At 38.0% G+C, this 57,671-nt stretch carries 36 protein-coding genes and 1 pseudogene (1 of these 37 running past the window's edge); 13 read left to right on the top strand and 24 right to left on the bottom strand.

Annotated elements, in window-relative coordinates; all coding sequences use genetic code 11:
* The 6 genes from BB781_RS06955 to BB781_RS06930 form a co-directional block, all read left to right on the top strand.
* On the top strand, positions 1-2,147 hold the 3' portion of the coding sequence (locus BB781_RS06955; RefSeq protein WP_094227781.1) for an ATP-dependent DNA helicase. The gene continues 283 nt to the left of window position 1, outside the view; the window shows 2,147 of its 2,430 coding nt (coding positions 284-2,430); its start codon lies off the left edge, out of view; the stop codon is at positions 2,145-2,147.
* A 154-nt stretch (positions 2,148-2,301) separates the two neighbouring features.
* A complete protein-coding gene (locus BB781_RS06950) occupies positions 2,302-7,089 on the top strand; it encodes a DUF3320 domain-containing protein (protein ID WP_094227780.1) in 4,788 nt (1,595 codons plus the stop codon).
* Positions 7,090-7,250: 161 nt separating this feature from the next.
* Complete coding sequence (locus tag BB781_RS06945) at positions 7,251-8,696, top strand: DUF3375 domain-containing protein (RefSeq protein ID WP_094227779.1); 1,446 nt, start codon at positions 7,251-7,253, stop codon at positions 8,694-8,696.
* Positions 8,693-9,274, top strand: coding sequence for a DUF4194 domain-containing protein (locus tag BB781_RS06940; RefSeq protein ID WP_094227778.1), 582 nt, complete (start codon positions 8,693-8,695; stop codon positions 9,272-9,274). The genes BB781_RS06945 and BB781_RS06940 overlap by 4 nt, the downstream gene beginning before the upstream one ends.
* Positions 9,255-12,608: an ATP-binding protein gene (locus BB781_RS06935; protein ID WP_094227777.1), complete on the top strand. Its 3,354-nt coding sequence runs from the start codon at positions 9,255-9,257 to the stop codon at positions 12,606-12,608. The genes BB781_RS06940 and BB781_RS06935 overlap by 20 nt, the downstream gene beginning before the upstream one ends.
* The gene (locus BB781_RS06930; protein ID WP_094227776.1) at positions 12,605-13,792 is read left to right on the top strand and encodes a Wadjet anti-phage system protein JetD domain-containing protein; all 1,188 of its coding nucleotides are present in this window, start codon (positions 12,605-12,607) and stop codon (positions 13,790-13,792) included. Before BB781_RS06935 ends, BB781_RS06930 begins: the two co-directional genes overlap by 4 nt.
* Before the next feature lie 56 nt (positions 13,793-13,848).
* Here BB781_RS06930 and brxL read toward each other — a convergent pair whose 3' ends face one another.
* The 5 genes from brxL to dgt all read right to left on the bottom strand — a co-directional run bounded on the left by brxL (position 13,849) and on the right by dgt (position 23,673).
* A complete protein-coding gene (gene brxL, locus BB781_RS06925) occupies positions 13,849-15,891 on the bottom strand; it encodes a protease Lon-related BREX system protein BrxL (RefSeq protein ID WP_094227775.1) in 2,043 nt (680 codons plus the stop codon).
* 26 nt (positions 15,892-15,917) lie between these two features.
* Positions 15,918-18,539, bottom strand: a complete 2,622-nt coding sequence (gene pglZ, locus BB781_RS06920) for a BREX-1 system phosphatase PglZ type A (protein ID WP_094227774.1) — start codon at positions 18,537-18,539, stop codon at positions 15,918-15,920.
* A gap of 51 nt (positions 18,540-18,590) precedes the next feature.
* Positions 18,591-20,363, bottom strand: coding sequence for an AIPR family protein (locus tag BB781_RS06915; RefSeq protein WP_094227773.1), 1,773 nt, complete (start codon positions 20,361-20,363; stop codon positions 18,591-18,593).
* A 312-nt stretch (positions 20,364-20,675) separates the two neighbouring features.
* The gene (locus BB781_RS06910; protein WP_094227772.1) at positions 20,676-21,938 is read right to left on the bottom strand and encodes an AAA family ATPase; all 1,263 of its coding nucleotides are present in this window, start codon (positions 21,936-21,938) and stop codon (positions 20,676-20,678) included.
* A 103-nt stretch (positions 21,939-22,041) separates the two neighbouring features.
* Entirely contained in the window at positions 22,042-23,673 is a 1,632-nt protein-coding gene (gene dgt, locus BB781_RS06905; protein ID WP_094227771.1) for a dGTP triphosphohydrolase, read from the bottom strand.
* A gap of 307 nt (positions 23,674-23,980) precedes the next feature.
* On the opposite strand from dgt, the gene BB781_RS06900 reads away from it, so the two are divergent.
* On the top strand, positions 23,981-25,534 hold the full coding sequence (locus tag BB781_RS06900) for an IS1634 family transposase (protein WP_094227770.1): 1,554 nt from the start codon (positions 23,981-23,983) through the stop codon (positions 25,532-25,534).
* A 52-nt stretch (positions 25,535-25,586) separates the two neighbouring features.
* On the opposite strand, the gene BB781_RS06895 is transcribed toward BB781_RS06900, so the two are convergent.
* From BB781_RS06895 to BB781_RS06845, 12 genes are all read right to left on the bottom strand, one after another.
* Complete coding sequence (locus BB781_RS06895) at positions 25,587-27,362, bottom strand: UvrD-helicase domain-containing protein (protein WP_094227769.1); 1,776 nt, start codon at positions 27,360-27,362, stop codon at positions 25,587-25,589.
* Complete coding sequence (locus BB781_RS06890) at positions 27,352-29,391, bottom strand: ATP-dependent nuclease (RefSeq protein ID WP_094227768.1); 2,040 nt, start codon at positions 29,389-29,391, stop codon at positions 27,352-27,354. Before BB781_RS06890 ends, BB781_RS06895 begins: the two co-directional genes overlap by 11 nt.
* Complete coding sequence (gene pglX / locus BB781_RS06885) at positions 29,388-31,040, bottom strand: BREX-1 system adenine-specific DNA-methyltransferase PglX (protein ID WP_094227767.1); 1,653 nt, start codon at positions 31,038-31,040, stop codon at positions 29,388-29,390. The genes BB781_RS06890 and pglX (BB781_RS06885) overlap by 4 nt, the downstream gene beginning before the upstream one ends.
* Complete coding sequence (locus tag BB781_RS15670; RefSeq protein ID WP_094227766.1) at positions 31,030-31,509, bottom strand: hypothetical protein; 480 nt, start codon at positions 31,507-31,509, stop codon at positions 31,030-31,032. Before BB781_RS15670 ends, pglX (BB781_RS06885) begins: the two co-directional genes overlap by 11 nt.
* The gene (locus BB781_RS06875; protein WP_164997806.1) at positions 31,506-32,960 is read right to left on the bottom strand and encodes an AlbA family DNA-binding domain-containing protein; all 1,455 of its coding nucleotides are present in this window, start codon (positions 32,958-32,960) and stop codon (positions 31,506-31,508) included. Before BB781_RS06875 ends, BB781_RS15670 begins: the two co-directional genes overlap by 4 nt.
* Positions 32,961-32,989: 29 nt before the next feature.
* Positions 32,990-34,846, bottom strand: coding sequence for a BREX-1 system adenine-specific DNA-methyltransferase PglX (gene pglX / locus BB781_RS06870; protein ID WP_094227764.1), 1,857 nt, complete (start codon positions 34,844-34,846; stop codon positions 32,990-32,992).
* 2 nt (positions 34,847-34,848) lie between these two features.
* Positions 34,849-38,406: a BREX system P-loop protein BrxC gene (gene brxC / locus BB781_RS06865; RefSeq protein ID WP_094227763.1), complete on the bottom strand. Its 3,558-nt coding sequence runs from the start codon at positions 38,404-38,406 to the stop codon at positions 34,849-34,851.
* 13 nt (positions 38,407-38,419) lie between these two features.
* Positions 38,420-39,007, bottom strand: coding sequence for a DUF1788 domain-containing protein (locus BB781_RS06860; RefSeq protein ID WP_094227762.1), 588 nt, complete (start codon positions 39,005-39,007; stop codon positions 38,420-38,422).
* A 151-nt stretch (positions 39,008-39,158) separates the two neighbouring features.
* Positions 39,159-41,717: a UvrD-helicase domain-containing protein gene (locus BB781_RS06855; protein ID WP_094227761.1), complete on the bottom strand. Its 2,559-nt coding sequence runs from the start codon at positions 41,715-41,717 to the stop codon at positions 39,159-39,161.
* Between the two features lie 168 nt (positions 41,718-41,885).
* On the bottom strand, positions 41,886-43,961 hold the full coding sequence (locus BB781_RS06850; protein WP_164997805.1) for an ATP-dependent DNA helicase: 2,076 nt from the start codon (positions 43,959-43,961) through the stop codon (positions 41,886-41,888).
* Positions 43,954-44,175 (bottom strand): hypothetical protein, encoded by a 222-nt coding sequence (locus tag BB781_RS15325; protein ID WP_129582655.1) that lies wholly within the window; start codon positions 44,173-44,175, stop codon positions 43,954-43,956. The genes BB781_RS06850 and BB781_RS15325 overlap by 8 nt, the downstream gene beginning before the upstream one ends.
* Before the next feature lie 6 nt (positions 44,176-44,181).
* Positions 44,182-44,913: a hypothetical protein gene (locus tag BB781_RS06845; protein ID WP_094227759.1), complete on the bottom strand. Its 732-nt coding sequence runs from the start codon at positions 44,911-44,913 to the stop codon at positions 44,182-44,184.
* A 184-nt stretch (positions 44,914-45,097) separates the two neighbouring features.
* Here BB781_RS06845 and BB781_RS06840 point away from each other — a divergent pair, with 184 nt between their 5' ends.
* Both BB781_RS06840 and BB781_RS06835 read left to right on the top strand, forming a co-directional pair.
* Entirely contained in the window at positions 45,098-45,895 is a 798-nt protein-coding gene (locus tag BB781_RS06840) for an HFX_2341 family transcriptional regulator domain-containing protein (RefSeq protein WP_129582654.1), read from the top strand.
* Between the two features lie 87 nt (positions 45,896-45,982).
* Positions 45,983-46,665, top strand: a protein-coding gene (locus BB781_RS06835; protein ID WP_094227757.1) for an IS1 family transposase whose coding sequence is annotated in 2 segments (ribosomal slippage) — positions 45,983-46,303 and positions 46,306-46,665 — 681 coding nt in all. Because the reading frame shifts where the segments join, the coding sequence is not laid out codon by codon here.
* Positions 46,666-46,872: 207 nt separating this feature from the next.
* Here BB781_RS06835 and BB781_RS06830 read toward each other — a convergent pair.
* The 5 genes from BB781_RS06830 to BB781_RS06810 all read right to left on the bottom strand — a co-directional run bounded on the left by BB781_RS06830 (position 46,873) and on the right by BB781_RS06810 (position 52,750).
* The gene (locus BB781_RS06830) at positions 46,873-47,409 is read right to left on the bottom strand and encodes a hypothetical protein (protein WP_094227756.1); all 537 of its coding nucleotides are present in this window, start codon (positions 47,407-47,409) and stop codon (positions 46,873-46,875) included.
* A 52-nt stretch (positions 47,410-47,461) separates the two neighbouring features.
* Positions 47,462-50,473: a tetratricopeptide repeat protein gene (locus BB781_RS06825; RefSeq protein ID WP_094227755.1), complete on the bottom strand. Its 3,012-nt coding sequence runs from the start codon at positions 50,471-50,473 to the stop codon at positions 47,462-47,464.
* Positions 50,474-50,587: 114 nt separating this feature from the next.
* Positions 50,588-51,328, bottom strand: coding sequence for a viperin family antiviral radical SAM protein (locus tag BB781_RS06820; protein WP_094227754.1), 741 nt, complete (start codon positions 51,326-51,328; stop codon positions 50,588-50,590).
* Positions 51,325-51,933: an AAA family ATPase gene (locus BB781_RS06815; protein ID WP_164997804.1), complete on the bottom strand. Its 609-nt coding sequence runs from the start codon at positions 51,931-51,933 to the stop codon at positions 51,325-51,327. Before BB781_RS06815 ends, BB781_RS06820 begins: the two co-directional genes overlap by 4 nt.
* Entirely contained in the window at positions 51,920-52,750 is an 831-nt protein-coding gene (locus tag BB781_RS06810; protein ID WP_164997803.1) for a viperin family antiviral radical SAM protein, read from the bottom strand. The genes BB781_RS06815 and BB781_RS06810 overlap by 14 nt, the downstream gene beginning before the upstream one ends.
* A gap of 99 nt (positions 52,751-52,849) precedes the next feature.
* Between BB781_RS06810 and BB781_RS06805 the strand changes: the two genes are divergently transcribed.
* Entirely contained in the window at positions 52,850-53,620 is a 771-nt protein-coding gene (locus tag BB781_RS06805; protein WP_094227751.1) for a DUF6293 family protein, read from the top strand.
* 18 nt (positions 53,621-53,638) lie between these two features.
* On the opposite strand, the gene BB781_RS06800 is transcribed toward BB781_RS06805, so the two are convergent.
* Positions 53,639-54,997: a hypothetical protein gene (locus tag BB781_RS06800; RefSeq protein WP_394335327.1), complete on the bottom strand. Its 1,359-nt coding sequence runs from the start codon at positions 54,995-54,997 to the stop codon at positions 53,639-53,641.
* 326 nt (positions 54,998-55,323) lie between these two features.
* Between BB781_RS06800 and BB781_RS06795 the strand changes: the two genes are divergently transcribed.
* The 3 genes from BB781_RS06795 to BB781_RS06785 all read left to right on the top strand — a co-directional run bounded on the left by BB781_RS06795 (position 55,324) and on the right by BB781_RS06785 (position 56,661).
* Positions 55,324-55,626, top strand: coding sequence for an AAA family ATPase (locus BB781_RS06795; RefSeq protein WP_242492567.1), 303 nt, complete (start codon positions 55,324-55,326; stop codon positions 55,624-55,626).
* 161 nt (positions 55,627-55,787) lie between these two features.
* The gene (locus tag BB781_RS06790; protein WP_094227748.1) at positions 55,788-56,369 is read left to right on the top strand and encodes a hypothetical protein; all 582 of its coding nucleotides are present in this window, start codon (positions 55,788-55,790) and stop codon (positions 56,367-56,369) included.
* Positions 56,356-56,661: a hypothetical protein gene (locus BB781_RS06785; protein ID WP_094227747.1), complete on the top strand. Its 306-nt coding sequence runs from the start codon at positions 56,356-56,358 to the stop codon at positions 56,659-56,661. The genes BB781_RS06790 and BB781_RS06785 overlap by 14 nt, the downstream gene beginning before the upstream one ends.
* Positions 56,662-57,479: 818 nt before the next feature.
* On the opposite strand, the pseudogene BB781_RS06780 reads toward BB781_RS06785, so the two are convergent.
* Positions 57,480-57,671, bottom strand: a pseudogene (locus BB781_RS06780) (ATP-binding protein); the annotation flags it as partial.

The following is a 57,671-nucleotide window of genomic DNA, read 5'->3' as shown; positions in this document are numbered from 1 at the left end:
TCTCCATGGACATAGGCATCAACCACGGCATTCGTCTCATCTCCAAAGAACATTCACATGTATGGAGCATAAAGAACATCGATTCATTCAATTTTGAATATATTCCTATTCCAATTATGCCTTCAGACCTCATTAAAAACTTACTGGAAGGGACTTCACAATTCCATGACCAGCTGATCTCTCCTGAAGAGCTGGGTGAATATGTACAAGGTCAATTGTCATCCGAAGGAGAAATGAATGTAGATGAGATCGATAAGCTACAGAAACTCGCAGACCTTGCTAAGTTCTACCATAATTATCAGAAATACAAATGGAATAACAACTTCATTGATTACGATGACATGATCACTCTGGCATGCAGACTGCTGGAGCGCAATGAGATTGTCAGAAAAAGGATACAACAGCTCTATGATCACATGCTTGTTGATGAGTTTCAGGACACGAACTATGCACAATTGCATCTGGTACATCTTCTGGCCGACGGCGGTGGAAACCTGACATGTGTAGCTGATGATGATCAGTGTATCTACAGATTCAGGGGTGCATATCTTTCAAATATCGATCAGCTGGGTGAATTATATCCATCTCTTGAGAAAATTGCCCTTGGGATCAATTACAGGTCTGCAGAGCCCATAGTAAAACTCTCACAGGAGCTGATCAGCCAGAATCCTGACAGACAGGAAAAACAGCTTGTATCAAATAATGGTGGGATTGCACCTGTTAAGGTAGTGAAGGCACCAAACGATGTGAGCGAAGCAGAATGGGTTGCCGGTGAGATATGCAGACTTTTGGATGAGAAAATAGTGGAACAAAAAGATATCTACATACTTACCCGTAAGAGAGCCGACGGGAAAAAGTTCAGTGATGCTCTTAAGCGTCATATGGTTCCGGTGGAATACGTTGGTAGCCTGCAGATCAATGATTTACCATTGATACAGGACGCTCTGGCTTACATGCATTTTGTTGCTGATCCTTTCAATAATGGAGTTGCATTTGCCAATATCCTTTTTAGGGAAGGGGGGACAGAGCATACCTTGCAGAAGATCAATATAATGGCAGGCAAGCTTCAAGAAATGGATAATATGCAGGGAGATGGCATCTATTCTGTACTGCTGCATCATCTGGATGAACTTGACCTTGAACAGGCAGACCTTGTCAAGTCCATACTTGAGAGATTGCAGGAGCTGATCGAATACAAGAAGAAACATCTTCCTTCGGATACCCTGAAGCACCTGCTGATGAACATTACGGACCTTTACCGCTCACAGGCACATGAGAACAGCAAAAATTCCCACAGGAACATCGAGGTTTTAAATTCCCTGGTGAAGATAGTGGAAGATCTTGAATTGATAGACGGTAGTGCTGAGTTTGAACTGGTCATGGAGCACCTGGAACTTGTCTTTGACCTTGAGATAGAGGGCAGTGAGTCAACAGATGATAATACTGTAAAGGTCATGACCATCCACCAATCCAAGGGTAAAGAGGCAAAGGTGGTATTTGTTTGTGATATGGCCACTAGGCATCTGCCCCTGCAATACAAGAGTAAGAAGTTCACGGTGCCTTTTAAACTTATAAAAGGTGTGCAGCGGGATGTGGATGAAAAAGTATTGCATCTTGAAGAGGAAAGAAGACTTGCATACGTTGCCATGACCCGCGCAAAAGAGCAGCTTTACCTTGTTTTCCCTGAGAGATATACTGGCAATGTAAAAGGCGTTAAATCCAGCCAGTTCCTGGAAGACATCAGGTTTGCCAGTAACCCTCTGGTAGAGTTGATCGAGGCTGAGCAGGTCGAAGAACAATTCGAGCTGGATACTGATTCACCGCTTAAGAGAAAGATGGCAGAGCAGGAAAGTCTCATCAATATGTATTCTAAGCAGGGACAATTGACGCATGCAATTGAATCCCTTGTAATGCTGGCCCAGTTAAAGGAGCTGGAAAAAAGTGGGAATCCTGATAATCTTGACTTTGTTCATCCAGAACTTGCTGAATTGAGAGTGGTGGATGTGAGTGAAGGGATTGTGGGAGCAGTGGTTGAGAGAGTTAAGGGGATTGTGGATCGGATATTGAAGGAAGACTTCGAGGTAAGGGAGGAGCCGACCTGTCGGTTCTGTGATTATAAGAGAATATGTGAGTTTCATGAAACATAAATTGAAAAACATTTTCAAAAGGAATATATAAAGATTGGATTGTTCTAAGATATTACTGCATTTTTAATTTAGATGCATGCCATTCATCCTATGCAGAGTTTTTGACGGCAATCTGCAGGAACTTCAATTAATATATTTAAGACGGGGCAATGATATGAGTATTGTTAAGAAGGAGTTGGAAGTAGCAAGACATAATCTATTAGATCTCACAATGCGCAACTCATTGTTGAATTTCCATGCATCAAAAACCAGAGAAATAAGAGTGGTGGATGAAATACCAAAAGAGGTTTATGATCGATTGGTTCTTCAAGAAAAGAAAATGGAGTTTCATCCTAAATCAAAAAACCAAGATAAGAAATATGATACATTTGTTGATGAAAGCAAGCCAGACATGCCAAACGAAGATATTGACGATGATGAATCGTCTATACTTTGGAAAATGTCACCGCCCAATGGAGAATTGGAAAGCAAACACATAGACCGTTTTCTTCAAACAACTCTCAAAAATGATGATCTTCAAAAAAGAATGTATTATATTAGTCAGCAATCTCAATCGGTATTTGAGGAGCAGGGATATACTGTTCTGTATCTGGCTCTTGGATTTTTGGAGTGGGAAGACCCTACTGATACTTCCAAAATAAGGCAAGCCCCATTAATTCTAATTCCCGTTGAACTGGTTCGTACAATGGCCGGTGGTTCTTTTCAGTTGTCATGGACGGGAGAGGATATATTCACAAATGTCTCTCTGCAGGCGAAACTGATTGATGATGGTATTTCCCTTCCTGAATTTGAAATGCCAGATGAGAAGGAAAAAATAGATCAATATTATCAGGACGTTGTAGAAGCTATTGCAAAAAAAACCAACTGGAATGTTTTATCTGACATTAGCTTGGGTTTTTTTAGCTTTACAAAGTTTGTAATGTATAAAGATCTTGATCCTATGGCATGGCCAGAAAATAGTTCTCCAGCCAAGCATCCATTGATAAAATGTATATTTGATCCAGACACTCAAATTTGTGAAACCGAATTTTCGGAAGATGATGTTGATAAAAAAGTTAATGCCCGAAATGTATATCATGTAATGGATGCTGACCCATCCCAAATTGCTGTTATCGAAGACGTAAAATCAGGCATGAGCATGGTAGTAGAAGGGCCACCAGGGACAGGCAAATCGCAAACTATCACAAACATCATTGCCGAACTTCTTGCAGCAGGAAAATCAGTGCTTTTTGTTAGTGAAAAAATGGCAGCCCTTGAAGTGGTCAAAAGTCGCCTTGACCAAGTAGGATTGGGTGATTTTTGTCTTGAACTGCATAGTAGAAAAGCAAACAAAAAGGAGTTACTCAAAGAACTCGAACGCACTGTATCCCTAGCTCCTCCAAAATCAGTATCCTTAGACAACCATTTTGATAAATTAGAATCGCTTAAAGCGGAATTAAATGATTATGCAAATGCTTTGCGGGAACCTTTTGGATATATCAAGCAATCCCCATTTAATCTTTTTTGTATGAAAGAGGGTGCATTACGCCATTTTGAAAGTGTTGGAAGAGAAATGGCAAAAATAAAATATTCCAATATTGAAAAATGTAGTCAAAAGGAGTGGACAGAATCAATATCCACCCTCTCGAATATTTCGGATATATTACCTCTTGTAAAACCAGTCAATGATCACAAATGGAAAGGCTGTAAGCCGGGAATGGTGCTTCCATCCGATGAATACGAAATTGAAAAACTACTTGACGACTGTAAAAGCTCATTGGATACTCTTAAGAATACAATCAATAAAGTATGTGAGAGCGGTTCGATCCATCATCCTCTCACTTTAAGGGAAATAGAATCCTCTATTTCTGCTGCAAAGGTTGTGGCAGCATCAAAACCTATAGACAAAGAGGTTTTATTAAATCAAGAATGGAATGAGCTGAGCAATAAAGCAAAATTATTAATTAAACTGGTAGATGATTTTCAGAGTCAAAGTTCTGCTTTGCATTCCAAATTTAGGGAGACTGCATTTGAACAGGACATCGAGTCTATTTTCAAAGAATATAAAGAACTATCTGCTAAGTTTGTCATCATTCGATTATTTAATAGCAGGTATCGTTACTTGAAAAAAGAAATATCTTCGTTTTACAAAGGCATTGCTCCTAAAAATACAGAATCGGTTATCTTGGATCTACATGAATTATCGGCATGTGTTCAATCTCGAAAACAAATTCGAGACTTGCATGAAAGTGGGCTGAATCTTTTTGGTTCACACTGGAAAGATGAAGAAAGTAATCCGCAAATGCTTGATTCCTTTGCAGAATGGATTGTATCCTTCCGTCAGCAGTTATTGAAAAATACATTCAATAATCAGGTTGTCGATAAAATCAGTTCAGGGGTTTCCAAAGGAGAACTGGAAAAAGCGATAGAAGATGCATCAATAGCAGTTGGCATCTTTGTTGAACACCGCGATAAATTATTTAGTCGGATAAATCTAGATTACGAACAAGTATTTGGTACTAATGCTGATAGTGTATATGTTGAAAACATTGATTCTAAACTTAGGTTGTGGAAAGAAGGAGTCTCAGAACTACAGAAATGGAGTCAATTTACTGTTCGTAGAGAGCATTGCCTTGAAACGTTTGCAGCTCCAATTATAAATCTTATTGATTCAGATCTCCTGGAATCAGATGATATAATTCCATGCTTTGAAGGTAATTTTGCAGATGAGCTTCTTCGATGCGCATTCATGGAAAGGCAAACACTGGCAAGTTTTATGGGTGAACTTCACGAAAAGAAGATAAAAACTTTCACCGAACTTGATCGTGAACTAATTCTAGAAAACCGGCAGAGGTTGGCATATTTGCTTTATGAAAAGCAACCATCAATTCCCAAAGGAGTATCCCCTAAATCTGAAGCAGGAATTCTACTAGGAGAATTCAATCGAAAGCGTAATCATATGCCGATTAGAAAATTAATTAAGAATGCTGGTGGCTTAATACAAAAAATTAAACCATGTTTCATGATGAGTCCACTATCAATAGCGCAGTTTCTTGACCCTCTCAATGTTAATTTTGATATAGTTGTTTTTGATGAGGCAAGTCAGGTGCGACCGGAAGATGCTTTAGGAGCACTATTGCGTGCAAATCAGTGTGTGATAATAGGAGATACCCGTCAGCTTCCGCCTACAAGTTTCTTTGACAAAATAGTGGATTCAATTGATAATTACGATGACGAGAATACAACTTCTTTATCGGATATCGAAAGCATTCTTCACTTATGTAAGCGCAGTTTCCTAACTAAAAATCTTCGTTGGCATTATCGTAGTAGACACGAATCATTAATTGCGGTTTCTAATCAGGAATTCTATGATCAGAATCTTGTGATATATCCCTCGCCTATAGCTGATATGGAACACCTGGGCCTGAAATTTGTTCATTTACCTGATACCATCTATGACCGGGGAAAAACTTCTACGAATAGGAAAGAAGCAAAAGCTGTGGCTCAAGCCGCTCTGGAACATTTCGCAAAATATCCAGATAAAAGTCTTGGAATTGGTACTTTTAACATCAAACAACAGCAAGCCATACTGGAAGAAGTAGAAATGCTGCTTATTCAAAACCCGGATATGACTGAGTTCTTCGAGACTAAACGTCCAGATCATTTCTTCGTAAAGAATCTAGAAACAATACAAGGTGACGAGAGAGATGTTATTTTTATAAGCGTTGGTTTTGGTTTTGATAGAGACAACAAGCTTAGCCTTAATTTCGGTCCACTCAATAGGGAAGGTGGAGAAAGGAGACTAAATGTCCTTATAACCCGTGCACGTGAAAAATGTGTTGTGTTCTCCAATTTCAAGGCATCAGATCTTGCAATCACTCCAACTATTCCGTTTGGTCTGAGATCTTTGAAAGTGTTCCTGGACTTTGCTGAGAACAGAAATCTTCACAGCATTGGTGCTATTGGAGAAGATAGTGATTCACCCTTTGAAGAGTCGGTTTATGAATTCCTTCGTGATTGTGGCTATGATGTCCAAAAACAGGTTGGTTGCGCTGGATATCGTATAGATCTCGCAATTGTTGATCCAAAATACCCTGGAAGATACCTTTTAGGAATTGAATGTGATGGTGCAAAATACCATTCATCCCGGGTTGCACGGGACAGGGATAGACTACGCCAACAGATCCTTGAAAATCTGGGCTGGACAATTTATCGTATATGGTCTACAGACTGGTATCGCAATAAAAAAGATTGTCAAATAAAGTTAAGGGAGACCATTGAGAAGGCTAAGATGGAGAGTCCCAAACCTACAATCACTCCAAAAAGTACATTGGAAAAACCAGTACAAATTATGGATTCAGGTGTTGAGCGGGAAGATAGTAGTAAATGTTGTGTTTCTAATGAAGAATCACTATTGGATCTTGTTTCAGAATATCAAACATGTTCTACAATCGATATAGATACACAAACACAAATACATGAACTACCACGCCCTGAACTTGAAAGAGCCATCACCCAAATCCTAAAAATTGAATCACCTGTGCATATAGATGAGTTGATAAAACGAATTCGTGAAAACCACGGCTTAAAAAGAAGTGGTCAGAAAATCAAAAATGCAATCTTAGAAGCTGTAAATTATTCTGAAAAGAATGGAAAGCTTACTAAGCGTGGAGATTTCCTTTGGCTGGACATTAATGATGTAAAGATTCGTCGGCGTGGTAATGGAGTTCCTGCAAAAGTCGAAATGATCTGCAATGAGGAGATTGCTGAAGCTGCAAAGCTGGTCCTTAAAAACCAGCATGCTACATCCCCCGATGAGCTTGTGGTGCAAACATCACGTTTGTTTGGAATACGATCAACCAGTGGGATGACTGTAGAGAGGATAAAAGGTGTGATCAATGAAATGATTGGTAAGAATGACTTGAAGGTTTTGCCAAATGGTATGGTGGATCTTGTTGAGTGAAAATTAGAAATCCTTGTAAAATCAGTGCTGAAGTGATAATATCAAGACTGTAAGAACTAGACACAGAGAATTATGTAAAAAATTTTGTGATTATAAGGGAATATGTGAGTGGTAAAGTGAAAAAGAGTAATGTCAATGTAAGATAATTTTGGAGATAAAATATGGACCATCAGCAAATACAAAATCTAAAGGAAAAACATCCGTCTATTAGGTTACTAAATGCAGACAATAGTCCATTAATTATCAGTTTTCTTTACCATAAGTTCAAAGAGAATAATATCTCCACTATCTCAAAAAATGAACTGGAATCAAACCTCTCTGATTATCTATTCCATTTAAGAAAAACAGAAGGTAGTGAGACATATCCTAAAACGCCTTCAGAATACCTTGAAGATTGGACAAATGCTAATTTTTTAAGATCATACTATTCTTCAGATGATGTAGCATATTTTGATATAACCCACTATACTGAAAAAGCACTTGAATGGATTCGGGACTTGGTAGAGGAAAGGAAATTTGTCGCAACTGAATCCCGGCTGCTTAAGATAATAAGCACATTGAAAGAAATTGCTTATGAGAACACAGATGACCCCACTGAAAAATTGGCAGAACTGGAAAAACAAAAACGAGAAATTGAAACTCAGATAGACAATATCAACGCTGGTATTATTGAAAAGCTAAGTGAGACCCAGATCAAAGAACGCTACTTTGAAATATGTGACACAATACACAAAATGCTTTCTGAATTTGGAGAAATAGAATACAATTTCAAACAGCTTGATATGGAAATCAGAGAAAAACAAATAAAAGATGGCATTAAAAAAGATAAGATCCTGCATGATATCTTCTTTGCTAAAGACCAACTCAAAAATACTGATCAGGGTAGAAGCCTTGACGCATTCTGGGAACTTCTGCTCTCTTCAAGACAACAGGATGAACTGGACAAGTTGATCGAAATGACCTTAGCTCTCCCGGAAGTCCGGAGCATTAAAAACGATGATACCCTCGAAGAAATGAAAATACGCCTTATCCGCGCAGGTGACAGAGTTAACAAGATCAATTACTCCCTTGCAGAACAGCTGCGAAAGTTCCTTGATGAAAGGGTATATCTGGAAAACAAAAAAATAATAGGAATAATCAAAGACATCAAATCAAATGCAGTTGAAATGAAAAACAATTCTCCGGATAATAATGAGTTCATTACTCTTGAAAGCAAGCCTATTATTGAAATGATCATGGACAGGCCTTTATGGAAAGGGTCTTCAAACACAAAACTACGCAAACCGGATATGAAATATGGTTCTCCGGAAGAAGTCAATACATCAGTATTGTATAATCAATTCAATATCGACCCCAAAGAACTCAAGGACAGGATACAGGAATTCCTGAAAACAAACACACAGATCACATTGAGGGCGATAGTCGAGAAATACCCGGTCAACAAGGGCCTGGTCGAGATATTAACGTATATAGATATTGCAGCTAAAAACAAAAGAGCTGTTATTAACGAGAATGTCTCTGAAACATTCATCATCTGGAACGCAACCAGTAAAAAACATTTCAAAATTGAAATCCCCCAAGTGATCTTCTGCAGGAGCGAAATATGACAGACAATGATGATCTCCTTCCCTATAGTGCAGTAGTTATAAAACTGCTTAAAGGCAATCTATTCAAAGATGACATCGAAACATGGAATAGTCTTATTCAATACCAACAGGGTATCAAAAAACATTTTTCAAGTATCGGAGTTGAGGTATTTATCAATGAAGCTGATGGATATGCATTTCTTACACAAAAAGAATATGAGGAATCATCGGATGTATCCTTACCATCACTGATTGGAAAAACACCACTTAGTTATTCTGTTACATTACTTTGTGTCCTGCTTGAAGAAAAGTTAATTGAACACGATTTTAAAGGCGGGGATTCTCCCAGGCTTATTCTGGACAAAAAAGATATTTACAGTTTAATGAGGACCTACCTTCCCGAAACCTCTAACGAAACAAAATTTATACGTGACATTGACAGCGATATCAATAAATTAGTAAATTATGGTTTCCTAAAGCGGTTGAGTACGGATGAGAATAAGCTAGAAGTCCGGAAAATACTCATGGCTAAAATACCAGCTGATACCCTTCTGGAAATCAAGGAAAAATTGATGGAACATGCAAAACTCACTCATTGATTATTCAGGAGATGATCTCCAGAAAGGTTTTCGTCTGCATCGCTTAGAAGTATTCAATTGGGGTACTTTTAACAAAAGGGTTTGGAAAATTGAACCTATGGGATTTAATTCTCTTCTTACAGGTGACAATGGATCTGGAAAATCAACACTTGTAGATGCTATAACCACCCTCCTGGTCCAGCCACACAAAATTACCTACAACAAAGCAGCTGGAGCCGAAAAAAAGGAAAGGAACCTTCTGTCGTATGTCCGTGGTGAGCATAAAAACGAAAGAGACGAGTATAATAATTCAAAACCTGTATACCTGAGGAAAGAAGAAGATTATTCCGTAATACTGAGTTATTTTTATAACAAGGGCTTTAACAAAGGATTTACTTTAGCACAGGTATTCTGGATGAAAAATGGAAGCGTAGACCGATTTTTTGTGACATCCGAAACAGACCTGAACATCATGGAACATTTCTCACTTATAGATGGAGAAACAGATATCGCTTATTTAAAGAAGCGTATCAAGAAAATTGATAAAACAAATGTCCATGATAGTTTTAAAGGATATAGCGATGCGTTCCGCCCATTTTTTGGAATTGAATCTGATAAAGTGCTTGAACTGTTTTTCCAGACAGTTTCAATGAAATCCATCGGTAAATTAACAGAATTCATGCGCGATCATATGCTGGAAGAAACTGATTTTAGAAAAGAGATTGAGGCAATGATCAATAATTATAACGATCTCACAACATCATATGAATTAGTCCAAAAAGCCAAGAAACAAATAAACCAGCTGGAGCCCATGGTCAAAGACATAGGTAAATATGAGGAAACTTCACAGAAGATTAACGAACTGCAGGAGTACCTGAATTATTTACCATTCTTCTTTGCAGATAGAAAATACGGGCTGCTTAAAAAAGCAATAGAATCCTCTACCAAAGACATGGACACCTTAACTGGTCAAATAACACAGAAAACAGAAATTATTGGACAATTAAGGAACAGTGAAAACGAGACTTCAATTGCACTGCATCAAAACATAGAAGGTCAACGAATAGAACAGTTAAAAAGAGAAATAACTGATCTCGATAAAACAAAAGCATTGAAATCTAAAAAAAGAGAGGAATACTACAAGCTATGCTCATCAATTGGAATCTCACCTGCAGATGACGAACATACATTCAAAAAGTCAATTGACACAGCAAACCAGCTCTTATTGCAAGTAGATGAAGACTTGGAAAGAAAACAAGATGAAAGGAGCAAAGCATTCGCATCCAGGGAAAAGCTTCAGAGCGAATATAACATACATGAATCCGAGCTCAAGTCATTGAGCCAGAGGAAAACAAAGATCCCAGGCAAGAATCTAAGTATTCGCAATTCCATCCTTGAAAACTGTTCATTAAAAGGCATAGAACTACCTTTTATCGGTGAACTCATTCAGGTTAAACCCAGTGAAAAAGAATGGGAGGGTGCATTGGAGAGACTTCTCCATAACTTTGGCCTGAGCATTCTGGTTTCAGAGGACCATTATAAGACAATAAGCAAGTATGTTAACCAAAATGATCTCAAAGGACGACTTGTTTACTTCAGAGTACCTGCTTCTGCTTCGAGCATACTTACAAATGAACCTGGCAAAACATCTGTGGTCAATAAATTAGAGATCAAGGCAGACTCTGCTTTTCATAGCTGGGTAAAGAATGAATTAATTGATAAATTTGATTTCGCATGTTGTGATTCTATTGAACAATTTCAGGAAGAAAGCAAATCAATCACTAAAAACGGACAGATCAAGGGAAGTAGAGGCCGTCATGAGAAAGACGATCGGACGAATATCCATGACCAACAAAACTATGTCCTTGGATGGAACAATCTGGAAAAAGTTGATAGTATCAAAGAACAAATGGCATCTCTGTATAATAAAATCAATGAATGTATTAGTGAGCATGACTCTTTCAAGAAAGAAGGAAAAATTATCGAGCAACGGAAAAATGATATCCGTGATATTCTGAAAATTAATGATTTTGATGATCTCAACTGGGAAAAAGATGTTACTGAAATTGAAAAAAGGAGACAGGATATTAAAGACCTCGAAGAAACCTCTGACCAATTGAGAACATTGAATGAGCAATTGATCTCTATAAGAGAACAAATTCAAAAAGAAGATGGTAGCAAAAGTAAACTTGAGATAAACAAAGGTAAACTCGAAGAGAAGATTGATATATATAAGGAAAAACAACAAAAATGTGAACTTGAGCTAAAGATTAATCCGTTTAAAGATAAACAGGAATTACCAGATATCACTAAGTATATGCAAACTAAGGTTCTTGAGATTGTTTCTATAGATCAAGAACAAGCAGATACCAAAGAACGAATAGAACTGAAGCAACGTCAACATGGTAGTCAAAGAACAAAATTAAGCCAAAATATCGTAGCCCAAATATCTCAGTACAAAGGCAACTATCCTGCAGAGACAAATGATATTCCAACAGTTATTGATTCTATGCAGGAATTCGTTAAGATATATAATAAACTAAAAGAAGAAAACCTGCCAAAGTATGAAGAGAATTTCAAAAAAGAACTTCGTGAGCATACCATTCAATCAATTGCTACTTTCAAATCGAAACTGGATAATGAAGTTACAGAAATAAACAAGAACATTCGAAAAATAAACGAATTCTTGAGACAACTTGAGTATAACCCTGGTACATATATTGAATTAAGATCAGACAATAGTCCAGATGGCAATATAAGAGAATTCAGGGCAGAATTAAAGGATTGCCTTGCAGAAACCCTTGGTAACGAAGATGTTTATAATGAAGAACGGTTCCATAAGGTCAAACGATTGCTGGATAAGTTCAAAGGTGCAAATACAGCCGATAGCAACTGGACTAAGAATGTAACTGATGTTAGAAAATGGTTGATCTTTTCTGCAGCTGAGAATTTCTGCATAGACGATACCGAAAAAGAGTTTTACAGTGACTCATCTGGAAAATCCGGAGGGCAAAAAGAAAAGCTTGCATATACTATCCTCGCATCAGCTTTAGCATATCGCTTTGGTCCGGCAGGAGATCAACCAGTATCAAACTCATTCCGATTTGTAATAATTGATGAAGCGTTTGGCCGCAGTTCAGATGACAGTACTCGATATGGTCTTGATCTATTCAAAAAGCTGAACCTACAACTCCTGATAGTTACTCCACTCCAAAAGATCAATGTTGTTGAGGATTATATTAACTATGTTCATCTGTTATCGAACGAAAATGGAGAATACTCAAAGACCAGAGATATCACTATTGAACAATATAGAGAGGACAAATTCATCCAACAAAGTGGAATGATAATATGATACATCCGGAAGAGATCAAAACAAAAGCTTCGCGTATGTATTTGAATATTTTAAGTTCCTCTGTGCAGGGTACACTTTCCTTTCCCATAGAGATCTCATTTGGAAAGATTAAGGCCAATGAAACCCTTGAGAACTTTTCAGTTATCAATAATGAAATCAAGAAGCTGAGAAATGAATCTAAAGAAAAAAAGGGGTATGGTTACTCTACAGAATATATTCTGAAAAATGACCGGAAAATTGGCAAACAGTATTTCCCAAGCAGAATATATTTTGAAGATCTCAATGATTATCTCAAGTTCCTTCATAAAGAAAAAGAATACCATCTTTTCATGCAGGCAGTACAACAGATCATCGCTCAACTTCCACAGTTGCAGCCATGGATAGAATCCAATCCAAAGAAAGTACTTGATAATATTGATAACTGGAATGACATAATCAAAGTATGCAGGTATTTCATTGAATGCCCAAAACCAAATATTTACATTCGAGAGCTACCCCTTGATATATCCACAAAGTTTGTTGAGGAAAATGAAGCCATTATTAGAACCCTTCTGGATATCCTCATCGGAGAGCACCTAAATAAAGATGAATCCGATTTCAAGATGCGTTTTAATCTGAAATATAGTGAACCTTTGATACGATTACGGATCCTTGATTATGAGATGGCACAAGAACTTTTCAGTGGAGTAGATGACCTTAGCATTCCTCAAAGCCAATTCAATAAATTAAATATACCTTGCAGTAGGGTTTTTATCCTTGAAAACAAGACGAATTATTCCAACATATTCAATTTCCTATCTCTTCCTGTGATAAAAGACTCCATCTCCATCTTTGGAAAAGGATTTGGTATCGGTGTATTGAAAAATGCAGTATGGTTATCCAACAAGCAAATCATTTACTGGGGAGATATTGATGCTCATGGTTTTCAGATATTGTCCCAGATAAGAGGATATTTTCCTCAAACCCAGTCTTGCATGATGGATTTTGAAACCTTCAGAGAATTTAAAAATCTGGCCGTTACAGGAACAGATACTAAGGTGACAGCACTTGAATATCTTACTCCTGAAGAACATGAGCTTTTTGAGCACCTGATCAATTTAAAAGAAAATAATCGACTGGAACAAGAAAAGATTCCTCATGCATATGCTTTGAAGAATATACATGAAATTGTAAATTCACAATAAATGAAGGTATTAGGTCCAGTTGTAGATACTTTTTACGTCTCTTCTTTTCTTTAAAGTCAAGATGAAAAGAACAACGCCTTATGCACCGCATCAACCGGATCAGCATAGAATGCAAGCTGGAACTTACTCAACAGATCAGCAGGCACAGTTCCCAACTTCGATGTTGCAGATGCAGGAATCAATACCTTCCTGGCCCCGGCATCGAGGGAGACTTGCAGAAGGTCTGACAGATTGTCAATATTCAAAATGGAACCGCCGATGGTCATTGTCCCGATAATGGCCGTCTGTTCCTGCACAGGTCTTTCCAAGGCTCCTGAACAGAGACTGATGAAAGCAGCCAGTGACAGGCCATCAGATATGCCTACTCCATAGACATCCTGCAGATTCATGAAATAATCTCTTTCTTTAGTGGAGATCGATTGGCTTATGGACTTGGCGTTGGCTTTGAAATAGTTGATCGCTGTTTTTACGGATTCCTTTGCTTTTGCATTCGAATTGAGGCCCGATGCTTCATACTTGCCTGAACCTGATACTACCTGGAGTTCTGTCTTGTAGATGCCTATCTTTCCAGACTCGGTTGCAGCTACCGCATATACTTGACCTGGTTTTGTAAGGCCGGGTGGTATTATCTTGTTTCCTCCGCTCTCAGGGACATTGACAAAGTGCTCTTCCATGTCATCATTGTCGATATAGGAGAAGTTCACATCGAAGAACTCCATGCCACCAATCTTTTTCAGTTGCTCTTTGACCCTTCGCCTTCCTACAAGTGCATATTCGAGTATTTCCTTAGCATCTTCTTTTGAGATATCCTCATCGGGATGGATGAGCTTTGCAAGTCCTGAAAAGGTCTTTTTGACCCCAATGACGTCCCTCTGGTTGAGGTTGTTACCTAGGGTGAAGTACTTGAATATTACATCACTGTAGGAACGTTTTCGCAGCTCTCTCAGGAATTCTGCCAGGTAATCAACAATGAAACCATATCTGTCAGTGAAGTGTTCTGGCCTGAACTTTGGAACTTCCCATCCTGGCAGGTAGTAGTGTATCCTGTCGAAGAATGCACTGTCACTGTTCATTGCCTCGGGGAATGGGGAGAAAAGATGGGATGTTTTTAGTAAGGATGAGATGCTCTGGTTCACGTTACCAACAAAGACAACGGATGCGTTGGCATTGATCTGGTCCTTGCCTCTTGCAAAGGAGCCGGATGCCATGAAATCCTTTAAGATCTGGATGCCATCTTTGTCCTTGAAACGAATGCCTGCTACCTCATCAAAAGCTACGACGTCCCAGAGTCCTACCAGACCTACATGGCGTGTGCTCATATTATAGAAGAGGTTTGCCACGGTTGTCTGTCCGCCGGATATCAGTATGGAGTTTGGGGATATTTCCTTGTAGATATGCGACTTTCCAGTACTACGAGGGCCAAGTTCACAGAGGTTGTAGTTATTCTCCACAAGAGGCACCATGCGTTCCAACAGGTGCCATTTGGCAGGCTTTTCCAGTTGTGTTGGCTCCATACCTATGGAACGGAGAAGGACATCTATCCATTCATCTTTAGTGAAGTTCTTGCGCTGCTCAATAACTTCTGAGATGTTGATGTTCGGGATCTGTATGGGTTTTAGGCTTGATATGACAAATGGGGAAGGCACCATTTCTGCGCTGTATTCCATCTTGATTATGCACCAGATGCCACCGCCGAGGAGCTTGTCGTATTTTGTGACATATTCCGGTTCTATCTGTACTTTTGACAGGCCAAGGTTGGAGAAGAGAGCCTCATATATGTCCCTTTTTTCGTTAAGTGTGACAGTGACTTTGTCGATGATGGTGTAGTAGCCTGTTTCTCTTATCTTTGATTTTATCCTCTCTGCTTCGTCGGGGCGGACGTAGTTGTCTGACAGGATGCTTTTGACCTTCTTGACACCTTGCTGTATAAGTTCCTCATCATTGGTGGCACAGTTGGCACCCAGCAGGTATTCCAGGACATAGACCGGAACGTTGTGGCCTACTTTTACCAGTTTTGTCAGATCTTTCCTGACCACTTTTCCCTGGAAGTATAAGTTCAGTTTTTCGTCAGTTCCAATGTCTGTGTCATCTGTCAGCATGATATCCGCTCAATGTATGCTCATTTTCAAAAATCATCCACTATCAACAGGTCTACTTCAAAGGGCATGGGATCTATGATTTCCTTGTTGATCTCTGTAGGGTCTTCATCTATCAGTCTTATATAATATACCTTATTCTCAACTTCACCGCTCAATGTGAGGGTGACTTTGTACTGCCTGGCAGAGGCTTCATCGGATGTGCCTTCGGCAATGACACGTTTTTCATCGCTCACCTTGAATTCATCGCCGTCCATATCCCACAGGGCTATTCTGAACCTTCTTGGAAGCAACTTGTCTGTGACTCTTTCCGTCTGAAGGATGTTTATTGAGAATGGACTGCTTGTTATCTTCCTGCTTGGATTGATTACGGCTAAGCCTACTTTTCCGTGTTTTATGCCTTTTCTATCAAGATCAATTACCCTGTTGTAGGTGTACTTGAGTACAGGTACGACTATTTCCTGAGGAGCAGCTCCTCCATGCACAAAGTTTTTGTTGGCACCCTGCATCTTGAATCTTAGGTCTGCCTGGGGAACGTATGCGAATATCTCTTTTTGGGCTTCGGATCTGATCACATAGTTCATGTTGAACTTATGTACGTTCATGAGTTCGATATCTTCTTCACTAAGGATGAAACGCTTACTTGAAGCTATTATTTTTTCCTTGTCAAAATTGCCTGTTTCGACTTTATCATAGCTCTCCAATGCATCTCTCTGATAGATGAAACCATGGTCTGCTGTGACTATGAGATTATTAAGTATCTGGAAGTTAGTTAGTTTCTCAATTATCTTCTTGACATCTGAAATGGTATCTTCAGCTGCATTAAATACACCGTGTTCTGATGCTGAGTGATCACCTGTGGCATCGATCTTGTCATGATATATGTAGAATAATCTGATACCTTTGAACTGTTCACGGGCCTTGTCTCTTGTTATGTTCATAAGCTCTTCATAGCTTATAGCGATGGAGTCAGGTGTCATTTTCTCCAGTATTTTACCACGGTTATCTGTTCCTTCGGTGCTGATGCCGTCTGCAAAGACACTCTGGTTCCTGTATTCCAGTTTCTCATGCGGGAGCAGGCTTGCCATACCCAGTTTGGTATATGATGGCAGAGAACCGGTCATGTACTTGAGTTCAACTGTGCCTCTGGTGTCCTTGTTAAGGACGTCCTGAAGCTCTGCAGCTACCTCATAGCGCATGGCATCGGAGATGACGACCGCTATCTTATCTTTGTCATTGCGGTTGATGATGTTCTTTATGTAGAGCTTGTAGAATTCGTCCTGGCGGTCGATGAGTTCTATGTTCCATCGTCCGTCCATTTCTTTGGATATGAGTTCACTCCATCTTGTGAGCAGTTTGTCAAGGAGCCTGTTATTGTAGAGTTTTTCTACGCCTTCTCTTGTTGTTTTCAGGTCCTCTTTTTCCCTGTCCTTGTCATGGTGATAGTAGAACTTGCGATAGTAATAGTCCATTAAGTAGTAACGTTCGGTGTAATTCCTGAAGAAGCGGTTGAGATTCTGGTCGTTGAGGTTCTCTTCGTTGAACTCTTTTGCGAACTGGTGCAGTTTTACAGCATATTCCAGGGCATTGTAGATGTTCTCAAAGTCAGGATACCAGTGTTTTGTCTTCCTGTTGGCTATCCAGTCGAGATAGGTTTCAAAGTCCTCTTTGTCGTTATCGAGTTCATCGACTATCTTGCGGACGATATGTTTATCGAACAGTTCCAGAGATTCAGCTTCCATGTAGTCGGTAATATCATGCTTCTTGATCTCGGTGTTGAGGTACTTGTTCAACTGACCGTTGTTATCTTCAAGCAGCAGCCTGCAATACTCGTCAAAAAATCCTGAATCCTTGGAGTTGTCCATCCAGCCTTTGATGAATATCTCACATTCGTTGCTTAGGGAATTGCTGTAAGCCTTATACTTCTTGAGGTCGATGTCAGTGTTCCTTGAGATGTGCGTGATCACAAAGCTCAGGAAGAGTTTCTTCAATGTGGGTTCTTCGGACTTGTAGCCAAAGTACCTGTTTACCATGTCCCAGAACTCTTCAACCAGCTCGAACCTGACGATATCCGCCCATACGGTGTTGGAGCTCTCATCCAGTGAGTTGATGAGTATCTTCCTTACTATCTCCTTGAGATCTGTAGTAGCTGAACCGGAAAGCACCCCCAGGAACCCAAGTGTGAACTCCTCGTCCCTCCAGTCGGCCTGGTACATCCTCTTAAGTGGCACAACCCTTTTCTTGCTTGCAAAGAACTGCTGGTGCTTTTCCAGGAACCTATCCAGGTCATACCCTCCAATACCGAATTCGCTCTTGATGTCCGATATCCTGCTGTTCTCGAACCTCCCCGAATACAACTGGATGTCCAGCAGCCAGTTCAGTTCCGGGTCCCTCTCGGCCTCATCTGAATATATCAGATAACTGGACTCCGTATCATCCTTCTCCAGCATTTTCTTGGTGGCAAAGAAATTGTTGTCAAGCACATGCAGTTTGATCCCTTTCTCAACCAGAGCCTCGCTTATGTATGCTAGACCTTCTTCATCTGCTGTCGGGTCCTTATCATACCAAAAAACTATCTTCCTCTTCTCGAACTCGCCAAGTGTCTCGAACTTTTTAAGTATGCTCTGGGTGGTTTTTTCGGGGTTTAGCATATTATTGCCTTTAATTACCAAGTTTCCAAGAACCGGGTTTTTACAGATTATTCAGCCAATTGTTGACAAATCATTATTAAGCAATTTGTCTACCAGGTCATAGGTTTCAGTGATATTTGCTTCTCTATTATAGTCAATACGAGATTGGGCACTTTTAAAATAACTACTGTGCGAGTAGGTGGAGTTATTCTCCTCTCGCTTCTTTTTTTCATTACTGACTATCTTTTTGATTATTTTGCTTACAGCATCATAAATGATGTCTATATTTTCCAAGTTTATTTTCGATTTGTTAGAAGAAAGACGTTTATATATGCCATAGGAAAGCAATTCATCACAGTGATTAATATAGTCCTCTTTAACATCTTGCTTCTTTTTATTTTCGGAAACTGTTCGCATTATTAAGTAGGCATTATAGATCTGTTCATATACAGGGGAATCTTTTGATCCGTCAAAAAGTTTTGCAAGAGGGTTCTCTTCATTTACTGCATCAAAAACTTCTTCCAGAACACTTGAAATGGAGTTTTTTGCGACTTCTGGTTTTTCATAATATGTAGCATACCAGAATTTGATGGCTTTCTCGCTGGTGATGGATTCCTGCATTGTTTTGCTTAGTTCATTGGTGAATGTTTCCCCTCTTTTTGAAAGATAACCTATGCCTTTGTTTTCAAAAAGTACTTTTACATATTTTTGGAAATCCTTGGTGCTGATTTTATCGCGGAAGTTTATAGCTGACTGAGTATTAGTAGCTTCAGTTATTTTGTCAACAAGATCCTGGTTTTTTGTTTCGTATAATCTTATGGTGACGTAAATATCTTTAATTCGCTCTTTGTCTTTTTTGTAAGTATCATATAGAATTTTACTGGTCTGAAGACCGTTTACTATCACAGGATTATAAGTAGGGATTATATAATCTCCTGCCTGCGGGTTGGAGGGAATCTGCATTTCATTACACAGTATAGTGATACCATTATTAAGGAAAGGGAAGTAGATAGATTCTGATTCTGTGTTTAATGTCTGCTGGATTTTTCGGTTTGTCTTATTGGTGTATCCGAGGAATCCCCTGATGTTTTCGGCAAACAATTTGTCTTCAACGCCGTTTACCCTAATCTCTTCATCAACAAGTTCGCATAGCTGAAGAGCTTCCATTCTGAAGTTAACAGCTTTGATATTAAGTATTGAGTATGATATTATAGCCTGTGGCTCTTTGGGTGAGATATTAGACTTTTGTGCCCTGAATGTGAATTTGACTTCATTACGACGTTTATCTGTCTTTATGAGGGTCTCTATCTTCCTATAGAGTTCATCTGAATCATAGATTAAGAATTTGTTCCGAGGATCATGATATGACCTGAACATATCTTTGTTTGCAGCATACTTTTTATCTTCAATACTTCCATTAAAAAGGAAGTTGAGGCGATGTTCAATTATGTATCCTTTCTGGGTTATCGATATATATTCATCCAGTTTAGGCATTAGGTTTTGAGTGTTTGGCTTATCACGCCTGCCTTTTTCAAAAACCTCTATAAAGTCTTGCCTGAACTTTTCGAGTTCATTCTGTTTGAGACTTTTCGAGTTTTTACACTGGAACACTTCCATTACATAGAAGCCGTCCTGTTCATTGAAATATACGCCATCTATCCCACCGTCAGGAACACCATTTTTTTCGGAATATTGATTAATGATTACATCGTCAAAAACCTCATCGAATGTCTTGTCCAGCATTGCAGCTATTGAAAATATCTCAAATGCCTGGTCTTCGTTTATTCCAAACTTACCAGATATCTTTTCAAGATAAGAACTGATGAAAAGGTCCTTGTTTGCCATAATATTCCTCTGTGAGATTTAGTGTCATCATTTATATATCCTGTCTTTTAAATAGATTTAAACCTTCTTATATTAGGCTCAGGGAGCTTTTTCGGGGTTTAACACGGTCGGACATCCATAATTAGAGTTTATAGGAAAGTTACTTTGTTTCAGAAATATTATTGAATTGTTGAATTACTTCAATGATGTTACAAACCTGTGTTGATGGATTGCTTTTAGTAGTATTTATTTCTGTTCCGTTATTAATATGCAGTTGTTCCAGTTTTTCAGAGTTTCTGATCGCTGTGTCTGTCATTGATGTCAAAACCCCTCTCAGGATGAAATGAAGGGCAATGCTCCGTATCTTCCCATCAGGTAGCCTTTAAGGATATTCTGATCTTTACGAACCTGAAATTCCAGCAACGAATACAGATTTGTGTTTCCCACATCTGCATCTTTTTCTGTGAACCATATCTGGTCTCTTCTGAAGAGCTCATCGTTGAGCAGGTTTGTGTTGTGGGTTGTTATTATCAGCTGGGCATTGTTCTTATTGTAGCTCTTATCGTGGAAGAGTTTTATTAGGTGTTCACTCAGCATTGGGTGTAGTTTTAGTTCCATCTCATCAACAAACAGGACCTGTCCTTTGTTGAGTGCATTAAGCCAGGGACCTATCAGAGAGAAGAATCTCTTTGTTCCCTCAGATTCTTCTTTATTGAAATCGAACTGGATGTTGTGTTCCTTGCCATTTTTATCTTTAGCAAGGTGGAATGTGTTGATATCTATCCTTTGCAGTTTCCCACCGGCTTTGTCAAAGCTCTGGGGAAGGCGGTTCAGTATTTCAACAGGAAGGTCGGTCGGATCTATATCTTCTATGCTTGCAATAATATCCTTTAGGCCCAGGTCCGCTCTTTCAAGTGATTCAAGGATGGCTCTCTTCGAATCGTCGTCCTGATTGAGCATTCTTATAGTATATTCGCCCTGTTCAGATAATGTCCTTGCACCTATTATTCTCAGGTCTTCCCTGAACCATTTGAAGGCTTCCAGGGTCTTATCGTAATTCTGCTGTGCGGAGTTGGAGAGATAAAGAACATTGCTCAAAGTCCTCTTTGAGATGTCACTCTGGACCCTTTTATCGGTTGTGAATTTGAACTCGGTGGTGTTCCTTCGTTCAAAGACCAGTGCTTCCCTGTTGTTCGGGTAATAATAAAGGTCTTCATCAATTACTTTAGTTCTGTCAAAAGATACAGCATATTTGTACCTGATATTATTCTTCACAAAAAAAACACTGAACTTGCCAGGCTTTGACATGCACTCCGGGGTCAGTTTGAACGGCTCAAACGGAAGCAGGTCTCCGTCCTGATTCTTGACCGATGTCATCACCAGGTTCTGCAGGTTGAACATTGCTAAAAGAACATTGCTCTTTCCGGATGCATTGGCCCCATAAATAACAGCACTTTTCACCAGCCTGTCATTCTTCTTCAGGGCATCCGGCTCGATCAGATTCTCCTCAAGCGCCCTGTCAGATGATGCCAATAAACTAAAAGTAATCTCATTTCTTATTGATCGAAAGTTCTCAGCTTTAAATTCAATTAACATGTTGATAACAACCCATTATACAGATTTAATTGATATTTTTGTGATTTTTGCGGGTATATTGAAGATAAAACTCGATTATATTTAAATTAATTGCTGTAGGCAATCAGTCTACTAAATACAATTTCTTGTATTCACTTTTTGCGAAGTTATCTGACATTCCAGCTATATAATCACAAATTGTAGAAAGATAAGCATAGTGATTTTCCACCAGACATTTTAACATTTTGTCCATATTAGTAATTGTTTTATTTGATTCAAGAGAGTTAGTCGATTGCAAAGCTGTATAGAATGCTTCATTAATCCCTTTTTCATTTTTTGGTCCCTGAAGTATTGCTTTCAACTTGGGTGGTGCTACTAAACAATGATTCAAGTTTTCCAATTTCAAAGAATCGATTAATATTTTTCCTTCAGAACGACTCAACTTATTAAAATCTATACAATCTAATGATATGTTCTCATTCTCATTGGTGAGATGAATTGTATCAATTGTACAATTCTGATTCAATTCTTTTGCAAGCCTACCCAATACATATGATGGCATTTGATGGGGATTCGTATAATATGCTTTGAAGAGCTGCCTTATTATAAAACGGGATTTCCCATCAAATTTATTTACTTCATATGAGTTTAAGATTCGGTGCTTGACAACCTTTTCCAGTTCCTTATTTAATTCCTTACCTAATGGAGAGAAATCAACAAGAGATTTTAATAATATTTTACGTTCTCCATCTTGGGTTAATCTAGAATTTTCCATAATAGACATACGGGAATTGGCAAAAACATCAAGGATAAAGTATTCAATAATGTTCCTTACCAAATAATCTGTTTTAAGCAATTTGGGTGTGTCTTTGTTCTTGAGTAAATTATCTCTAAGTCGGGTCAATAACTCAATCAAGCTCCCAAAATGCTCTTTGTCCATAGTTTCATATTTTGATGTTTCAGAAAGGATTTTAAGGATAATGTCATCTATTTCTTCATACAATTTATTTAATTGAAAGCCCAGTTCTTTATATCTTAAACCATCATCTATATCGTGTTGTCGTTGAGCAATTTCATCGGCTATAGCCACAATCTGCCCTTCAAGTGTAACCGAGAATTCGTGTTCCATGCATAATCTTTCTATCAAAATGGGACTACCAACAAACCGCTTGATGTCCCAACATTCCCCACAATTCTCACATTCTTTGTGCCTTTTTACCTTTGTATGCTTCAGAATTCCTTCCAAAACCTGCCATGAAAGATTTAATCCATCATAATTTTCAAATTTTGATTGAACTACATCCAAAACACGCAAACCATTAAAATTATGCTTGAATCCACCAAAGTTGAAAGGATATTTTATTAGTCCAAGTTTGTCTTCGCCACTCATAACCTCGTCTAAAACTCTTTCTCCTTGATGACCAAATGGTGTATGCCCGATATCATGCCCAAGAGCTATAGCTTCTACAAGATCTTCATTTGCATCCAAATATCTTGCTAAACTGCGTGATATCTGGGAAACCTCTAAAGTGTGTGTTAATCTTGTTCGATAGTGATCTCCGGCTTCGTTAGAGAATACTTGTGCTTTATGTTGTAATCGCCTAAAAGGTCGTGAAAATAGAATACGATCTCTATCTTTTGAAAATTCGCTTCTTTCGATATCTTCGAATATCTTACAAGATAGAGGCAACTTCTTTTCAACATCTTGATTCAATCTGTCAGATGGCTGAAATTCTTGCTTTAATTTATGTTTCATATCTTTTTCACAACCATTTAAATAATCTTTAAACTCACGTCCAGAGTCTTTTTGTTAACGTCTACTTCAAACATCTAATCTCTTTACAAATTTGAAGGTTTCAGTCTCATAAACCCGAGTACAACACATTATTCCTCTGTTTAGTCTGTCACATAGACAATCAATCTTTGTTATTACATGAAGACAATGTTCTTTCTTTTCAACCTGACTTCCCAATAAGTTAGGCACAACTCCTGCTTTTTACTCTTTTTTCGTTTCTTCTCTTAGCGAAAAGTATTTATTATTATGTGCCTAATTATTATGCACAATGAAATCGTTTACAAGAGTCAAAGTCATAAAGGGAATCGAATACCTCTATGAGATCACGCCCTATTACGATCCTGTACAAAAGAAAATCCGACAGAAGAGCAAGTATCTTGGGAAACTTGTGAATGATCAACCACTAAAAGTCCGCTCTCAAAAGAAACCACTGATATCCATCCCTGAAAAGGTACTCTCCTATGGAGAGTACCTTCCCCTCTTAAAAATAGTTGAGGAGCTAAAACTTGATCTGCTGCTTAGCAGAACCTTCACAGAAAAACAAGCGTGGTCGATCCTGACCCTTGCGATGAACCACATAATAAAGCCGCTGGCATATGATCATATTGAGGAATGGTATGAAGGTACTATTCTCTCTAAGGACCATCCAGAGCTGCCTCTATCTTCCCAATCCATCTCAAACCTTCTGGACTCAATTGGAAATAGTGCTGTACATATTGATTTCTCAAGGTCCTTGATAAAAGAGATATGCACTTCCAACACTCTCATTTATGACATCACCTCCATTTCGACTTATTCACAGATGATCAGCCTCCTGGAGTATGGTTATAACAGAGACAACCTTGAACTGCCACAAATAAACTTCTCGATGATCGTGGATAAGGAAAAAGGGATTCCTCTGATGTACGACCTGTATCCTGGAAGCATATCGGATGTAACTACATTGAAAAACACGATCAAGAAGCTTCAGCAGGAGGGAGTTCATGATTATACTTTGATCATGGACAAAGGATTCTTTTCAACAGCTAACATAGAATCACTTGTATCCAACGATCTCTCCTTCATAGTTCCGCCTTCACAAACGATTAAAAATGTGAAGGAAAAAATGTCTGAGATACACAAAACGATATATGAACCACAAAACCTCAACGTCTACGAAGGGGAACCTGTTTTCACGATGCAAATAGACCTCAACATTGGAGAACTGAACGTAAAGGGTTATGCTTATTACGATCAAAAGCGAGAGCAACAGGAAAGAAATAGTTTTTTCAAGGGCCTTCATGCAACACTTGAAATGCTTGAGAAGGCAGAATTAAGACCTTGGATGGATCCTAAAACGGTGTTCATTAGTGTGGCAAAGAGATATGCTTCGTATTTGACATGGAAAGTTAAGGACAACAAGTTTGAAATTACAGTAAAGAAGAATGCAGTGTCCCAAAGAGTAAACAAGATGGGAAAATTCATTCTGCTGTATAGGGGAAATCTGGAGTGGGATGAGTGTCTGTCGCTTTACAGAAGCAAGGATATAGTTGAGAAGGGGTTCTATTCACTTAAAAATTACATAGAAGTTACACCAGCCAATGTCAGGAAAAACAGTACTTTCAAAGGGTATTTGTTCATTTGTTTTGTTTCTTTGATCATTAGAATGAAGCTGATGAAGGAAATGAAAGAGGCCAACCTCAACAAAAAGTTCTCTGTTGAAAGCTTGATCATGCAGCTTGAAAAGAACAAAATTCTCCTTCTTGCAGAAGGAGAACAAATTGTTATGGAAAGGACAAAAAAACAAAAGGAGATATTATGTGCACTTGGAATATGTGCCTAATTCAATGGGAAGTCAGGTTTCAATTATTTCATTTTACATTCATAAAGAGTAGTTATTGACATCTAGGTTGACAAAACAAATCTTGAACAAATCCATCTTCGAAACTATATTCGTTATTAGAGTAATCTATGAATTTTAAACAATCAATTGCATCCTTAAACACGCAACTTATTTTTCTTGTTGTTTTAGTAAGATTTTGTTCATCCTGTTGACTAAAAAAGAAAATTACGTCTTTAATAGCTCTGCTTACACCCACATAAAACAAGTCTTTTGACTCAGTTACATCAACCCTTTTAGGACTCCTAAAGTCTTGACAAGGGAAGCATTTTGTAAAAAATGGCATTCTGTGATGAGTGATTCCAAACATAAATACATAATCGAATTCTAAGCCTTTTGAACTATGTATTGTTGATAAATATAGTTTGTTTTTAACATGGGATTTGATGATAGTACTCCAATCAATTTCCATTTGGAAATAATTATAAAACTCTTGTAGGCGTTCCCAAGTTTTGAAAGATGAATAATTGCCTCCATCAAAAATCCTCGAAAAATCACGGAAAGTTTTGAGTACTATATTATTTTGCTCAGAAGAATAATATTTGTGGATTAATTCATTAACTATAGAACTTACTGATCCTGTAAATTTTTTGTCATTTATGTACTGCTCAATTTCTTTTATTAGTTCAGAATAATTTTTGCAAATAGAATCTACTTTAAAGTCAGTTATATCAATATAATCAATATCTCCTTGTTCCAAGTATTGTTTTAGTACAGACGAAGTTGCTTTATGTGGAAACAATACGCAAATGTCATGCAACTTAACTTCGTTTTTTGATAGATATGAAATGTAGTCGACGATTCGATTCATTTCATCTTCTACAGATTCGTTTATGTACAATATATGTTGGGGTTTGCTAACAACAAAGGATGAATCCCGCAGTTTTGAAGTTAAAGTTGAAATATTCTCTGAGTCAGTACGGTGATTTATTTCCAGTTCAAGTGGTTCACAACCAAAATCCTCTATTAAAAAATCAATATTATCTGGATTTGCACCTTGAAATCTCATTATTGATTGTCGTTTATCACCTAAAACATAGACTCTCTTTTTTTCACTAAATGTGTTTGTAGCTATTTGTTTAAATAGAGTATATTGAGCATGGTTCGTATCTTGAAATTCATCTGCTAATAGAAAAGAATATTTGTTAAAAATAAGATTCTTGATGATTTCATTAGTTTCTAGTAATTCAATAGATTTGAATAATAAATTATCAAAATCAATGGTGTATTCATTGATTAAATCCTCTTTCATTGAATTATTTAATTTATCATATATGTCTTGTCCAGGAACTTCGTACACAGAATTCCCCTGTAAATATTTAGTATTATACCACTCATTGTAACCCGAGATAAAGGAAGAAACTCTTCTTCCCCAGTAATCTGATGATTCTCCAGATATCTCTGAATTATAGTAATCACTTTTATATTGATATTTAGTTCTCTCATTAAGTATTGAGAATTTCCTTTTCAGACCAACGTGATTTCCATAGCATCTTAAAAGCTTATATGCAAACGTGTGAAAGGTCATTACGTCAACATAATTCTCACATTGAGGTATGTTTGTTTTTATTCGCTTTTTCATCTGATCTGCAGCGGCATTTGAAAATGTTAAAGCAAGAAGTTTATGAGGAAGTTTCACAGCACCTTCTGAAATTAAATATTCAATCCTTTTAGTCATAACGTATGTTTTACCATATCCTGGAGGAGCTGTCACAAAAGCAGATGATTCAACTGGATGATAAATTGCTTTCAATTGAGAGTCATCTTTCATTTTCAAGCACCAACTCTTTTGCTTTTAACAATACATTTTTGTAGCAACTTGGAATCTCGTCTTCACTCAATTTAGAGGAAACAATTGAAGCTGAAAGTGATGTCTTGTAGTCTTCTTTTAAACTTTTAAGAAACTCATCTTCAATTGAATCGTTCATCTCTTCCAAAAAAGGATTGAAATCAATGGAATCCCAGCATTCTAAAACTTCTTCTCTACTCAACCCTCTTGTTGCAGGAATATGCATATAAATACGATGCAAATAGAAGTTATCGGGTTTTTCATTCATTTCAATTAGAATCTTTACTAACTTTAATGGTTCTACAGAATGAACCAGTTCTTCTTCATAGTCTTTATAACTTGTTTTATAATAAGCTTCATTTAAATCAGCAATTAAATCTTCATCAGAATTGGTACCTTCGTTGTCCCTAATAGCAACGCATTTAATGAATTTATTAAGAATTATATAGAGAGGTTTTATTGCATCTTTGCCTTCTGCATTAATAATTGATAGGCCCAATTCGTCAAGATCAACATTCTCAATTATTTTTGCAAATTCAGGTAGTGCACCAAATTCAGTTTTACCTTCGACAATGATTACAGCTCTAGAAAGAAATATTTCAGGATACATGCGGAATATGTAGTCAAAATGTTTGATTTGCCCAGGAGACGTGTCTCTTTTGATTTCCTCTATGAAATTAGTATCAAAGGAAATGGATTTGCAAATTCCATCATTTTCCTTCTTCAAAAGAACGATTTCTGATTTATCAATTCGTGATAAAATTGATGGTGAATGTGTAGTAATTATTATCTGAACAGTGTAACCATCTTCATGTAACTTGTTTTGCCTCATTTTTAGCTTTTTTATAAAACTTCGCTGAAGATGTGGATGCATGTGGGCTTCTGGTTCTTCTATTCCAATTATTAGACTTTTAGCTGATTCATCAGAAAACATTAACTGAGTAAATAATCTGCTTAATTTTAAAGCAATTACAAATGATCCTTGGAAACCACTACCTTGGTTAAAGATTGAAATATCTTCCACACAAATATTGTTTTCATCAAACAACGTTGATTCGTCAATCTTTCCTAATTCCACACTTATATCATTATTCGGAACAAATATGGATAAGTTTTCTTGCAAATTTGCTTTTATTTTGGTTATTTCATCCAAATTGTTGACTTTGAGTTGCAATTTCTCGATTGATAGTTGTATCCCTATTTTATGGTAAATGCTGATTAATATGTTTAATATTTTATTTAACAAACCTTCATCTTTTGGGGTTAAAGTTTTTATATCCTCTTTTATACCTGAAATATAAATTTGAAGTATCTCTTCCTTATGAATAAGATCTGAACTTGAAGATTCTAAATCATCTTTAATCTCTTCTAATGCAGTTATGATGTTGGGATCTTCTGATTTAGAATAATTGACAAGATAGTCATCGATATTTTTTGTTGCTAGAGTAATTTGCTCATTTAAGGGTTTCAAATAGTGTTTGTTATGCTCCTTAAAAATCTGCTTCAAATCACCTTTAGAGGAATTCACTTCTTTCCAAAGATCCCTATAAGCATCTATGTAGTAAAATGGAATATATGTTTTATCTGCCAAAGAAACATGTTCACCTTTTTCATCATCAATATCATCGGTTCTAACAAAATATATTTCCACACTAGCATCATTATTCAATTCTTCCCATTTTGCTTCAAGACGAACAGCTATTTCATCATTATCTAAGTTTATACCTGCCCAGACAAAAGCACTCTTCTCCGATTCACATAATTCTGAAAAAGTTAATTCAATTACAATCTTCTGACTTCTTTCATTTGTCTTTGTGTCTATGTAGAAATCTTCTTCTGAAAATCTAACTCTGCGTGGACTTTCCCCCATTTTTAGTATCTTGTTAATCGCTTTTAGTACTGTAGTTTTTCCGATGTTATTCTCACCTACAATTACTGTTAATTTTGAAAATTCTATTTTCAACTCTTTGATGTTCCTAAAATTTTCGATGTAAGCGTTTTTAAGAATCATATCTTCTCCACCAACCCCTCAAACTTCCCATAATTCACCACAACCCCATCATCCAGATCGATCTCAATATACTCATCAGCCTTGTTCTTCAGCACCTCATCATAAGCCATGATCTCGTCGATCATCTTCCCCAACCTCGCCTTCTCCTGAGCATCCTTCCCAATATCCGCTTTGATCATCTCCCTCTTAGCATCCAGCTTCCCTTCAAGCTCCAGCAGATAATCCGTCCTCATCATTGCCAGCGTCTCCTTATTGTACCTGTGCATGTAAATCAGCGCATTAAAAGCCCTGCCCTTGCCTGAGCTGAACAGCCAGTAGATGGGTCGTTTCTTGTACATCTTCACATGGTCCTTGTAGAACGACTTCAGGAAATAGTCCCTTATCACAGCCTCCGAGGACTTCTTTCCATTACCGCCAAGAGCCTCTGCAATGAAATCCAGATTCTCGGAAAGCGTTTCTTCTCCAAACGTCACCTTCAGAAACTCCTTGAACCTGCCCACAATGTCATCCTCGAAGTACTCGTCTTCAAGTATGGGTATAATGTTATCTCTGTCCGGCATAAAGCTAGGCTCTGGCACCTGTTCCAGATAATCTCCTATCTTCTCACCCTGGTTTGCAAGCACCAACCCCGGTTTGTCCAGCGAAGACCGCCCGAACATGCAGCCAACAGCATAGGAGATGAACTCCTTTATCGTATCCGTAAGCAGCAATACTTCCAGTTCATCCTCACTTCTATCTCCATTATAGCGATAATGCGGGTTGCATGTCAGTGTGATTTCCGAAAATGGCACTTCAGGTGTGAGTTCATCCTGCAAGCCGTAGGCTTCTATGAAAATGCGGTTGTTCTCTTCCTCCAGCCGCTGCATCTCCAGTGTCATTTCTTTCCAGTGGGTGCGGAGTTTGGTGTAGGTTTCGCGGAGGGTTGACTGGTGGTATTCGGGTTGGAGGAGGGGTAGGGTGGTGAAGTCCCAGGAGGTTTCGTAGGAGTCCCAGTCGGATTTTGCAAAACTAATTAAGTTTTCGACATTAGCATCGCAATCAACTTTTATGTAAGGAATTCTTGAAATGTCACCTGACTGAAAAGTTAAGGTTTGATTCAACATTCCAAGAAAATATCTTGAAATCGTCGTATTAAACAATCCAAGGACAGTTTTGCAATCATCTATTGGGGGAAATGCTACACCACTGGCGCTTTCATGAAAAAAACCACTTTGCATCAATCGGAAGGACGTAATTGCACTAGAAATACGACTCCATTCAATACCGGGTTCAAAAAGATAATCCGAATTTCTGATAGTAGCTCTACCTGTCGATTTAATTTCTTGACCGTTTTCTCCCCAATTTACAAGATAAAGACAATTTCCGAACCAACGGCGATAATCTCCACCCTTTACACATTTTATCCATTTCGGCTTCCATGGAAAAGATATTTCATACCAGACCCTCAGAAAACGATCGTTATCTCCAATTGTTGACCCCTGCTTAGGAAGTGCTTTGTTTTCAATTAAGGGATTTTCCTCAAAGATGCTTCTAACTCTCTCAGTAGTCCAGTAAGCAATCGGACTTCCGGGAATCTTCTTGAAATCAGCCGCAGAGGCGCGATAGAAATTGGGGACGGGGGTGGTTGATGAATTATTATCAGTTGTCATAATTAACCTCTATTTTGACTACAATGTGATCAAGCTGAGGATTAAAAGCAGTGTTTAATTCGTTACCCATTGGGTAGCGAATTGTATAGATCATCTGTTGAGTGGTCAATTCATCACATGGCTTGTGACAAATTTGCAGATTTGTGATTTCATCTGCAATATCTCTGTGTCCTCTGTGGTTTGTAGCGGATACTTGTTCGATTACATGTTCGGTTACTTGTTCGCCTACTTGATCGGTAACAGATCTGATACAATAGTTCGGCAAGGAAATCTTATGCAACTGGGTCGGCGACTGGGTCGATAACTGGGTCGGTGATTTGAATATTACTTGGTCCCAACTGGGTCCTGACTTAGTCCCTACATGGTCCCCACTTGGTCCCGACTCGGGCCGTAACTTAGACTGTGACTTGGGCCATGACTTAGTGCCATTTATGGCAACAAGTTCACTAACATGGTGTCGGAAGGTCATTCTTTCTTCACCTTCTTTTCCTGGGCTAAGAATGCGCGGCCTTTGGGCGTCAGGCGGTATTTCTGCTTGCTGCTGCGGGGTTTTTCGGGGATGGTCATTTCGATAAGATCATTCGACAATAATGGGACCAGGACATTATTCCTGAACTTGGTCCTGTTACTGCGCTCGGTAACGCTCATCAGTTCCAGTATCCCGGAATCTTCAATGCAGGCATGCAAGACCTTGATATGCTCTGTAGTTAATTCAAACATGGTCCCTACTTGGTCCCTACTTGGTCCCCACTTGGTCCCCACTTGGTCCCCACTTGGTCCCTTATATGGAGGCCTGATCGCTGACCCCTTCAGATAGATAGTAAAACGAACTCTCATTCCTATCTCTTCGATCTTAGGTTCTGGCAATTGCAAAGCCTCTGCCTCTTCAAAGATACGGGGAACACCACTGCCCCATTGCTCCACAAGGCCCAGTTCTCTGAAAACACGGGCAATAACACGATTGCGTATCTTGGACACACCTTGCTTGACATCCTCAACGGTCATACCTGGCACAAGGATACCAGGATTCTCTATCTCCACTCTATCATCATAGATGGCAACTCTCAAAGGAGCACCTATCTGCGAATAATCAGCATGCACTATCGCATTTATAACAGCCTCACGCACAATGTCAAGAGGAATACTCCACACATCCCGCCGTTTGATCTGTGAGAGATCCGCACCTCGCATGGAATGTTTCTTAATAAAATCTATTGCCTGCTCAACAGCTATTGGCAAATGTTCATGTATCTCGATATGATCAAAAATCACGCTTTTTGTAGTGCCCTCAAAACGACCGCACTGTATCCAGACATCGGGAAAGCGTTCTTCACGCTCCTTCCCAAAAAGCAACACTCCACCAATAGTTGGAACCAGGTGTCCCTGCGCCTCTGTGAGCATTTTCAAAGATACTATCTCTCGCTCACCCAGATCACGCTTCCCCTTGAATAACTCCTTTGCTGCTACTATATCCAGTGCTTCCACACTAAGATCAGGCAAAGGCAATTCATCAAAAGAAGTACCTGCTGAGGTACGCTTCAACTCTGCAATAAGTTCCCGGTCAGCCTTCCTGTTAGTAGACCCCAGTCGTACATAAACACCCTCATCAGGCCCTTCCTTTCTCACCCAATGAGGACGCTGCCCGCTCGGATACACCTCCACGCTCAGCAGGGTCTTATCCTCAACGGACATCAACTCCACATTAGGCACTAAGCGTGGAGCTATATTATCAGCAATAATATCGCACAGGCGCTCCTCCTCATCAAGGGGATTCTCTACCCCCCGCACCTCTCTGGTGTCATCCTCCACCCCTATGAGCAAACGCCCTCCAGCAGTGTTGGCAAATGCTACAAGCGTCTTGATAATGTTCTTTGGCGAGGAAATATCACGCTTGAACTCCAGCGTCTTGCCCTCAGGCATGGTGATGAGCTGGGAGATAGGGAGAATAATTAGGCCTCCATTTGATCTGTATCAATATCTCTGGCCTGCATCACTGCCTCACGCAGCCAAGCGTCTTTCTCAGCCTCACTATTACCATCCACAAGCCGTATATAAGCTCCCTTATAATCCGGATGCTGTGCATTCTCAATAACAAAAGCAGTAGTAGAAACAACCTCCCCACCAATACTGTCAAAAGCCCTCGGCCCAAGATGTGCCATGGACAATATGGTACGGTCGTCCAGAATGCTTGTCCGGAGTTTCTCATAGGAAGAAAGGAACATCCAGCTCTGCATGGTGATCATAGCCACCATGCCTTTCTGCATTGCAAGGTCAAGGTTGCGGTCAATGAACATCGCAAAGAAATCAGATTTACTATTGAGATAATTGTCCTGTGCAAAGCTCTTAAGTCTGTCATTCATCCCCTTGCCACCCATGTACGGCGGGTTGGCAACCACTACATGATATTTAGGGCTAAGATAATCTGCCTGCTTCAGGGCCTGGAGTACCTTCTGGTGAGTGGAAAGAAGAGTGAGATTTTCAGAAAGAACCTTTGACTTCGGTATTTTCAGAATAGCCGAAACATCCGCGGCTTTCGGACGGATGAGGGAACCGAAATTGTCAGCCTCATTGAACTGAAGCAGCGTGGCCCTTACCTCAGTGGTGAACAGCTCCCGGCCAACGGCTGTGATGTAGGCATTGAGCTCGCCCTCCTCAAAGGAAACGTTCTCCAAAACGCATATATTGGGATGGACTGGTTTGCGGAAGAAATTGCGGTTCTTTCTCCTGGCCTTCATGGTTAGCGCAAAAGCCGCCAGCTCTCCGGCACGCTCGTCTATCTCAATGCCAAAAAGATTGTGGGTCAATATCATTTCAGGTATCTCGGAGTGGTCATAGCCCTCCTCTTCATAGATAGCATACAGCAGGTCAAAAGCATAGACCAGCATATGTCCTGAACCACATGCCGGGTCGCACACCTTGATATCCTCAGGGGAATTGACCTTCAGGAAATCCGTTTCACTTTGTTCCGGCCTGATGTAATAGTCCATCCGCTCATGCAGCCTGGAACCGGGTCGGTTCAGCATCCACAAACGGCCCAGTGAGTTCTCCACCAGGTAGCGAACTATCCAGTGAGGCGTGAACAACTGGGTCGCTGCCGGGATATTCTCCTTGCTTATCTTGACGTTCGTCTTCAGTTTTTTGAAAACCTCATCTTTTTTGGGAGCAATATAATCCTGGTAGATCCAGCCGATAACTTCCACTTCTCTCCAATCGTCCTCAGAAATGATCCCGTTCATGTCCTTCACAATGGAATCAATATGTAACAGCTTCTCAGGGAACAAAAGCTCCGTGTAATCAGCTATGTTCTCGAACATGAAAGGCATGGTACGGTTAAGGTAATTGCACAGCCGCAGTATCAGGTACTTGTACAGTTCTTCCTCCTCATTCTCAGCCTTCATGTCAAGCACAAGGTCAGAGTCAAGTTCCAGAAAATCCAGCGTAAGGGCATGGGTAATGATCCCCGGCTCGGTCCTGTCCGCATCATCGGAAGTGAACACCTTTACCGGGATGTAATCATTAACCTCCATGAACTTCAAAGCAACAAAGCGGTTGAACCAGGTATAAGTGACCTCATCCATCACCTTCTCATAACCCTTGAGTTTAACCTCCTTCACCAGATGCTCTCTCTGTTCCTTTATCTTCCTGTTGAATACCTTACCACCGATAACCATGGAATCCGAATGCTCGGAATCCACAGGAAGGATCTCTTTCGGACGTATACCATAGAATGCAGCTCTGTCCTTTACTTCCTGGTGAAGCTTATCCCGCACAGTGTCCGAGAATTTGATGATGCTTGCCTTATCCATGATCAGAACAACCTGATATCGTTATCATTAAGTATCTTTAGCAGGGATGCACGCAGTTCTTTGAGGTATTTGTCAAGCTCCTCTTCAGTTTTGATCGTATCCTTTGACCTGAATATCGAAGAATCCTTTATCACCCTTGTAGACCGTACAGGAACGACAACCTCTTCTGAACCTGCTTCAGGTTCCTTGATTATCTGCAATTGCTTGCTTATCTTATCATATGCCTGGCTTTCAAGAGAATCCAATGTAGTGGATTGTGCCTGCACGAACACACAATCCCCGGCTTGTGAGATACGTTTTTTGATCTCAGAGAACGGTTGCAGCACAGAATCCATGAACACCTGGGTGAACTCAGGATGTGCCACCATCTCCTTTTCCAGCTCGGATGTAATAGTCCCTATATCTTTGAAAGTCTCCTCCTTAAGCTCAGAAAGAGTTTCCGAAAGGGCACTTTCAATCTCATTCTCCAATGGTGGGAGTGACTTGATATCAGAATACGGCTCCTTTGATTCAAGAATGACTGCAATTTCCTGCACCTTGGACTTTGTCCCTTCATCCATGAATTGCAGGTCCCTTCTGAAATTCTCTACCTTCTTCAAAACCCTTCTGAATATCTCCACCTTAGTGCTTCCAAAGAAAGAGGTAACAGGTTCGACCTCTTCACGCAATCGTATTAATTCATCTTTTTCATCAGCAACATTTTGAAGGAATGAAGAAGGGTCAGTTACATTCAGGATACGCTTAAGGAAGGCAGCATAACCCCTGATCTCCTCTCTGCCAGGGAATCTCTGCTCCTCTTCATACTTTGCTTCGATCTGCTCTGTCCTGATATATTCATCATTGAACAGGCCATGCGTGAAATCAAAGAGATCATTCTCCTTCTCATGGATATTTGTCTTCTCGAATACATCCCTCAGGACCGACCTGACAGTCTTGATAACTTCAACATTTGCCTTTTCCCTTATCTCAAGCACAAGTTTGTCCGCATATTCCTTCCGTGTGAGATATCTCACGATCTCTTCAGCATTTGGTTTCTTAAGGATCAGGTATGTTTTCTGATACCTGAGTTTTATCTCATCCTTTGCAAACAGCGTAGCTACAAGACCCGATATCGTCATTTCATTCCAGCCAAATGGTTTGCGTCTGAACCTATCTTTGATATCCTGCAGCACAACAACATCATTCTTCTGATTCTTTACATTCAAATGTTCCAGTATTTCCCGAAGAGCAAGCTGGTTAGTTTCAGACGTCCCAACACCGAACTTCTCAAGGTCATCTGCCTGAAGTATCCTCAGGATCTCACTGTCACTTACAATATCCCTGTTAACATAACCGGCCTTTTTGTAAACATTCTCAAAGAGCAGGTCTAGGCCATCCTTTATCCTTTCCTTAGGATTCTTCTTCTCAATGCTTGTGACTTCCTTCCCATCAACGAATATCCTGGCCTCGGAAACTCCATCCTCCATCGACTTCTTCGCAGCTTCCCGAAGCTTTTCCTCATCCCCCCTCTTGGCACTGAGGATCTCCCTGACCTCACCAATATTCGTATTAGAGGTATTCTGTGTCAGGTATTTGTTTATCCGCAAGTAATTCCGTATCTGATTAACAAACTCAGCATCCTGCGGGAACACAAAAAGAAGAGTATCAGTGGAATCCACATTGCTTAAGTTCTCCCCGCTCAAAGACCTCTGCCCGCTTCCTCTCAATATATCGTCAGACAAAGGCGTCATGAACTTGATGGTCAGATCTGCACCACTTGTAGGCTTGGTCTTGTCATCAATGGATTTATGGAACTTATAATCCTTGTACTTAGCAGGACATATCTCATCAAAAATGTAAGAGAACATCTCATCAAGGATTCTGTGCTTTTCAATATCGATGTTCTTGATCTCCCTATTTATCTCCTGTTCCTCATTGGTAAGGAAATAATACCTGTCACCGGACTTGTGAATCAGGGTCTGTGCCTCCAGACGCTGCAGTGATGCAGATATCCTGTCTTTCAACTTCCTTTTATCTTCATCAACATGAGATATCGAAAGCACCACAAGGTTATCCAGACTCGGTTGCAGCACATTCACATGCCTTATCATGAAAAGTATCTTCAGGATCTCGCAATCTCCATCCTCAAGGCAATCGTTGTCCTTTGCCTGCTCAATAGTCCGTGTAATAATAGGATCAAGGAAACTCTCTATCGTGTTGTAGAATGTGGAAAAAGGCACCAGTACTCCAAGCTCGTTCTCAGCGTACTTCTCAGTTGCCTCCTTAAAAGCACTGAGCATGGAACGCTCACCCTTTGCAAGGTGTTTTCCCGTAAAACCTGTCTGCCTTATCTTATCGAATACCTTCTGCAGCACAAGGAACTGATAAGGTACAAAAGGATACACATTAACAAAGTCCTCATCTCCCTTGTACAGCTTCATCTCAGCTCCGCCTGGAGAGAAGGTCAACAGGTTTTTCATTATCGTCTTCTTGTCCGTATAATAAGAGGTCAAAGACTCCACATACACCTGTTTCTTTGCCAGGATCCTCTTCTTGATAACCTCGTCCACATTCGCACTGGACAGGCTTAAACGTGTATCAAAACGCCCCTGGATCTTTGAGAAATCATATCCTTTGACCTGGTCTTTCGTGACCGTGTCAATGTCTGCCTGTGATGTAACAACAACCCACGCCTTCCCTGCAAGCTTCGTTCCAAGTTCCTCAACAACGGTCTGCAGGTTCAGCATCAATTCACTATTCTCACCAATATACTGACCAACCTCATCAATAAGGAAGATTATCTGATGATCCTTACCCTTTGAATCACAGTACTTCTTCACCTTCTCCGCAAATTTCTCATTGCTGAAATGATAGTTACTGCCATCAGTATTGAACAATCCAACCAGAGCGTCCCTGCTTTGATACTCACACTTGACAAGGGCATCTATAATGTCATCCGTCTCAAAAGCATAGGTGTCCCGTTTATCTTCCCAAGTATCACCATTTATTTGCTTGAACTCATCCTTGAACTTCTCATAGAGGCCTTTGTTGGTCAGATCTTCTTCCATTTCAGCGATCCAAAGAACATCCCCGAAAAACCCTCTTTTCTCATTGAAAACCCTCATCAGTATATTAACAATGAGTTCATCGTTTCGATTAAGTGTGTTAGCCTTAGAATCAATGTTGAAGAGAATAACGTCCTTTGTTCCGTTATTAACAGCTTTTTCAATGCTAGCAAACAACTGTGGATCATCTATCTTCTCCCTGAAGAACTCCAAGGCAGATTTGCCCCTAACGACTCTGTTCTCCAGAAGATAGGACAGCATCTTGATGAAGTGGGATTTACCCGAACCAAAGAAACCAGATACCCAGACACCAACCTTATCCGTTGGAGTTTCTGTAGCATTGAAGTATCTCTCAAAGAAAAGGTCCAGATGCTTCAGTGATTCTTTAGTGACCACATATTCATCAAGTTCAGTATAGATATTCTCATCGTCTTCCTGATCGACCTTAATAACACCATTGATCTCTCTTTTGATGTCTTTCAGAAAGAGGTCCTGTATTTCAATCTCATTCGTCATTAACTCAACAACCTTAACTTTGAGAAGTATTATCCGTGTTTATAAGCCTAAAAGCACGGTAATAATTTGCGTCCCTGAATTTTCCGAAAAGGCTAAGATCAAAACCACTATATTTTCCGGGATAGAATGTAACAAGTGGTATATTGCCAAGAAGCGGCTGCAAATTATTTAGAACACTGTGAGAGCGAACAATTGGCCAGGCCTTACCCACACCAGTCAGAAATATTAGCTGGAAACCACCATTCTCATTCATTTTTTGTTGAATGGCAGTTTTTAGGATATCAGGTTTTAACATTAACTTTAGTTTTTTGAGCAGTTCATCAGAACCTTTGCTCTCTTCAAAAGCACTGATCTTTTCTGCAGATATTTTCTTTTCTATAATCGCAAGACATACCTCATAAAGATCGATCTCAAGGACCCGAATTGATTTTTTATCTAAAGCCGGTATTATCTTTGCTATTGTATCCCGGACAAGTAATTCTTTTTCAGGAGGGTAATCAAATATCCAGAAAGGAACTTCGTTTCCAAGACCCCTTGCTTTTAAAAAATCCTCTTTTTGGAGTTCTTCTTTTAAAAGTTCCAGTCTTTCTTCGAGCTTCATGATTGCTGCTTATTATCTCTAAAATTATTTAAAGATGGTCTTTTTATTTAGATGACTACTGTATTTTGTTTATGATTGAGTCTTATTCAATCAATCAATCTTATTATCACCAATTTCATAGGAAAATATGTATGAACAATAATCCATAGTTTCAATTTCGTAAATTATCTACAACAACATGATCCTTAATTTCTTCAAGAAACTTACTTTCCGAACCCATTTGGCTGTAAATGACCAGATCTTCCATTGCCCTGGTTACTGCCACATAGAAAAGTCTTCTTTCCTCTTCCTCTTTATCCTTTTTTCTTCCTTTTGCAGCAGGTTCAAAAATATCAGGATTTTCTTTCTCACATGGGAAACCATATAGTCCTTCTACAACATTAAGTAAAAATACTACCCTTGCTTGCAAGCCTTTACTTGAATGAACCGACATAAAACGAATTTTGTTTATTGATTTTGTTTCAAAAGAAATGGGTACATTAAAGAGTGTTGAATATTCTTGTAATTTCCCTTTCATTTTAGGATTATTGGCTATCCTTGAGAGGATCATTATTTCCTGTGGTTCATACCCTTTTTGTAAGTAACTATTAATGGCAATTACACAATGCTGAGCAACCTGTGAATAATAATCATTCATTGATTTTGATTCGTGGACAGAAATAAAAGCTCTTAAAGGTTTCACGGCATCTTTTTGGGCAAATGCATCTTTTTTTAGCTGAGCACCACCATTATGTTTAATTATTTCTGCTCCTGTATCCACAATTGATTTACAACTTCTATAGTTCACAGTAAGATACGTTACAGAAGGATGATCAAAATATTGATCAAAATGAACGAAAAAATCCAGGTTCGAACCAGAGAAACCCATTATACTCTGCCAGTCATCTCCAACACAAAATAACTTGCAGCCATTATTTTTGTCCATAAGAGATTCAATGAGTTCATATCTTTGCTGACTGATATCCTGATATTCATCAACAAGAATATGGTCAAACCTGTTTTTGTATAAATCTTCGTTGTGCTTGAGATTTTTGACTGCCAGATTAATCATATCTGAGAAATCGATTTTGTTCTCAAACTGCAGTCTTTCTTCATAACCAGAGTAAACATTAAGGGCTATATTCGTAAATTCTATTTGTTTCAAAGACCAAGGTTCATTCTTGATTCTTAGTTCTATTTCTTCTGGAGTTAAATTATATGTTTTAGCTATAGTTATGAAATTGCCAATATGATGAGGAAGATTCCGTACAGAAACTACACATTCTTCCCATACTCTTTTTACAAGTTTTTCATATGGAATACTGGTGAACTCAAAATGAGTCCCTGGATTTTTTTCATTTAATGCTTTAAGCAGCCGTTTTTTAAAAATTTCGATAAAATCATTTTGCCTATAATCTTTATGTGTCGTTTCCACAAGTAAATACTTATCTTGTTCTGCAAACTTCTTCTTTTTTTGCTCCATGCCTTCTTTGTAGGCTTTTGAAGGATTGGTCCCTTCAAACCACTCAGGAACTTTGCCATGTTCGTCTATACCCCAGTGTTCAAGATAAATATCATAATCCGGGAAGAAAAAATCAGGTTTTGGAATATGAGTCTCACCATTTTCATTATTATAAGCCATCCATTCAGCAAGATTTTCGTAGAGAACTTTCATTCTTCTTCCGTTCAGATCATGAGTTATAAAAAAGTTGAGAATTTCTCTTTCGGCTTCACTTTTCACTATGGTACCATCTAATGCCTTATATGTCAAATTACGCATATATTCGTAGTATGCCTTTTTTTCATCAAAATCAGATTTAGACTTGCGTACTTCACTGTCACCGTATGCTTTCATGTAGTTAACAATCTCATTTTGAAACTTACTATCCATCAGTTTTTCATTGTAAATTGAAAGAATAAGTTGTCGTTGTTCATTTTCATCAACTATTAGAGGTGTGTCCATTCCCGAATCTCGATGCACTTTCATTAGAATCTCACGACCCAACGAGTGGAACGTTTTTATTTTGACATCAAAACCAAATCTTGAATAGAGTCTTTCATATACTTCTTTGGCAGCTTTGCTTTGAAAAGCAAGAACAAGAATTCTTTTAGGATCTATTGTATCTGGTTTACGTTCGATTAGGTACGCAACCCTTGTAATCAGAACCTCTGTCTTACCTGAACCTGCTCCAGCAACAACTAAGTTATGAGTATCATCCGTTACGACTGCAATCTTTTGGGATTGATCAAGCGGGAAAGGAGATTTCTTGAAAAGATAGTCATATTCTGTAATCATTTCCTCGACAAAAGCAGTATTATCATAAGCTTTAAATTTATTTCTCAGTGTTATCATAGAATTGATTAATTCATTAACGTATTCATTGAAATCATTTAAAAACAGATTTTTATGTTTATTGAGGAATTGAAAATCGTCAATGCACAGATCGCATTTTACGATTGTTGAATATCTTTTGTGGTAAGAAAAATAAGTATCATTTATGGAATCAACGATATCAACTAATTCCTTTAATCTATTTTCATTCTCCTTCTTAACGTCATGAATGATAGTTTCTTTCAGTTTCAATAGCTCATTCTTTTTTCGATTGGCAGTTTTGATCAGGAATATGCCAACAATTAAAGGGATTAATATGTAACCTGCAAATATCAGGCGGTTCTGCTGTTTGATTTCTGTTACTACGGATTTGAGTTGTTCCATTTTTTCGCATGACATTATAGTTACCAAATTTAGAAGGTAGAGGTGAATTGGATGTAGTATAGTATACACATATTAAGTAACGTAATTAAGGCAAATCTTTTATATTAAATTCATGTCAAATCTGCAAACAGTCTCCATATTAGTTTCATAGAATAAACTGTCAAAGTGAGAATCTATGCATCATTATTCGTCTTTTGTCCAGTCCCCGACATATCCCTCGAAATCCACAGAATCACAATAGATGATTTCCTCTTTCATCCATGGTGAAAGATTGTTCCTGTATAATGGGAATGAATAGCGTTCATCAGCTATTACCAAGAAACCTTTATCATCCTTATTTCTGATAACTCTTCCAAGGGATTGGATAGTTTTATTGATGGCTGGAAGATTATATGCTATAAATGTTCCATCAGAACCATATTTACTCTCATAATATGCATTGATCCGTTTCTGGATATTGTTCCATTGTGCAAGTGGCAGACCATAGACAAATGCTCCGACAAGCATGTCTCCTGGGTAATCAATACCTTCACACAACTTACCGCCACAAACACCGAGTATCAATCCTGATTTTCCATCACCAGGCAAGGACTTGAACTTTTTGATTACCTCTTCCGCTTCTTTTGAATCACGTGGTTCAATGAACAACTCTTTATTACTGATCCGGGCTTCAATTTCAGTCCTGTAGATATTCAGAACCTCGTATGAAGGGAAAAATATGGCCAGATTTCCATCTATGCTGCAGAATGTTTCCATGCACCTGAGAGTTCTTTCGAGATTGTCCAGACAATTTCGTTTCTTATAGGCTGAAGTCACATCTTTTATGCATATGAGTCTTCTATTTTCTTCTGGAAATGCATTTGGTACGAAATGTGTAACCACTTTCTCATTCCCAAAATAATATTGACTGAAGACCTCCAGAGGGGATAACGTACCACTGACCATCAGGCAGCAATCATATTCATTTGCAACCTGCTTTATCCTTTCACTTGGATCGATATTCCTTATCTCCAGATTCACTTCAGATTTATCATCAATTGAATAAACAGGCAAAAATGATGAAATCGATTTCAACTTTTCCAGATTTTCCATGAAAGCCTGAAGCCTCTGGATAGAATTACCTGTAAGGTCCATTGAATTGATCTTCCGTGCTTCTATCTCATGGGAGATTATGTTGAGATCATCCTTTAACTTGGAATAAACCTTCAAGTAATTATCCTCACAGAATTCTCTTTTTTCCGGACCACATTTCCTGAAAATAATCTCTTTTAGATTCTCATAGAGAAATACATCATTTTTGTCCTCAGCTATGACATGCATATGGGAAAAAAGCTCGATTGCTTCAACAAGACTGAATATGTTATCAGCATGATTCTTTAATTGTGGACGATCTTTTAGAAGAGCATCAATATCTTCCCTGATGAAATCAAAATCTTTTTTCACAATGTCAGTTGTCTGAATGGATTGAACTGTATTTCCAATATTATGTGCTTCATCTATCAGAATAAGTGAATTGGTCGGTATTTCGCCAGGATTGAGTTTATCGTTAAAGATGTGCAGGAAATTAACAATGATCACATCTGCATTCTTCGTTGCTGCCAGAACAGCTTCGTAGGGACAAACGTTTTCACGTTTACAGAGATTAACAGTGTCGTCTAAATATAATGTATTTTTAAGAATGAAATTAGCTAGTGATTCAAGTTCTTTTGTGAAGACCATCTGTCCTTTATCATTAGTCTCTCTGCTATTAAGATAAAAAGGGCAGACCTTTGTTTGTTCAAATATAGGTGCATCTGTAAAATCATAGTTGGTCAAATGCTCTTCTTTATGACCTTCAGGAACAATTCCCTTTTGTATTAGTTCTCTGGAATTGTGTTGAAGTACCTTGCATACTTCATATTTATCCTCTTTACATGGAATAAGACATAAATCCTGCTTACCAATCAGAGAACAAAATGTAAGATCACTTCTTTTTTCCTTTCTGATCCTGTCAAGTTCATTGATAAAGGTATTCAATTGAGATTTCGTCCTTACTGCCACCAGAATTTTTTTATCTTCACCTGATGCCTTCTTCTTTTCGAGAACGCTCAGAAGTGAAGCTACTATACTTGATTTCCCAGACCCTGTGGGAGCATCGATCAGACCAATACTTCCTTCTAATCCTATTTGTTGTGCAACTTCAAGCATTTCACGCTGATGTTGACGATATTCAGCGTAAGGGAACCAATCATATATTTCGGAACATGTATTGTTATTCATTGTTACCAGCCTCGTCCTTAACCTCATCTTTTGTCAACACCTGACCACAATTCGTGCACCTGTACATTGTTTTGTGATTAGAAGGCATGCAACACCCCATCCAGATACAATCCTGCTCTTCTTTATTAGCAAAACTTTCAAATCTTGGAAGTCCATAGACCATTGGCAATGCCTTCCTTGCTCCACACATGGGACATACTTTTATTCGGGACATAGTACATCATTTCCCGCTGTAAATGCAGTGTGTGGCATAAGAAAAGAGAGCCATCTCAACATCTGCACATTGCCAGATTCCATCTTCTCTCAATCCTGCTTCAACAAACCCCTCAGGATGAGGACAGAGGATACTTGAATCATTCAGCTTATGTGCAATGTATCTCAAAATATTGATCCAGATGGCGTATTCACTTGGCCATGTATCTCTACTTGTTTTTATTGACCCACCATTAGAACTCTGGACGGCAAGTTTCAGAAAATCTATTTTTTTATTCTTGCTATCCCCTCGGCCAAATACTCTTACAAGTCTGGTATCAAGTGCACCAAATTCAGATGGGACTGCAAAACGAAGAAGTTTTGTTGAATATGTGGGACCAAAGCCAGTAATAACCTTGCTTAAGCGATCAAGGTGCATCCCAGGGTACCTTTCAACCCACTCAAATATTGTATCTTCATCATAAAAAGGTATATCCAGATTGCCTGTCAGCTCTACTCTATGTGGGTCCCTAAGTCTTCCCCATTCTGCTATCTGGATCAAATGAGATTTATCGATAGCATTGTTCTTTGCAGCTCCACCAATTGCAATCTCTAGTTTTAAAATTTCAGGAAAACCACTTTTCCATGTGTCTCTGTTCCAACTATAATTTTTGTACCACTCTGCAATATCAACAAGATCTAAGAACGAATCAACTCTTTTCACTCGTTCTTTATCTAAAAATTTAGGTTCAAAAGTCATGATCAATCACCACATGCTTACTTTTCTACAAGCTTCTTCAATGTTCTCTACTGTGTCTATATAGTTCTCCGAAATTCCTGTGTATTGTTCTCTCAAGGTTTTTACCTCTAGATTTCTGATGAACAGGAAAGTTAATAATTATGTTCAATATAACATTATGAACATAATGAACAATAGTGATTCTATGAAAGGCTTACAAGAAATAGTTCATATCATTCCTTTAGGTCATGAAGTTGACAGAGCTTTAAAACCATTTGAAAAATACAAGGCTGACAGGGTCTATATCCTTGCAGTTACGAAAAATGCTGCACTGAAAAAGATGATGCTGAAAAAGCAGCGAGATTATGTGAAAAAAGTAGAGACACTATTGCAATCAAAAGGTATCGAAGTAATATCAATTAATGTTGATATGTTTGATATCAAAGAAGTAATGAAAAGGGTATCCTCAATCATAATGAAAGAAAAAGAGATGAACAACATAATCAACATCAACATGTCAGCCTGTGGGAGATTGACTTCGGTGGGAGTTACACTTGCTGCCATGGTTCATCAGGTAAATGTCTATTATGTTCATGCAGATAATTATTCCTCGTCAGAAGAAGAGATTCAGGAGCACGGTATCAGCAGATGTGAAAATTTGAAAATTACCCCTATTCACAATTTCCAGATAATGATGCCTGACAATGTTAGTAAAATGTTATTATCAAGGCTTTCCCTGAAACCTGATGGAATGGATAATGAAGAGATATTCAGGATTCTGAAAGACAAAGAGGTCCAGGGTTTTGAGGAGCTGCCCGAAGATATGGATAGATATGAGCGGAGAAGTAAAAAAAGGAATTTAATTATGCTACTTAATAAGCGATATTTAGACAAACTGGAGATAATGGGATACATTCAGCGGGAAAAGGTTGGCAGAATAACAGTAACTAAGATCACTGAAGCAGGGCAGTATATTGCGTATGTGAGTGGTTTTATGGAATAATTTCTATAAGTGTCCGATCAGGAGAAAAATAAAGGACTTTGTTAATCAAACATAGATCGATAGATAGATGAGAGCTTATACTTCAACATGAACTGTCCTAGATGCAAGAGTTCCGATCACAAAAAGAATGGAAAAGTCGGTGGACGTCAACGCTACAAATGTCACGATTGTGGCTATAATTATACCGTCGAGGTAAAATCAACTGCTAGTTCCATTTCTGTTAAAAGGCAGGCGTTACAACTTTATCTTGAAGGATTAGGTTTTCGTTCTATCGGACGAGTTCTAGGAGTAAGCCATGTTTCAGTATATAAATGGATTAAGAAATTTGGCGAGGAGTTAGAAGCCCTAAAAAGTGAAAATGAGATAGAGATCGTTGAATTAGATGAGATGCACACTTATATCAGTAACAAAAAAAATATTGCTGGATCTGGATTGCTGTTGATAGAGTTGGGAAAAAATTCATCGACTGCTCTTTTGGCAGCAGGGGCACAGAAACAGGAATACAACTATGGAGAAAGTTAGAAACAAAAGCAGTTGGCCAAATAATGACTGATTACTGGAAAGCATACGCGGCATTTCTTCCTAGAAAAATTCACACACGATCAAAAGCAGAAACGTATACTGTCGAAGGATACAACAGCATACTCAGACACTTTCTGACAAGACTAAGGAGAAAGTCAAAGTGTTATACAAAAAGCCTTGAAATGCTGAAATATTCTGTTTTGCTCTTAATGAAACATAGGAATAAAGAGTTAGCTATGTTTGAATAACAATGCCAAAAGAAATATACCTTGCAACCATGTCTGCTTAGCTAAAAATAGTGCAGCCAACCGCCTCAGGCGGTATATCATATTATTGCTGTGAAAAATAAACTAAAAATCTCCATTGATCTTCTTCCATAACCAGATACCTTCCTAAATTGTGAAAGACAGCATCTTCTGCTACAAACCTTTTCATGTTTTTATCTTTCATGTAAGCTAATCCATATCTACAAATAACTGCTCTAATTTACCTATAGCACTTTCAGCAGTAAAATGCAAGATGCCGATTCCACCTGCTTCTTCCCAACTTTTAATATTTTGAGCATTATCATCTACAAGAATGCAATTAGGAGATGAATATGTCTTTTTATCAGAACGTCTACAGATAATAGCTTTATCTGCAAAGTCCTTACCAATCTCTCTGGCCAGCCAGTCATATTTTCCATTTTTACTGAATTCTGCTACGTTTCCTCTTTTAGGATTTGGATGTGCTGATAGTATTGTTGTATTGTAATTCAGTAGATAATCAACAAGTTCTCTGCCATCTTTTTTCCAGGGCATTTCTGACCAAAAAGTGATTTTTTGAGATTCGATTATCTTCCAGAACTCATCTTTGTCTGAACTATGTAGTTTGATAAGCCCAGATGAAATGCTGTTGCAGGCATTGTCAAAGTCGGTGATTACATTGTCCATATCAAGGTAAATTCTGTATTGGATATTGGTATGATGATTACAGTTCTTTTTTATTGACATTTGATTACCCATCTTTTGATAAAAAACGTAGAATAGAGGAAAGTATAGAACTCTACTTATACAAGATATAGATTGCATTATTCAAGTGCAATACAATCTTTTGCCTTACATTTAGCACCTCATCATAACTTTTTACATTTTTATGTACCGAGTCATTCCTATAAGAACTAATCATACCACATGCAAATTTGATTTTTTGCATATCTTCTGGAGAATAACGTTTTATTAATTCGTCTTTGAACTTTTGGTATACAGGATTCTTACTTTTTTCATTTACATATTGCAGTATTGTTCTCCAACCATTTAGTCCAATAGACCCTTTTTTGTTTTTATCCAGCATGTACTTTAGGTATTGAGGGAATTCTTTTCTTTTAAATTTGCTGTAATCTTCACAAACACAATATCCAAATTCATCATAAATAATTTGACGTATTTGGTTTGAGATCTGACTGTCAAGCATATTCTCCAGGGCTTTGCCATAATAATGCAAAGATGTAGAGAAATCACGTTCATTGATATCTTCCATTTTCTTGATGTCGCTGATCATCAGTTTTTCAGCAGAATACAATGTTTTTCTGATATTATCATCTTTTAAAGAGCTTAGGTTCAGCCTTTTGCTTGAGAGTGCATCAAGTTCTTCCTTAATATTTTCGAGTCTCTTTTTGTCATCTTCTGAAGATAAATTTATTGCTTCTTCAATGCATTCTTTTGCTTTTATGGTCTCTAAGTCTCTTCTATATTCTTTTGCCATTGATTCCCAGGCATAAACACTTTTCAAACAATCAAGAGATTTTTGATAGTTCTCTATCGCTTTATCTGTTTTACCAATGCCAGAATATGCAAGTCCTTTATTGTATAAGAGAAGTGATTTTGTTTCATTGTCTGCTTTTGTATTCAGTCCACGTTCAAAATAGTCAAATGCATTTTCGAAGAATCCTACTTCCAGGTAGGCACAGCCAGCTATTAGATGAAAATTAATATCCTTTGAGATTATTTTCGTTTCAAGTGAATCAATGATTTTATCTACATTTCCCTTTGACCACAACAAAGTTGATGTGTTAATAATCGTAATTATAAATTCCAATAATCCATTGTTTAATTGAGTAAATATGTCACAAGAATCTTCGAGATGCTTAATCCCCTCATCAAAATTATTTTCTTTAATGTCAATTAAACCAATATCGATTTTAGCAATGGCAGCATAAACGGGCTCCTGAGAGTTATCGATTAGTTCTTTGCACAAGTCCTTTGCTTTTAGAAAATTACCGCAATATAGATTATACGTCGCATTATAATTTAAAGAATTGAAACAAGAAAAGCCATGGAGTTTTTCAATCTTATACTCCTTTTCAAAATAGTCCATTGATTTTGCGAATTGAAATGTATGGAAAAGTGATGTTCCATTTTTTGATAGTTCATCAACTTTTATTATGTTTTCAATTTTGTTCAATTTATTATAATCAAAACTACCATCTTGCAGCATAAATTCCATAGAATTAAGTATACTCATTCTCTCTAGAGCACGTTCTTCTGCCAGTGGATTTATGCCGTTTTCATTTAATATTTTTGATAAATACGTGAATTCTTCATTGAATCTGCCCAATCTTCTATTTGCGCAGGCTAAATTGAAATAAATATTACTTTTTTCAGAGGGAGATAATTCTGAACATTTGTCTTCAGTTTCAAGGAAATATTTTTCGGCAATTTCAGTTTCACCTAATTGATAATACATTTCCCCAATATTCTTTAACTCAACTGCCATTTTATGTGTATAATTGCAGTTTTTGTCAACATATTTACCGATGTGTCTTAATAATTGTTTTTCAGTTTCATCGGTGGTCAATTGATTCCAGTCAACATTATTTTTTTCGTTCAGTTCCTTTGATTTGCTAAGTTCTTCCGCTAAAACAAGTGATTTTTTGTAATAATCTATAGCTTCATCAAATTTTCCAAGTTCCCGAAGAGTTGTTGCTAAATTATCATAGCAACTGAACTTAGTATTTGTATTCTCAGTGCTTTTCAGGATAGAGGTCCAAATTATCCTTGCTTCTTCAAAAAAACATGACTGAAAAAGTTCATTTGCAAATATAGATAACTCAAAATAATCATTTTTCTCATTATTACAAAATCGATATTCGCATAGAGCGGACTTATATTCTTCAAGTATATTATCAGATATTTCGAAAGGGTATTCACTATTCAAAATATTTATTTTATCCATTTCGTTATGCGAATTGAACCAAATGAGAGAAGCAACTGAAAAAGCATCATTTATGAATTTATTATAGTTCATTAAAGTATCTAGCATTGAGAGTTCTTTATCATCAGTCATTTCTTTTATTATTTTCACAAGCTTTTTCACAAATTTAACATCATGAGGATTTAATTTCACTAAATTGTGAATATTAAAAGAATGGGAATAGTAGTAATGTGAACAAAATTTTATATTTTCAAGCATGTATTGGCTCTGAGAGTATAACCAGCGATGTGAACCTACTTGTTCCCCATATAAATTATCCTCACTAAATATCTGATAACCCTTGAAATATCCAGATTTATAATCGCTAATAAGTTGTGAGAGTACAAAGAATTCGTTTTCTTCCCCATTATCAATCGCATGCTGAAGTCTTTTAGAAAAATAATATAAGGAATTGTCATTTACTTCATCAAAGTTCTTGGCTTTGTCTAATGACGATGAAAATGGCCAAGTTATTGGATTTTTAATCTCTTTGTCAATCAATTTATCTTCAACTTCATTAGAGAATGATCCAAATAATTCTTGTTCAAAATTTAAGCTTGAAGTGACTAATTTGTTAGTATATTTTTTTACAGTTGCTTTGATTTTTTCATTTTTATTTACTTTATCGAGAACATATAGGTAAAAACCAGGATCATGACATCTTCTGATCAAAAAAAGATTATTCAATTGAAAATGATGGTAAAGCTCTTCTTTTTCCATCTTTGTGGTGCACTGTTTGAATTTCTCCCTTACTTTGAGATGACTATCAATTAGATATGTGTCAAAGAAAAATTCTTTAATTATGTTATAGTCTATTTTACTCATTCTTTCACTCACTTCAAAGAAAAATTACTACACAGATGAATTCAATAATGAATACTTTTTTTCAATTGCTGCAATACTTTCACCACTATTTAATGCCAACATCGAATATATATTTTATGAGACACTATTAATGTCTTTTGAAGCTAGTAACACAGAACATAAATCAATAGTGTTTTTATGTTGATTAAAAACAGGTTTATCTCCTGATTTCAATATAATATCTTCATTCAATTTTTGGTAATTTAGAAATTCTTGATCACTTATTAAGAATTTTGAATAAATTTCATCCTTTATGTTAGGTGCCTTAAATATTTCCCATTTGTCAGGATTTAAGGCTCTTATAAATGGTTTCAAATCCTCTTTGCAGTTTAGTTTTGTAATAATGGTGTTAATCTTCAATTTTACATCCGTACATTTGAGAATATTCGAAACCCTCTGAATGTTCTGTATGTGTTTTCCACATCCTCTTCCCAGTTCTTTTTCAATTTCTTCTTTACTTGAATCAAGAGGAAGTTCTATCCAATCAAGATAAGGGGATAATATTGCAATTTTCGAGCTTGTTAAAAGTGATCCATTAGTTCTGAGAGTTATTACAAATCCCATCTTTTTTGCAATTTTTGTAATGTCATATATAAAAGGATAAAGTAAAGGTTCTCCACCAACAAGGTTTATTTTCTCAAATCCCATATCATATAATCTGAACAATATAGTTTCGGCGTCTAGTATTTCAGTAATCGTTGATTTTTGTTTTTTGACAGAACAAAATTTGCAATTGTAATTACATTTCAATGTAATATGCCAATTGATTGAATCAAGGAAAGTACTTGATTGAAAACCTTTTGTGAGATTTTTCATACTTTGCACCTGTGTAAAATATCGAGCATTTTTTCAGCAGCGTCCTCACCCATCTGAATCACATGAAGTAGTATCCCATACTCCTCTGATATTTCTGAAGCCTTCCTCCTTTCGAAATCAAGCTCTTTCCTGATAACATCCAGATCAATGATCCTTTTCTTGTTAGTATCTCTTTGTCGATGGTCAAGAATACGTTCAGGATATGAATCAAGCAGGATAATGTCCGTATAAAATCCGTAATCCTCATGGGTAAAGATTACATCAATTTCTCCAGACTTCAAATTGTAGACCGTAAGGTGGGAATCAACCAGCAAATCCTTTCCATTTACTTCCTGCATTTTATGAAGTGAATCCCTGATTTTCAACCTGTAAGCATATTTTTTGTATTCAGGTAAGAATTCAAATTGAGAGTAAGCTTCCCCCATCATATCCTGAAGAATATCAGAGCCTGAAGTGAAAATAAAATTCAGCTTTTCTTTGTTAATCTCTTTAAGCACACGTGACTTTCCAACTCCCCTTACACCTGTAAAGCAGATCCTTCTCAATGAATTCAGATTATCCAGAGAAGAATCTGAAAAAGAAAAGACCGGTTTAGTTCCAGTCATAGACAGCTCTCCTTCCATTGTACTTGTCTGCATCAACCAGATCTGCAAGCTCCATATGATGAAGCGATTCAAAAGTAATTGTTGAGCGCTGATTGCCTTTACTTAGAAGAATATCACCATCCGGACCTATGATGAAATATGATTCCAGCATATCTTCAACAGATTCAAAGACAGGTGAGGTGCCATTTTTGAATACAAGTCCATCGTTTATATTCCTGAAGATATCAAATTCTTCCTGGTTAAGAATAAGATCAAGAGCATCATCATTCTGGCCTTTCATATGAAGTATCTGGAAGACCTTCCACCTTTCCGGACACAAGGATGATATGAACGGCTTCATATCTTCAGAGTAGTTCATCCTGGTGACTGTAGTGTTGATCTTTAACTTCATGCCATAGTCGTGGACAAGTTCGGAAACCTTACGGACATGTTCCACATGATTCCCGTTTCCCCTCCCCAGTTCTTTTTCGATTAATTCATCCGCAGAATCTACTGATATACCTACCCAGTCCACACACTCACTCATTTGCCTGAGATTATTCTCATTGAGCAGAGCTGCGTTTGTGACAATGCTAACGATGAATCCCATATCCTTTGCCATCGTTAGAAGGTAGTTCAGATTTTTGTATAACAAAGGCTCTCCGCCAGCAAAATTGATTTTCTCAATTCCTTTTTCCTTTAAAGTTTCAAGTTTATGTCTGGCTTTTTCAATATCTTTGAATTCCCCACTCATGTTTTTGTAGAAACAAAACCTGCATTTGTAGTTGCAATTCATGGTCACGTGCCAGTTTACAGATTTTATTGTTGTATTCGTCATCAACTGAGAATTCGTTCCAGTGTACATAATAATTTTTTAAATTTACTAATTATTTAATAAATAGATTTATTAATTAATAAACTTAAAATGAAACATAGAATGACAAAAAAAGAGAAAATTCACATAATGAGTGCCGGGGCGAATGTGCATAACACATTTTCCATAGCAATCTACAACATCTCACCGGCATTCGAGGTATATGTCATTGCTGAAAAGAGAATCTATGAGGATTCAGATGATCCAGACAAACAGAAAACAAGAGAAGCTATCAGAAGGTCTATAGAGAATTTAAAAGAACTAGCCACACCGATTGCAAAAAAAGGAGTGCATGAGAAAATTATAGAAGCCGACACTCTTGATCATATCAAGGATGCAGTTTTTGAGATATATAAGAAGAATCCCGATGCTGAGTACTACTTTAACGTATCAGGAGGAACTAAAGCACTATCAATAGGCTTGTTCATGATGGCTTTGTGGTTCGAAGCAATACCTTACCATGTAGATATGGAAAAAACAGCTAAAACAATCTCAATACCAAAAGTTCACATTGAAGATTTCCAGGCAAACCCTAACAGGGTAACTATACTTAGAATTCTGGACGAACAAAAGCCTTCGAGTGATGAAAAATTGAAAAAACTGCCAAGAAAAAAATTGTTTGAAAAACTCTCAAAGGAATATATTCCAATAAGAGATAAGAAAAGAGCTGACAGGAACCTTAAAGATGGCGTATTCAATTCCTTAACAAGAGACCTTCTCAACTGGAATCTTATCGATGAAAAGCATATCGAAGGAAGTAAGAAGGAAAAGGAGTATATTTTGACCTCTGATGGGGAGTTCACATTGAAGTTTGTGAGCCTGAAAGGAAAATAGGATTCGAAAATGCTGACCTCAAGCAGTCGTCCAATCACTATAAACATATACCGACTCGGTGTTCGAACCCCACGCAACGATACGGACACGATACCGCTCTCCCACAGGTGCTTTAAGGTTTGATACGCTGTACTTAATACCTTCCTCTGCATTCAATGCAGGAATAACGTCACTTGCAATCTGGTCCCATACCCTCCCTTCAGTTCTTGTCTCAAGAGAGGTATATATGACCACATCCTCTGCAGTTGCAGAACCCACATTCTCAAGCTCGATGTCCAGGTCCACATACCTGTAGTAAGCATCGTTAACGGACATACCCTCAAAGTCGATACTCAGCTCCGGAAAACCGTAGTAAATGGGATATATAAGTGCTTCATCATCCAGGAACTCGTCAGGTATCTCACCGACATCCCACCCGGAATTTGTTGTTTCAAGGTAATAGAACTTAGTTCCTGCATACTCATAGTAAGCCCCTTCGAGACTGTCAGCTCCCTTCACTCCAACCGCCATATGTCCGGGCAGCTCAATCAGGGCAACCCCATAACCCATATCGTAAAGGATCGATGCAAGCAGTATAGATGAATCTTCACAATCCCCTCCACCATTGTAGAGTGTCTCGAACGGGAACCTTGGGTACTCGTCATACCCTGACGATACACTATCACTGATATAGGGAAGCGACTGAACAAATGTCATGGCAATATATGGGATCTCATCGTCCCCATAACCCGCGTTATGAGCAAGATCTTCCAGCTGGCTGCTGATCTGGGAGATCAGTTCGTCATCATAAGGGTCCGTTACAAAACGATCATAGTTACGAGCCCTACTTCTTTCAGAATAGTCATCATACGCATCTATGTAATACTCGGATTGGATCGTGAACTCATAAGCATCATAGTCCCAGGTGTAGGTACGGGTCATGGTATCAGTATCGATCTTGACTTCCGCTTTAGCCTCCAGCATGCTTTCAGGAACGGATGAATCAAAATCGATCTCCGGTCTTATGGTACATGTCAGTTCTACGACGAAGCTGTTGTCAAGTATTCTGTCTACATGCACAGAGTACACAACATTCTTCTTATTCGGATCTTTAACATCATATGTCTGTCCAAGATAGATTGTTTGTGTGGCATATTCCTGATTATCTTTCCGGAATGAAATCCGTACAAACTCTTCTTTTCGTTTGATCTCAAGAACCTTAAGGGAATATCCGTTCTCTAATTCGAAGATAGCTGTTTTTTTCAAGCTTGCATTGTGAATTTCGTAGTTAAGGTCGGCGTTCTTATCATCTGCAACATCACTAACCGGATCACTATGCACAGAACTCTGGTCATCCTCAACGCATCCACTGAAAGAACATATGACCAAAAACAACACAATCCATGGAAAAAACTTTAAAAAGACCATATGTAAAATGAATTAATATTTGAATATAATAATCTTGTGGTAAAAATATATACTCTAGCAAACCAAGAAAAGCATATATTATTTGGTCTGGCAAACCAAATAGACTATAAACAACAAAAGACAACTAAGAATCATGGACAAAGATAAACTAAAGGTCATTCTAAAAGAGCAGAACGATACAATAAAAGAAGTTGAGGGCCTGGTAAAAAAGAGAGCTGCTGGATAAGATTACAGATAAAACATCAGACCTTATCATTATTGTATCCGGACTTAGAAGAGCTGGTAAATCAACGCTCATGAACGAGATCAGAAAAGACCATCTGAATGAGAGCTATTTTGTAAACTTTGACGATGAAAGGTTCTTTGATTTTACAATAGAAGACTTTCAGACAATGTATGAATTGCTGATAGAGCTGTATGGTGAAAGAGATACCTTCTTTTTTGACGAGATACAGAACATACAGGGTTGGGAAAGGTTTGTCATACGCCTTCATGATGATAAGAAAAAGGTGTACGTCACAGGTTCGAATGCAAGTATGCTAAGCCGTGAACTTGGAACTCACCTTACAGGCAGGCACCTTCCCAAAATGAGCTTGTAAAGGTGCACGTAATAGACACAGAAGTTGTCCACGACTAGGTCATTGATGGGTTCTCCAAAACTATCATCAAAATAGTAGCTTCATGGGAACCTGTTGACCTTAACACCAGCACCAGGCCCAGAAGCATCCTGGACTTTGAAGAGGTGATAGACTATCTGCAGATGCCCTATGTAGGAGATAAAGGAATAATTGAATGTATAGGCCTTGGCAGTGGCATCTATATCAATTCAACTCCTCCATGTGGCAGAAAGACAGGAGGCATTAATGCAGCAGTTCTTGGAAAACAGAAGAACTGGAACGGTTATACGGGCTCAATGAATTCTGTCATTCCTTCTGATTTTAAAAGAGTATCATCGGATTATTTCTACAGGATCTCAGAGCAGGATAAGGCAGTCGATCTCGGACAGAGAAGAGAAATCAGCCTGTCATATCTTAACCTGGAAATGACGCCAATGCAAATTCCCATAATACTTGATGTAGATAATGTCAAAAGCAGAAAGAAAATCAATGAATACTGCAGGGAAGATTATCCCATCCTCAATGCATATCTTATCGATTCACTCTTGATGAATCCCTCCATTCCCGGGAACCTGGATAGCTACATTGTTGAGAAGACCTATGAGTTCAAGAACGACGTAATAGACATGGGCGGTTTGAAATACAATCAAGATTTGGGTTCTTCGCCCCCCTTGATGAGTATGGCGTATCAAGGCTTCAGCATAAGGCCGAATGTTCAAAGATGATGTAAAGGAGGTTTTCGACTTCAGTATGGATATGATACACTGGACAAACAGGGAACTCCCCACTCCTCTTAAGCCCTCTGAACGTTATTCTCTTAAAAGGGATGAGGAAACACTCTACAAGGACCTGTGCAACGCCTTTGGCACCGATGTCGATGTATCTGTAGAGGAAGCAAATAAAGCGACGGTACTAAATGAGTTTGCATTTGACGATGCCCTTCAGAAGCTTAATATCAGAGGGCTTGTTTTGCTGATGAACAATTATACCACAATTCGGATACTTTGCAAGATATAGGCTGGTTTTGCCGAAGTATTAAACAGATATCAACTGGTTCTAAATTACCACAAAAAAATTATTTGTAGTATACAATTTGTTCAAGAAAAAAACAATCACATAAATCAATCAAAATGCCAATATAATTCATACTTAAAACATTTCTTTATTTTTGCTTCCTTATTATCTAAACATTATTAAATCTCCATAAATTAGAGACTTTTCTATTATTTTCGGATCACCCTTCAAATCCGGCCAAACCCTCTTAAAAATCTCTCCCTTAAATAATCCGTTGTCTTAATACACTCTTTTGCATTCTTATTTTAAAAAATAAGAGTTAAATAGTTGTTATTAACAGATGGTTACCACTACTACAAAAGTATAAACACAGTTTCGTAGGGGCATCATCCATATTTGTTTCGTGCTATCTCGAGTGGAAACTTACCTTTACAGATTCCTGTATTGAACCTCCTCCGATTCATGAATGTAAACAATTTATTAAAAAAGTTGGCCAGTCCACTGGTTGTTTTAAACCTGAGTTCCCAAGTTTTAAGCGCATATCAACAGGAGATGTAAATAGAAAATGCCACTAGAATTTGATTTTTACTTCTTGCCAAACTAAATAATGTAGTAAAATACAAGCACATATTTCCGTATCAAGAGACTTTTATGAGCCTAAAAAAACGGAAGTCAGGTTGTGTATTCAATAGTTGTTTTGAAGTAGACACTGGGTATTATTACCCAGCTCGCTTCTTTTTCTTTATTGTTCTTCATGGAAAGAGGTTTTTGCATACATTTCCGATTGCAATTTCAATAACCGGCAATAATAACTTTGTCACTCACTCTACAATAGAATCTGAAAAGTAATCTTCCAATGTCAGCAGCAAAACATTTTCCTGCTTTGCTATCTCATGCAAGTTCTTAGTAAAACCAGACTTACTGATGAGTGCAAAATACTCTTTTCTTTCAGTGAACCATTTAACATGAGCTGCCTTCTCCTTCAGACTGAAATAGACATCTGCATTGATCTT

The sequence above is a fragment of the Methanolobus psychrotolerans genome (genome assembly GCF_002243045.1).
Taxonomy (GTDB): Archaea; Halobacteriota; Methanosarcinia; order Methanosarcinales; family Methanosarcinaceae; genus Methanolobus; species Methanolobus psychrotolerans.
This window is presented reverse-complemented; position numbering and strand designations above follow the sequence as displayed.

Bases quoted from the DNA above. Each gene is read 5' to 3' on its own strand.
- BB781_RS06855 (WP_094227761.1), bottom strand. From the start codon at position 41,717: ATGTCATGCGAAAAAATGGAACAACTCAAATCCGTAGTAACAGAAATC.
- BB781_RS06815 (WP_164997804.1), bottom strand. From the start codon at position 51,933: ATGACTGGAACTAAACCGGTCTTTTCTTTTTCAGATTCTTCTCTGGAT.
- BB781_RS06900 (WP_094227770.1), top strand. From the start codon at position 23,981: ATGAAATCGTTTACAAGAGTCAAAGTCATAAAGGGAATCGAATACCTC.
- BB781_RS06950 (WP_094227780.1), top strand. From the start codon at position 2,302: ATGAGTATTGTTAAGAAGGAGTTGGAAGTAGCAAGACATAATCTATTA.
- pglX (WP_094227767.1), bottom strand. From the start codon at position 31,040: ATGACAACTGATAATAATTCATCAACCACCCCCGTCCCCAATTTCTAT.
- BB781_RS06930 (WP_094227776.1), top strand. From the start codon at position 12,605: ATGATACATCCGGAAGAGATCAAAACAAAAGCTTCGCGTATGTATTTG.
- BB781_RS06825 (WP_094227755.1), bottom strand. From the start codon at position 50,473: ATGAGTAAAATAGACTATAACATAATTAAAGAATTTTTCTTTGACACA.
- pglZ (WP_094227774.1), bottom strand. From the start codon at position 18,539: ATGCTAAACCCCGAAAAAACCACCCAGAGCATACTTAAAAAGTTCGAG.
- BB781_RS06850 (WP_164997805.1), bottom strand. From the start codon at position 43,961: ATGAATAACAATACATGTTCCGAAATATATGATTGGTTCCCTTACGCT.
- brxL (WP_094227775.1), bottom strand. From the start codon at position 15,891: ATGCTGACAGATGACACAGACATTGGAACTGACGAAAAACTGAACTTA.
- BB781_RS06860 (WP_094227762.1), bottom strand. From the start codon at position 39,007: ATGAAGCTCGAAGAAAGACTGGAACTTTTAAAAGAAGAACTCCAAAAA.
- BB781_RS06875 (WP_164997806.1), bottom strand. From the start codon at position 32,960: ATGCCTGAGGGCAAGACGCTGGAGTTCAAGCGTGATATTTCCTCGCCA.
- BB781_RS06915 (WP_094227773.1), bottom strand. From the start codon at position 20,363: ATGGCAAACAAGGACCTTTTCATCAGTTCTTATCTTGAAAAGATATCT.
- BB781_RS06795 (WP_242492567.1), top strand. From the start codon at position 55,324: ATGAACGAGATCAGAAAAGACCATCTGAATGAGAGCTATTTTGTAAAC.
- BB781_RS06910 (WP_094227772.1), bottom strand. From the start codon at position 21,938: ATGTTAATTGAATTTAAAGCTGAGAACTTTCGATCAATAAGAAATGAG.
- BB781_RS15670 (WP_094227766.1), bottom strand. From the start codon at position 31,509: ATGACCTTCCGACACCATGTTAGTGAACTTGTTGCCATAAATGGCACT.
- BB781_RS06785 (WP_094227747.1), top strand. From the start codon at position 56,356: ATGTTCAAAGATGATGTAAAGGAGGTTTTCGACTTCAGTATGGATATG.
- BB781_RS06895 (WP_094227769.1), bottom strand. From the start codon at position 27,362: ATGAAAGATGACTCTCAATTGAAAGCAATTTATCATCCAGTTGAATCA.
- BB781_RS06840 (WP_129582654.1), top strand. From the start codon at position 45,098: ATGAAAGGCTTACAAGAAATAGTTCATATCATTCCTTTAGGTCATGAA.
- BB781_RS06890 (WP_094227768.1), bottom strand. From the start codon at position 29,391: ATGATTCTTAAAAACGCTTACATCGAAAATTTTAGGAACATCAAAGAG.
- BB781_RS06945 (WP_094227779.1), top strand. From the start codon at position 7,251: ATGGACCATCAGCAAATACAAAATCTAAAGGAAAAACATCCGTCTATT.
- BB781_RS06845 (WP_094227759.1), bottom strand. From the start codon at position 44,913: ATGACTTTTGAACCTAAATTTTTAGATAAAGAACGAGTGAAAAGAGTT.
- BB781_RS06830 (WP_094227756.1), bottom strand. From the start codon at position 47,409: ATGTCAATAAAAAAGAACTGTAATCATCATACCAATATCCAATACAGA.
- BB781_RS06940 (WP_094227778.1), top strand. From the start codon at position 8,693: ATGACAGACAATGATGATCTCCTTCCCTATAGTGCAGTAGTTATAAAA.
- BB781_RS06790 (WP_094227748.1), top strand. From the start codon at position 55,788: ATGCCCTATGTAGGAGATAAAGGAATAATTGAATGTATAGGCCTTGGC.
- BB781_RS06805 (WP_094227751.1), top strand. From the start codon at position 52,850: ATGACAAAAAAAGAGAAAATTCACATAATGAGTGCCGGGGCGAATGTG.
- BB781_RS06820 (WP_094227754.1), bottom strand. From the start codon at position 51,328: ATGAAAAATCTCACAAAAGGTTTTCAATCAAGTACTTTCCTTGATTCA.
- brxC (WP_094227763.1), bottom strand. From the start codon at position 38,406: ATGACGAATGAGATTGAAATACAGGACCTCTTTCTGAAAGACATCAAA.
- BB781_RS06935 (WP_094227777.1), top strand. From the start codon at position 9,255: ATGCAAAACTCACTCATTGATTATTCAGGAGATGATCTCCAGAAAGGT.
- pglX (WP_094227764.1), bottom strand. From the start codon at position 34,846: ATGGATAAGGCAAGCATCATCAAATTCTCGGACACTGTGCGGGATAAG.
- BB781_RS06810 (WP_164997803.1), bottom strand. From the start codon at position 52,750: ATGACGAATACAACAATAAAATCTGTAAACTGGCACGTGACCATGAAT.
- BB781_RS15325 (WP_129582655.1), bottom strand. From the start codon at position 44,175: ATGTCCCGAATAAAAGTATGTCCCATGTGTGGAGCAAGGAAGGCATTG.
- dgt (WP_094227771.1), bottom strand. From the start codon at position 23,673: ATGAAACATAAATTAAAGCAAGAATTTCAGCCATCTGACAGATTGAAT.